Origin of the sequence: Wenzhouxiangella sp. XN24 (assembly GCF_011064545.1) — a bacterium.
In the GTDB taxonomy this organism is placed as follows: Bacteria; Pseudomonadota; Gammaproteobacteria; order Steroidobacterales; family XN24; genus XN24.
On the sequence record NZ_JAAMFG010000028.1, the window covers coordinates 1 to 57671 of the forward strand.

General features: G+C 67.1%; 47 protein-coding genes, 1 tRNA gene and 1 riboswitch (1 of these 49 running past the window's edge). Of the genes, 14 read left to right on the plus strand and 34 right to left on the minus strand.

Annotation, left to right across the window (positions count from 1 at the left end; all coding sequences use genetic code 11):
- Positions 1-95: 95 nt before the first annotated feature.
- From G6032_RS04360 to aceE, 4 genes are all read right to left on the minus strand, one after another.
- On the minus strand, positions 96-413 hold the full coding sequence (locus tag G6032_RS04360) for a hypothetical protein (protein WP_165280926.1): 318 nt from the start codon (positions 411-413) through the stop codon (positions 96-98).
- Between the two features lie 206 nt (positions 414-619).
- Positions 620-2461 (minus strand): dihydrolipoyl dehydrogenase, encoded by a 1842-nt coding sequence (lpdA, locus tag G6032_RS04365; protein ID WP_165280927.1) that lies wholly within the window; start codon positions 2459-2461, stop codon positions 620-622.
- Positions 2462-2487: 26 nt separating this feature from the next.
- Complete coding sequence (locus tag G6032_RS04370) at positions 2488-3816, minus strand: dihydrolipoyllysine-residue acetyltransferase (RefSeq protein WP_165280928.1); 1329 nt, start codon at positions 3814-3816, stop codon at positions 2488-2490.
- 10 nt (positions 3817-3826) lie between these two features.
- On the minus strand, positions 3827-6499 hold the full coding sequence (gene aceE / locus G6032_RS04375) for a pyruvate dehydrogenase (acetyl-transferring), homodimeric type (RefSeq protein WP_165280929.1): 2673 nt from the start codon (positions 6497-6499) through the stop codon (positions 3827-3829).
- A gap of 154 nt (positions 6500-6653) precedes the next feature.
- Here aceE and G6032_RS04380 point away from each other — a divergent pair, with 154 nt between their 5' ends.
- The 3 genes from G6032_RS04380 to rnt are packed head-to-tail and all read left to right on the plus strand — an operon-like array spanning position 6654 to position 9879.
- The gene (locus tag G6032_RS04380; protein WP_165280930.1) at positions 6654-8180 is read left to right on the plus strand and encodes a leucyl aminopeptidase family protein; all 1527 of its coding nucleotides are present in this window, start codon (positions 6654-6656) and stop codon (positions 8178-8180) included.
- Positions 8177-9217 carry a dihydroorotase gene (gene pyrC, locus G6032_RS04385; protein WP_165280931.1) on the plus strand — a complete coding sequence of 347 codons (1041 nt, stop codon included), beginning with the start codon at positions 8177-8179 and terminating at the stop codon, positions 9215-9217. Before G6032_RS04380 ends, pyrC begins: the two co-directional genes overlap by 4 nt.
- A gap of 14 nt (positions 9218-9231) precedes the next feature.
- Positions 9232-9879 (plus strand): ribonuclease T, encoded by a 648-nt coding sequence (gene rnt, locus G6032_RS04390; RefSeq protein WP_165281219.1) that lies wholly within the window; start codon positions 9232-9234, stop codon positions 9877-9879.
- A gap of 47 nt (positions 9880-9926) precedes the next feature.
- Here the strand turns inward: rnt and grxD are convergent, their stop codons facing one another.
- The 3 genes from grxD to G6032_RS04405 are packed head-to-tail and all read right to left on the minus strand — an operon-like array spanning position 9927 to position 11255.
- Complete coding sequence (gene grxD / locus G6032_RS04395; RefSeq protein ID WP_165280932.1) at positions 9927-10250, minus strand: Grx4 family monothiol glutaredoxin; 324 nt, start codon at positions 10248-10250, stop codon at positions 9927-9929.
- A gap of 47 nt (positions 10251-10297) precedes the next feature.
- Positions 10298-10654, minus strand: a complete 357-nt coding sequence (locus G6032_RS04400) for a BON domain-containing protein (protein ID WP_165280933.1) — start codon at positions 10652-10654, stop codon at positions 10298-10300.
- Between the two features lie 22 nt (positions 10655-10676).
- On the minus strand, positions 10677-11255 hold the full coding sequence (locus tag G6032_RS04405) for a Fe-Mn family superoxide dismutase (protein ID WP_165280934.1): 579 nt from the start codon (positions 11253-11255) through the stop codon (positions 10677-10679).
- Positions 11256-11412: 157 nt separating this feature from the next.
- Between G6032_RS04405 and nadC the strand changes: the two genes are divergently transcribed.
- Both nadC and G6032_RS04415 read left to right on the plus strand, forming a co-directional pair.
- Positions 11413-12282, plus strand: a complete 870-nt coding sequence (gene nadC, locus G6032_RS04410; RefSeq protein ID WP_165280935.1) for a carboxylating nicotinate-nucleotide diphosphorylase — start codon at positions 11413-11415, stop codon at positions 12280-12282.
- 271 nt (positions 12283-12553) lie between these two features.
- Complete coding sequence (locus tag G6032_RS04415; protein ID WP_165280936.1) at positions 12554-14992, plus strand: acyl-CoA dehydrogenase; 2439 nt, start codon at positions 12554-12556, stop codon at positions 14990-14992.
- Positions 14993-15037: 45 nt separating this feature from the next.
- Here the strand turns inward: G6032_RS04415 and G6032_RS04420 are convergent, their stop codons facing one another.
- Entirely contained in the window at positions 15038-15619 is a 582-nt protein-coding gene (locus G6032_RS04420; RefSeq protein ID WP_165280937.1) for an NnrU family protein, read from the minus strand.
- A 69-nt stretch (positions 15620-15688) separates the two neighbouring features.
- Positions 15689-18382, minus strand: coding sequence for an EAL domain-containing protein (locus G6032_RS04425; protein WP_165280938.1), 2694 nt, complete (start codon positions 18380-18382; stop codon positions 15689-15691).
- A gap of 206 nt (positions 18383-18588) precedes the next feature.
- On the opposite strand from G6032_RS04425, the gene G6032_RS04430 reads away from it, so the two are divergent.
- Positions 18589-19026, plus strand: coding sequence for a host attachment protein (locus tag G6032_RS04430; RefSeq protein ID WP_165280939.1), 438 nt, complete (start codon positions 18589-18591; stop codon positions 19024-19026).
- Positions 19027-19057: 31 nt separating this feature from the next.
- On the opposite strand, the gene G6032_RS04435 is transcribed toward G6032_RS04430, so the two are convergent.
- The 17 genes from G6032_RS04435 to G6032_RS04515 all read right to left on the minus strand — a co-directional run bounded on the left by G6032_RS04435 (position 19058) and on the right by G6032_RS04515 (position 35058).
- Positions 19058-19273, minus strand: a complete 216-nt coding sequence (locus G6032_RS04435; protein ID WP_165280940.1) for a hypothetical protein — start codon at positions 19271-19273, stop codon at positions 19058-19060.
- A gap of 37 nt (positions 19274-19310) precedes the next feature.
- The gene (locus G6032_RS04440; RefSeq protein WP_165280941.1) at positions 19311-19817 is read right to left on the minus strand and encodes a peptidylprolyl isomerase; all 507 of its coding nucleotides are present in this window, start codon (positions 19815-19817) and stop codon (positions 19311-19313) included.
- 68 nt (positions 19818-19885) lie between these two features.
- Positions 19886-21175 (minus strand): glutamate-5-semialdehyde dehydrogenase, encoded by a 1290-nt coding sequence (locus G6032_RS04445; RefSeq protein ID WP_165280942.1) that lies wholly within the window; start codon positions 21173-21175, stop codon positions 19886-19888.
- Positions 21168-22334: a glutamate 5-kinase gene (proB, locus tag G6032_RS04450; protein WP_206211810.1), complete on the minus strand. Its 1167-nt coding sequence runs from the start codon at positions 22332-22334 to the stop codon at positions 21168-21170. The genes G6032_RS04445 and proB overlap by 8 nt, the downstream gene beginning before the upstream one ends.
- Positions 22335-22373: 39 nt before the next feature.
- Positions 22374-22586 carry an Arc family DNA-binding protein gene (locus tag G6032_RS04455; RefSeq protein ID WP_165280943.1) on the minus strand — a complete coding sequence of 71 codons (213 nt, stop codon included), beginning with the start codon at positions 22584-22586 and terminating at the stop codon, positions 22374-22376.
- A 27-nt stretch (positions 22587-22613) separates the two neighbouring features.
- Positions 22614-23555, minus strand: coding sequence for an SPFH domain-containing protein (locus G6032_RS04460; protein ID WP_165280944.1), 942 nt, complete (start codon positions 23553-23555; stop codon positions 22614-22616).
- Positions 23556-23613: 58 nt separating this feature from the next.
- Positions 23614-24807 (minus strand): cystathionine gamma-synthase, encoded by a 1194-nt coding sequence (metB, locus tag G6032_RS04465; RefSeq protein WP_165280945.1) that lies wholly within the window; start codon positions 24805-24807, stop codon positions 23614-23616.
- A gap of 123 nt (positions 24808-24930) precedes the next feature.
- Positions 24931-25060: riboswitch (SAM riboswitch) on the minus strand.
- Between the two features lie 66 nt (positions 25061-25126).
- Positions 25127-26218: a 3-isopropylmalate dehydrogenase gene (leuB, locus tag G6032_RS04470; protein ID WP_165280946.1), complete on the minus strand. Its 1092-nt coding sequence runs from the start codon at positions 26216-26218 to the stop codon at positions 25127-25129.
- Positions 26206-26793: a 3-isopropylmalate dehydratase small subunit gene (gene leuD, locus G6032_RS04475; RefSeq protein ID WP_206211811.1), complete on the minus strand. Its 588-nt coding sequence runs from the start codon at positions 26791-26793 to the stop codon at positions 26206-26208. Before leuD ends, leuB begins: the two co-directional genes overlap by 13 nt.
- A complete protein-coding gene (gene leuC / locus G6032_RS04480) occupies positions 26790-28220 on the minus strand; it encodes a 3-isopropylmalate dehydratase large subunit (RefSeq protein ID WP_346763757.1) in 1431 nt (476 codons plus the stop codon). The genes leuD and leuC overlap by 4 nt, the downstream gene beginning before the upstream one ends.
- Before the next feature lie 2 nt (positions 28221-28222).
- The gene (locus G6032_RS04485) at positions 28223-29188 is read right to left on the minus strand and encodes a branched-chain amino acid transaminase (protein ID WP_346763758.1); all 966 of its coding nucleotides are present in this window, start codon (positions 29186-29188) and stop codon (positions 28223-28225) included.
- 43 nt (positions 29189-29231) lie between these two features.
- Positions 29232-30770 (minus strand): 2-isopropylmalate synthase, encoded by a 1539-nt coding sequence (locus tag G6032_RS04490; protein ID WP_165280949.1) that lies wholly within the window; start codon positions 30768-30770, stop codon positions 29232-29234.
- Positions 30760-31884: a threonine dehydratase gene (locus G6032_RS04495; protein WP_165280950.1), complete on the minus strand. Its 1125-nt coding sequence runs from the start codon at positions 31882-31884 to the stop codon at positions 30760-30762. The genes G6032_RS04490 and G6032_RS04495 overlap by 11 nt, the downstream gene beginning before the upstream one ends.
- Complete coding sequence (locus G6032_RS04500) at positions 31878-32153, minus strand: ACT domain-containing protein (RefSeq protein WP_165280951.1); 276 nt, start codon at positions 32151-32153, stop codon at positions 31878-31880. The genes G6032_RS04495 and G6032_RS04500 overlap by 7 nt, the downstream gene beginning before the upstream one ends.
- Entirely contained in the window at positions 32150-33805 is a 1656-nt protein-coding gene (gene ilvG, locus G6032_RS04505; RefSeq protein WP_165280952.1) for an acetolactate synthase 2 catalytic subunit, read from the minus strand. The genes G6032_RS04500 and ilvG overlap by 4 nt, the downstream gene beginning before the upstream one ends.
- On the minus strand, positions 33802-34812 hold the full coding sequence (gene ilvC / locus G6032_RS04510) for a ketol-acid reductoisomerase (protein WP_165280953.1): 1011 nt from the start codon (positions 34810-34812) through the stop codon (positions 33802-33804). Before ilvC ends, ilvG begins: the two co-directional genes overlap by 4 nt.
- Positions 34813-34902: 90 nt before the next feature.
- The gene (locus tag G6032_RS04515) at positions 34903-35058 is read right to left on the minus strand and encodes a hypothetical protein (RefSeq protein WP_165280954.1); all 156 of its coding nucleotides are present in this window, start codon (positions 35056-35058) and stop codon (positions 34903-34905) included.
- 173 nt (positions 35059-35231) lie between these two features.
- Here G6032_RS04515 and ilvD point away from each other — a divergent pair, with 173 nt between their 5' ends.
- Positions 35232-36902, plus strand: a complete 1671-nt coding sequence (gene ilvD / locus G6032_RS04520; protein ID WP_165280955.1) for a dihydroxy-acid dehydratase — start codon at positions 35232-35234, stop codon at positions 36900-36902.
- A 12-nt stretch (positions 36903-36914) separates the two neighbouring features.
- Here the strand turns inward: ilvD and G6032_RS04525 are convergent, their stop codons facing one another.
- The 5 genes from G6032_RS04525 to G6032_RS04545 are packed head-to-tail and all read right to left on the minus strand — an operon-like array spanning position 36915 to position 42715.
- The gene (locus tag G6032_RS04525; RefSeq protein WP_165280956.1) at positions 36915-37331 is read right to left on the minus strand and encodes a thioredoxin family protein; all 417 of its coding nucleotides are present in this window, start codon (positions 37329-37331) and stop codon (positions 36915-36917) included.
- A 12-nt stretch (positions 37332-37343) separates the two neighbouring features.
- The gene (locus tag G6032_RS15805) at positions 37344-39188 is read right to left on the minus strand and encodes an ABC transporter ATP-binding protein (RefSeq protein ID WP_165280957.1); all 1845 of its coding nucleotides are present in this window, start codon (positions 39186-39188) and stop codon (positions 37344-37346) included.
- On the minus strand, positions 39188-40102 hold the full coding sequence (locus G6032_RS04535) for an ABC transporter permease subunit (protein ID WP_240901992.1): 915 nt from the start codon (positions 40100-40102) through the stop codon (positions 39188-39190). Before G6032_RS04535 ends, G6032_RS15805 begins: the two co-directional genes overlap by 1 nt.
- The gene (oppB, locus tag G6032_RS04540) at positions 40099-41022 is read right to left on the minus strand and encodes an oligopeptide ABC transporter permease OppB (protein ID WP_165280958.1); all 924 of its coding nucleotides are present in this window, start codon (positions 41020-41022) and stop codon (positions 40099-40101) included. The genes G6032_RS04535 and oppB overlap by 4 nt, the downstream gene beginning before the upstream one ends.
- Positions 41023-41068: 46 nt before the next feature.
- Positions 41069-42715, minus strand: coding sequence for a peptide ABC transporter substrate-binding protein (locus tag G6032_RS04545; RefSeq protein ID WP_165280959.1), 1647 nt, complete (start codon positions 42713-42715; stop codon positions 41069-41071).
- A 562-nt stretch (positions 42716-43277) separates the two neighbouring features.
- On the opposite strand from G6032_RS04545, the gene G6032_RS04550 reads away from it, so the two are divergent.
- The 4 genes from G6032_RS04550 to glgX are packed head-to-tail and all read left to right on the plus strand — an operon-like array spanning position 43278 to position 54248.
- Positions 43278-46607, plus strand: a complete 3330-nt coding sequence (locus G6032_RS04550; protein WP_165280960.1) for a maltotransferase domain-containing protein — start codon at positions 43278-43280, stop codon at positions 46605-46607.
- Positions 46604-49888: a maltose alpha-D-glucosyltransferase gene (treS, locus tag G6032_RS04555; protein WP_165280961.1), complete on the plus strand. Its 3285-nt coding sequence runs from the start codon at positions 46604-46606 to the stop codon at positions 49886-49888. The genes G6032_RS04550 and treS overlap by 4 nt, the downstream gene beginning before the upstream one ends.
- Positions 49885-52098 carry a 1,4-alpha-glucan branching protein GlgB gene (glgB, locus tag G6032_RS04560; protein WP_165280962.1) on the plus strand — a complete coding sequence of 738 codons (2214 nt, stop codon included), beginning with the start codon at positions 49885-49887 and terminating at the stop codon, positions 52096-52098. The genes treS and glgB overlap by 4 nt, the downstream gene beginning before the upstream one ends.
- Positions 52098-54248 carry a glycogen debranching protein GlgX gene (gene glgX / locus G6032_RS04565; protein WP_165280963.1) on the plus strand — a complete coding sequence of 717 codons (2151 nt, stop codon included), beginning with the start codon at positions 52098-52100 and terminating at the stop codon, positions 54246-54248. Before glgB ends, glgX begins: the two co-directional genes overlap by 1 nt.
- A gap of 5 nt (positions 54249-54253) precedes the next feature.
- Here the strand turns inward: glgX and G6032_RS04570 are convergent.
- The 3 genes from G6032_RS04570 to G6032_RS04580 form a co-directional block, all read right to left on the minus strand.
- Positions 54254-54329 (minus strand) — tRNA-Thr (locus G6032_RS04570).
- Between the two features lie 70 nt (positions 54330-54399).
- Positions 54400-54807, minus strand: a complete 408-nt coding sequence (locus G6032_RS04575) for a Fur family transcriptional regulator (RefSeq protein ID WP_165280964.1) — start codon at positions 54805-54807, stop codon at positions 54400-54402.
- Between the two features lie 45 nt (positions 54808-54852).
- Positions 54853-55992, minus strand: a complete 1140-nt coding sequence (locus G6032_RS04580; protein WP_165280965.1) for an FAD-dependent oxidoreductase — start codon at positions 55990-55992, stop codon at positions 54853-54855.
- A gap of 101 nt (positions 55993-56093) precedes the next feature.
- Between G6032_RS04580 and G6032_RS04585 the strand changes: the two genes are divergently transcribed.
- The 3 genes in view from G6032_RS04585 to G6032_RS04595 are tightly spaced (each overlapping or abutting the next) and all read left to right on the plus strand, a layout consistent with a single transcriptional unit that may run on beyond the window.
- Positions 56094-56600: a GspH/FimT family pseudopilin gene (locus G6032_RS04585; protein ID WP_165281223.1), complete on the plus strand. Its 507-nt coding sequence runs from the start codon at positions 56094-56096 to the stop codon at positions 56598-56600.
- The gene (locus G6032_RS04590) at positions 56597-57004 is read left to right on the plus strand and encodes a hypothetical protein (protein ID WP_165280966.1); all 408 of its coding nucleotides are present in this window, start codon (positions 56597-56599) and stop codon (positions 57002-57004) included. Before G6032_RS04585 ends, G6032_RS04590 begins: the two co-directional genes overlap by 4 nt.
- Positions 57001-57671, plus strand: the 5' portion of a protein-coding gene (locus G6032_RS04595; protein ID WP_165280967.1) for a PilW family protein. 175 nt of this gene lie beyond the right edge of the window; only the first 671 of its 846 coding nucleotides appear in the window; it begins with the start codon at positions 57001-57003; its stop codon lies off the right edge, out of view. The genes G6032_RS04590 and G6032_RS04595 overlap by 4 nt, the downstream gene beginning before the upstream one ends.

The window sequence follows — 57671 nt, forward strand, 5'->3', positions numbered from 1 at the left end:
AACGCCTGAGTTAAGCCGACCCGCGAAGCGGGTTCGGCTTTAATGAACTGTTAGGCGGCGGCGTACGACTAACGACGACGGCGCGTGCCGCGGGATCATTCGCTTGTTTCAACAAGACAAACCCCACCTTCGTGCAGGAACGCGACAGCATCATCTCTCTTCAAGCAGTCCTGCTCAGAAAGGCCTGAAATGCGCTGAGCAGCACATTGGTCGTAATAAGCCCAACAAGCGAGCAGGTCATCGTTAAGTATGACAAAAGCTTTAGGCAGTATCCCAAGCAAAGCGAAAGTGCCTGCTGCGATTAAAATGCGTCGCGTACGTCTCAGCTTATAGGCAGCCAGATAAGCTAGCCCACTAAGGACAGCCGCAAGAAGCAGAAAGCCAAACATTTCGCCGCCTAACGCAAAGTCCAAGAACTAAACGCCGCAAAATATTGCCGCACTTTCACCAGATAACACCATGCAGCTATCCCTAACATCATGATTTCATTCACCATTGAAATTCATATGCTACGCATAACTTGGGCGCAGTTATGCTCTCGAACAGCATCTACGCCAAGCCCTGACCCAACGTTTCCGCAGAAACGTGGCCACTGCACCCGACGCTCCAACCGTCCCCGCTAACTCTTCTTCGCGCGCTTCTTCGGCAGGTACAAATCGGTCAGCGTTCCTTCGAACGCCTCGGCGGCCATCGCCACGCTTTCCGACAGGGTCGGATGCGGATGGACGGTCAGGCCGATGTCGGCGGCGTCGCAGCCCATCTCGATGGCCAGCGCTGTTTCCGAGATCAGGTCGCCGGCATTGGTGCCGACGATGCCGGCGCCGAGCAGGTGGCCGCTCTCGGGTGAGAACAACAGCTTGGTGAAACCTTCCTCGCGGCCGATGGCGAGCGAGCGGCCGGACGCGGCCCAGGGGAACACGCCTTTTTCGTACTCGACGCCCTCGGCCTTCGCCTGGTCCTCGGTGAGGCCGACCCAGGCGATCTCGGGATCCGTGTAGGCGACCGACGGGATCACGCGCGCATCGAAGGCGCTCTTCTCGCCGCAGGCAACCTCGGCGGCGACCTTGCCTTCATGCGTCGCCTTGTGGGCCAGCATGGGCTGTCCCACGATGTCGCCGATCGCGAAGATGTGTTCGACGTTGGTGCGCTGCTGCTTGTCGACGGGGATGAAGCCACGCTCGACCATCACGCCGGCCGCATTGCCGTCGATGACTTCGCCGTTCGGCCGGCGGCCCACCGCCACCAGCACGCGGTCGTAGGTCACGGGCTTGTCCGGCGCGTTTTTGCCCTCGAAGCTGACCTTGATGCCGCTCTTGAGCGCCTTCATTTCGGTGACCTTCGTCCCCGTCATGATCGCTTCGTAGCGCGCCTTGATGCGCTTCTCCAGCGGCCGCACCAGGTCGCGGTCGCAGCCCGGCATCAGCGTATCGGTCAGCTCGACCACGCTCACTTTCACGCCGAGCGCGTCGTACACGCAGGCCATCTCGAGCCCGATGATGCCGCCGCCGATCACCAGCATCCGCTGCGGCAGCTCCTCGAGCGCCAGCGCGCCGGTCGAGTCCATCACGCGCGGGTCGTCCGGCATGTCGGGCAGGGCCATGGACTCCGAGCCGGCGGCGATGATGCACTGGCGGAAGCTCAATTCCTGTCCGCCGTCGGGTCCGTCGAGCTTGATGGTGTGCGGCCCGGTGAACTTCGCGGAGCCGCGCAGCACCTTCACCTTGCGCTGCTTCGCGATGGTGTCGAGGCCCTTGGTCAGCCGCCCCACGACGCCGCCCTTCCAGTTGCGCAGCTTGTCGAGCTCGATCTTCGGTGCGCCGAACACGATGCCGTGCTCGGACATGTGCGCGGCTTCCTCGATCACCGCCGCGGCGTGCAGCAGGGCTTTCGACGGGATACAGCCGACGTTCAGGCACACACCCCCGAGCGTGTCCCAGCGCTCCACCAGCGTGACGTCACGCCCGAGGTCGGCGGCGCGGAAGGCGGCCGTGTAGCCGCCGGGACCCGCACCGAGCACCAGCAGGTCGGCGTCGTAGTCACGCTGCGGCTCGGACGATGCGGACGAGGCAGCAGACGATGCGGCGGCCACCTCAGAGGCGTCTTCCTTCTTGTTCCTCTCGCTCTTCTCGGCCTTCTCGGTCTTATCCGCCTTGTCGCCCCTCCCGTCCTTCTCGACCTTATCCTCCTCCGCGCCCTCAGCGCTCTCCGCGCGACCTTCTTCCTCCGCTTCCACCAGCGCAATCACGTCGCCTTCAGACACCCGGTCGCCCGTGCTCACCTTGAGCTCCGCGATGCGCCCGCCGAACGGCGCCGGCACGTCCATGGACGCCTTGTCGGTTTCAAGCGTCAGGAGCGCATCCTCCGCCGCGACGGTATCGCCCGCCGACACCAGGACCTCGATCACCTCGACGTCCTTGAAGTCGCCGATATCGGGAACCCGGATTTCTTTCTTTTCACTCATCGCAAGCGCTTCCCTGGCGCCGGCTCTCAGGCCAGCAGCCGATCGACATCGGAGAGGATTTCCGCGAGGTAGCGGGTGAAGCGCACCGCGGCCGCGCCGTCGATCACGCGGTGGTCGTAGGACAGCGACAACGGCAGCATCAGCCGGGGCACGAACTCGCCGTCGCTCCAGACCGGCTGCATGGCGTGGCGCGACACGCCGAGAATCGCGACCTCGGGGGCGTTGATGATCGGCGTGAAGAAGGTCCCGCCCCGGCTGCCGAGGCTCGAGATCGTGAAGTTCCCCCCCTGCATGTCGGCGCTGCTGAGCTTGCCGTCGCGCGCCTTGACCGACAGCTCGCCGAGTTCACGCGCGACCTGGAACAGGCTCTTGCCTTCCACGCCACGGATCACCGGCACCACCAGCCCGCCCGGCGTGTCCACGGCGAAACCGATGTTGTAGTAGTGCTTGACGATGAGCTGCTGCCCGTCGGGATGCAGCGAGGCATTGAACTGCGGGAACTCGCGCAGCGCCTTGACGCAGGCGCGGATGATGAACGCCAGGGGCGTCAGCTTCGCGCCTTCCTTCTCCGCATCCGCCTTGAGGTTCTTGCGCGCGCGCTCGGTCTCGGTGATGTCCGCCTCGTCGAATTGCGTGACGTGCGGCAGGTTCACCCACGAGGCATGCAGTCGCGGACCGGCGATCCGCTGGACCCGAGACAACCCCTTGAGCTCGGTGTGACCGAACTTGGTGAAGTCGATTTCCGGCACCTCGGGCAGGGCTGCGCCGGCGGCCGGGCGGTCCTCCTTCTGCAGCGCCTTTTTCACCCAGACCTTCACGTCTTCGTGGGTGATCCGCCCCTTCACGCCGCTGCCCGATACGCGCCCCAGGTCGACGCCCATCTCGCGCGCGAACTTCCGCACCGAAGGCCCGGCATGCACGTGGGCCGGCGTGCCCTCCGGCAACGGCGGCGCCGCGGGCAGGCCTTCCGACTCGCGCTTCTTCGGCGCCGCCTCGCTCTTGTCGGCGGGCTTGGGCTCCGCCTTCTGCTCGCTCTCTTTCTCGCTCTTTTTCCCCGCCTCTTGTTCCGGCTTCTTCTCCGCGGTCTCCTCGGGCTTCTCGCCGTCGCCGTCGCCGTCGCTTTCCAGCAACAGCACCACGTCGCCGGCCGAGACGCGATCGCCCTTACCCACCTTGAGCTCGACGACCCGGCCCGCCGCCGAGGACGGCACGTCCATGGACGCCTTGTCGGTCTCGATGGTGATCAGCGGATCTTCGACCGCCACCGCGTCGCCCTTCTGCACATGGACCTCGATGATCTCGACGTCTTCGAAATCGCCGATGTCGGGAACGCGTACCTCGTTCTTGTTCGCCACGTCGGTTCCCCTACAGGTCCACGGGATCGGGTTTCTGCGGATCGATGCCGTATTTCTCGATCGCCTTGCTCGCCGCGCCGGCGTCCAGCTTGCCGTCGGCCGCGAGCGCCGCCAGCGTCGCCGCGACGATGTAGCGCCTGTCCACCTCGAAATGATCGCGCAACGCCGCGCGGGCATCGCTGCGGCCGAAGCCGTCGGTGCCGAGCGTGACGTAACGACCGGGGACCCACTCGCGCACCTGGTCCGGCACGGCGGTCATGTAATCCGTCGCCGCGACGAACGGCCCCTCGCGTCCCTCCAGGCACTGCTCGACGAAGCACTTCTCCGGCGCCTCTTCAGGGTGCAGCCGGTTGCGACGCGTCACCGACAACGCATCGCGGCGCAACTCGTTGAAGCTCGTCACGCTCCACACGTCGGCATCCACGCCGTGCTCCTCGGCCAGCATGTCGGCGGCGCCGAGCACCTCGCGAAGAATCGTGCCCGAGCCGAACAGCTGGACCCGGGGGCGCTTCTTCTTGCCTTCACCGGCATTGCGCAACTCGTACATGCCCTTGAGCACGCCCTCGTGCGACTCCGGCGGCAACGCGGGGTGGCGGTAGTTCTCGTTCATGCAGGTGATGTAATAGAAGATCCGCTCCTGGTCCACGAACATGCGCTGCAGCCCGTCGTGCACGATCACCGCCAGCTCGCCGGCATAAGCCGGGTCGTAGGAGCGGCAGTTCGGGACCGTGGACGACAGCAGGTGGCTGTGGCCGTCCTGGTGCTGCAGGCCCTCGCCGGCCAGCGTGGTCCGCCCCGCCGTTCCGCCGATGAGGAAACCGCGCGCCTGCGAATCGCCGGCCGCCCAGATGAAGTCGCCGACGCGCTGGAAGCCGAACATCGAGTAGAAGAGATAGAACGGCACCATGTTCACGCCGTGGTTGGCGTAGGCCGTGCCCGCCGCGGTCCAGGCACACAGCGCACCCGCCTCGTCGATGCCCAGCTGCAGGATCTGCCCGGTCTTGTCTTCCTTGTAATAACTCAGCGTGTCGGAGTCCTGCGGCGTGTAGAGCTGGCCTTCGCGCGACCAGATGCCGAACTGGCGGAACATGCCTTCCATGCCGAAGGTGCGCGCTTCGTCGGGCACGATGGGCACCACGTTCTTGCCGATCAGCTTGTCGCGGCACAGGGCGGTGAGCATGCGCACCATCGCCATGGTGGTGGAGATCTCGCGCTCCCCGCTACCCTCGAGCTGGCCCTTGAAGACTTCCTCGAGCTTCGGCAGGCGCAGGGCCTCGGCCTTGGTGATCCGGCGCGGGAGATAGCCGCCGAGCGCCTTGCGCCTTTCCTTCAGGTAGCGGGTCTCCGGGCTGTCGTCGGCCGGCTTGCGGAAGGGCACGTCCTTGATCTCCTCGTCGGAGATCGGCAGGTCGAAGCGGTCGCGGAAGGCACGCAGATCCTTTTCGTCGAGCTTCTTCTGCTGGTGGGCGATCATCCGGCCCTCGCCGGCTGCGCCCATGCCATAACCCTTGACCGTCTTGGCGAGAATCACCACCGGACGGCCCTCGGTCTCCACCGCTTCCTTGTAGGCGGCATAGACCTTGCCGCGGCTGTGCCCGCCGCGGTTCAGGTTCCAGATCTCGTCGTCCGACATGTTGGCGACCATCGCCTTCAGTTCGGGGTACTTGCCGAAGAAATGCTCGCGCACGAAGGCGCCGTCCTTCGACTTGAAATTCTGGTAATCGCCATCGACGCATTCCTCCATGCGCTTGCGCAAGAGGCCCTTGTCGTCGCGCGCCAGCAACGCGTCCCAGCCATGGCCCCAGATGACCTTGATGACCTTCCAGCCGGCACCCTGGAACGCGGCCTCGAGTTCCTGGATGATCTTGCCGTTGCCGCGCACCGGGCCGTCGAGACGCTGCAGGTTGCAGTTGATGACGAACACCAGGTTGTCGAGGCCCTCGCGTACCGGCAGGCCGATCTCGCCCATCGACTCGGGCTCGTCCATTTCGCCGTCGCCCATGAAGGCCCAGACCTTGCGGTCCGAAGGTTCCACGAGGCCCCGATGCTCGAGGTACTTGGTGAACTTCGCCTGGAAGATCGCCTGCATCGGCCCGAGGCCCATCGACACCGTGGGGAACTGCCAGTAGTCCGGCATCAGCCAGGGGTGCGGGTAGGACGACAGCCCGCCGCTGACTTCCTGGCGGAACTTGAGCAGGTCCTCTTCGCCGAGCCGGCCCTCGAGGAACGAGCGCGCGTAGATGCCTGGTGACGAGTGGCCCTGGATGAAGATCATGTCGCCGCGACTCTCTTCCGTCGCGCCGCGCCAGAAGTGCTGGAAGCCGACCTCGTAGAGCGTCAGCGAGGACGCGTAGCTCGCGATGTGGCCGCCGTATTCCGAGGACTCGCGGTTGGCGTGCACGACCATCGCCATCGCGTTCCAACGCAGCCACGCCTCGATACGTTTCTCGATGGCGCGATCGCCGGGATAGGACGGTTCGCGCGCCGGCGAGATCGTGTTGAGGTAGGCCGTGTTGGGCGTGAACGGCAGGTAGTGACCGGCGCGCCGCACATGGTCGATGAGGCGATCGACGAGCCAGTGCGCGCGCTCCCCGCCGTGCGCCTGCAGCACGGAGTCGATGGCCTCGAGCCACTCTCGTGTCCCGTCCGGATCCTCGTCGTGGAAACTCGGGTCATAAGACATTTTTCAGGGCTCCGTGGACTTGAATGCGAGGGCTGAAAAGTCGCCGTTCAGGTGAATGTTCGCGGCCTTGCTGATAGGATGTGGCCCCGCAACATAAGCTGTTGCGGGCCCGATAATCTTCGGGGCTTGCTCTTGTCGAGGTCAAGGATAACTCATGTCGAGCCTGTTGCCGGAAGGTCATCTCCCCCGCATCGCACAACGCCGTGATTCGCGGGCGCTGCCCCAACTCGACCACCTCGTCATCGTGGTTTCGACGAAAGCGGGCAAGGCCGCCTGGGCAGCGCTGCCTGCGGGCCAGGCGCTGGCCGCTGCAGCCCGGCGCCGGGAGATGACCAAGGCGGGCTCCGTGTTCACACTGCACCTGGAGGATCCCTGTGCCGTGACGGTCGGGATCGCCGATCCGGACGCCACGCCGTTCACCTGGCTCACGCTGGCCAGGAAGCTCGCCGCCGAAACACGTTCGGGCCGCCCGGCGAAAATCGGCGTGATGACCTGTGGCGCACCCGAGGACAAGGCGGCAACCTGGCTCGAGGCGGCCGTCTCCGGCCTGCTCGCCGCCGAAGCGGAGATGCCGCGCTTTCGCAGCAATGTTGAGCGGCGTGCGTCTCGCCAAGTCACGATCACGCTGCTCGACGAGGCGCCCGCGCTCGACGTGGCACGCGTGCGCGCGGAAGCGGAAGGTAACCATCTCGCGCGCTGGCTGACGGCCCTCCCCCCGAATCGCCTCGACGCGGCCGCCTATCGGGACCTGGTCGCGGAACTCGCGGACCGCGAAGGCTGGGAGTTTTCCTTCCGCGACGAGGTCGCCCTGAAGAAAGAGGGTGCGGGCGCGTTCCTCGCAGTCGCGCGCAGCAATCCGCACCGCGACGCCGGCATCGTCCGGCTGCGATACCGCCCGCCGAAGGCACCGAAGAACGCGGCGCCGATCGCGCTCGTGGGCAAGGGGATCTGCTTCGACACCGGCGGAAACAACCTGAAGCCATTCCGCAGCATGCTCGACATGCACGAGGACATGCAGGGCAGCGCCGTTGCGCTCGGCACGCTGCTGGCGCTGACGCGCATCGCCTATCCGCAGCCCGTGGACTGCTGGCTGGCGATCACGGAGAACCGGATCGGCCCGGATGCCTACAAGTCCCGCGACGTCGTCACGGCGGCGAACGGCGTGACCATCGAGGTGATCCATACGGACGCCGAGGGCCGCATGGTGCTGGCCGACACGCTGACGCTGGCCGCGCGCGCGGAGCCGGCAGTGATCATCGACTACGCGACGCTCACGGGCGCCTGCGTGGCCGCCCTGACCTACCGCTACAGCGGCGTGTTCGGCAACCGCGATGCGGTGCTGGACGTCGCGGTGACGGCCGGGCGCAGCAGCGGCGAACGTACCTGGGCCTTCCCGATGGACGAGGATTTCGACGAGGCGATCGAGAGTCGCATGGCCGACGTCATGCAGTGCTCCACGGACAACGACGGTGACCACATCCTCGCGGCGCGCTTCCTGCAACGTTTCGTGCCGCGCGAAACGCCCTGGCTCCACGTCGATCTCTCGGCAGGCCATCGCAAGGGCGGGCTGGGCCTCGCGCCGACCGCGCAGACGGGCTTCGGCGTGCGCCTGACGCTCGCCATGCTGCTGGACCACGGACTGCTGGACGCAGTGAACAGCAACGGGAGCGGAAAGCAATGAAACTGCAGATGAGGCGGCCGGACGACTGGCACCTGCACTTGCGCGACGGGGCACTGCTCTCGGCCGTGGTGCCGCACACGGCCTTGCGCTTCGCACGCGCCGTGGTCATGCCGAACCTGTCCCCACCGGTGACAACGACCGCGGCGGCGCTCGCCTACCGCGAGCGGATCCTGGCGGCCGTGCCGGCGGGGATGCGTTTCGAACCGCTCATGACGCTGTATCTCACGGACAACACGCCGCCGGAGGAGATCCGCCGCGCCGCCGCCAGTGGCGCCGTCATCGGCGTGAAACTCTACCCGGCCGGGGCGACGACGAACTCCGACTCCGGCGTGACGAATATCGCGCACTGCGCGGCGGCCATCGCCGCCATCGAGGAGACCGGCCTGGTGCTGCAGGTTCATGGCGAGGTCACCGCCGACGAGATCGACGTGTTCGACCGGGAACGGGTGTTCATCGAGAAGGTGCTCGGCCCCGTGGTGGAGCGCCACCCGAAGCTGAAAGTCGTGCTGGAGCATGTCACGACCGCCGACGGCATCGATTTCGTCAGCCAGGCGCGCCCGGGCATCGCGGCCACCATCACGCCGCAGCACATGATGCTCAACCGCAACGCGCTGTTCGCCGGCGGACTGCGGCCGCATCATTATTGCCTCCCGGTGCTCAAGGCCGAGCGCCACCGGGAAGCGGTCTGCGCGGCCGCCACCAGCGGCGACGCCCGTTTCTTCCTCGGCACCGACAGCGCCCCCCACAGCCGCAGCAGCAAGGAATCCTCCTGCGGCTGCGCCGGGATCTTTTCCGCCCCGGTCGGGATCGAGGTCTACGCGGAGGTCTTCGAGGCCGCCGGCCGGCTCGAGCGGCTGGAGGCCTTCGCCAGCGAATACGGCGCACGCTTCTACGGCCTGCCGCTCAACGACGACACCATCACCCTCGAAAAGCGCAGCTGGCGCCCGCCCGCGGAGTACGTGGCCGGCGAGGAGCGAATCGTACCGTTCCGCTCGGGCGAGCCTGTGGCGTGGAGCCTCGTGCAGGACCCTTCGTGAGCGAACGCTTCACGATGCCGGAGGCCGACGCCATGCCGCAACTGATGGCGGCGCGCTTCCGGGGCTTCCTGCCCGTCGTGGTCGACGTCGAGACGGGGGGATTCAATCCGCGCACAGATGCGTTGCTGGAGATCGCGGCGGTGCTGGTCGAGTTGCGCCCGGACGGCCTGTTCGTCCCCGGCGAGACCTGGCGCTACCACGTGAAGCCTTTCGAGGGCGCGAACATGGAACCGGCCTCGCTGGAGGTCAACGGGATCGACCCGCATCATCCCCTGCGCCCGGCGCTGCCGGAGCACGACGCCCTGCAGCGGATCTTCCGCGAGGTGCGCACGGCGGTGCGGGAGCACGACTGCACCCGCGCGATCCTCGTCGGCCATAACGCATTCTTCGACCTGCAGTTCCTGAATGCCGCCGTCGAGCGCTGCGGGATCAAGCGTAACCCCTTCCACCCCTTCTCGAGTTTCGACACGGCGACACTGGGAGGCATCGCCTACGGCCAGACAGTCCTGTCACGGATCGTGGATGCGGCCGGCCTCACCTGGGACAGCAGTTCCGCGCACTCCGCCGCCTACGATGCGCACATCACGGCCGAGGTGTTCTGCGCGATCGTCAACCAGTTCCGCGGCATTTACGAAGACACAAAAAAAGGACACCGTCCCTAGAACGGTGTCCTCGTGGCGCGCTGCGCCCGGCGCCTTGCGAGTCGGACTCAGGCCGCCGCAGTGGCCTCGTCGAGCAGCTTCTTGAGCTCGCCCGAGTGATACATCTCGACGACGATGTCGCATCCGCCGATCAGTTCGCCCTTGACGTACAGCTGCGGATAGGTCGGCCAGTTCGAATACGTCTTCAGGCCTTCCCGGATCTCGGGATCCTCGAAAATATTGAACGCGGCGAACTCGGTCCCGCAGGCCCGCAAGGCCGCCGCGACCTGTGCCGAAAAACCGCATTGCGGAAAATCGGGATTCCCCTTCATGAACAGCAACACGGGGTGAGACGCAAGCGTCTTGCTAATCCGCTCGTTGACATCTTCCATCAGCATCCTCTCCTCGTTGATCATCGTATTCGATTCACGCGCCCGGCCTAGTCTTCCGCCTTGCGCACAATCCTGATTTCGTTCTGCACCGATTTTACGCCCTCGACGGAAGCCGCGAGTCGCTCCGCCTGCTCTCGCGGCAGGCTGCTGCTCACCTCGCCGCGCAGGGTCACCACGCCCTCGTAGGTATCCACGTTGATCGCGAGGCCGTCCACGTACTTGTCGGTGATCAGGCGTGACTTCACGGCCGTGGTGATTCGTCCGTCACTCGCGATCACGCCGGGCTCGCGCTCGTCCTTGCCGATGTAGTAACCGCCGACGGCCGCTCCGCCGACAACGACGGGCACGCAGGCCGCCAGGCCCAGCGCAGCCGACAGGATGGCCACAACCGCTGCCGCTTTCATGGCGAGGGACTCCTTGCCGACGTCAGGCGAAATTCTTCGCGACGAATTCCCAGTTGACGAGCTGCCAGAAAGCCTCCAGGTACTTCGGCCGCGCATTGCGGTAATCGATGTAGTAGGCGTGCTCCCAGACGTCGCAGGTCAGGAGGGGCTTGTCGTCGCCGGTCAGCGGCGTCTCCGCGTTGCCGGTCTGCACGATCGCGAGCTTGCCGTCGGGCTTTTTCACCAGCCACGCCCAGCCGGAGCCGAACAGCGTGACGGCCTTGTCGGCAAACTGCTTGTGAAAATCGTCGAAGGAGCCGAACGCCTCGTCGATGGCCGCCGCGAGGGCGCCGCCCGGCCGGCCGCCGCCGCTCGGCGAGAGGCAATGCCAGTAAAAGGTGTGGTTCCAGACCTGGGCCGCGTTGTTGAACATCCCGCCGGAACTGCCGCGCACGATCTCTTCCAGGGAGGCGTCAGCGAATTTCGTGCCTTCGATCAGCCCATTGAGCTTTTCGACGTACGTGTTGTGATGCTTGCCATAGTGGTACTCGAGCGTCTCGCGGGAGATATGCGGCTCGAGCGCGTCCATGGCGTACGGCAGTTCGGGCAGGGTATGCGCCATTGCGGGCTCCTCCAAAAGATCGGTTGACTGCTTTTTTCCGGGGCCTGGGCCCGGAACGGTGACCCGGAAGTATAACAGAGCGCCCCGCTGCCCACGGCGAGTGAGCGGCCGTCCGAGCGGCGGGATATACTGCCGCCGCGCCTCGCGAGGAACCGGCATGCCGACGCCCCCACTGCCCCCCGATATCGTTTCCACGGTCGCGCTGGCGCTGGCCGAGGACGTCGGCGCGGGCGACGTCACCGCGGACCTGGTGCCTGCCGACGGTCATGCGCGCGCCGTGGTCGTCTGTCGCGAAGCCGCCGTGCTGTGCGGCCGCGCGTGGTTCGACGCGGTGTACGCGAAGCTCGACGAAGCGATCCGCATCGAGTGGTGCGCCGAGGACGGGGCGGACATCGACGCGGAGACGGTCGTCTGCCGGCTCGAGGGCCCGGCGCGGCCCCTGCTGACCGGGGAACGCACCGCCCTGAATTTCCTCCAGTCGCTGTCCGGCACCGCGACGGTCGCCCGCCGTTACGCCGATGCCGTCGCCGGCACCGGATGCCGCGTGCTCGACACGCGCAAGACCGTGCCCGGCCTGCGCTCCGCGCAGAAATACGCCGTGGCCTGCGGCGGCGCAACGAACCACCGTCGGGGCCTCTACGATGCCCTGCTGATCAAGGAGAATCACATCCTGGCGGCCGGCGGCATCGGCGCGGCGCTCGCCGCGGCGCGGCGGATCCATCCCGAACTCGTCGTCGAGATCGAAGTGGAATCGCTGCCGGAACTGCAGGAGGCGCTGGACGGCGGCGCCGATATCGTCATGCTCGACAATTTCGCCCTCGACGGCCTGCGCGAGGCCGTGGCGGCCCTGCGCCGGCGGCCCGACTGTCGCACGCGCCTCGAAGCTTCGGGCAATGTCGAACTCGACGGAATCCGGCAGATCGCGGCCACCGGGGTGGACTTCATATCGGTCGGCGCGCTCACCAAGCACCTGCGCGCCATCGACCTGTCGATGCGATTTCAGCTCGATTTGCCGCCTCGGGACTGAATCGGGGCTGTTGCAGCGCACTACGGTGAGCGCCCCGAACGGGTCCGGCGTCCAGCGAATTACACTATTCAATACATCGGCTTGCCACGCCGAGGCGGTCCTGCGTCGGGCATGTTTTGCGCTGCAAAAGCGTGAATCCCAACGATCGTTTGAAACGAATGCTCTATTTCCTTGCCGGACTGCGATTCCGTGGGTTATAAGCGGATGATGCAATGCGGCAGCCGTGCCGCACAGGTCCTTGCGGGCCGAGCCACCCAAGGCGGAGGAAATCATGTCTGGAATCATCTGGCTTCCGATCATCATCGTCGCATTCGGCGTCCTTGCGTACCGACGCAGCCCCCTGGCGACCTGGACCGGAGTCGCAGCCGTCCTGCTGCTCGGCGTGCAATTGACCGGCGGCGGGCTGAGCCTGTTGCCCTGGGTCGTGCTGGGCGCGGTCGGCGTGCTGCTGAATGTCAAAAGCCTGCGCCGCAGCGTGCTCGGCAAGCCGATCATGAAGTGGTTCAAATCGGTCCTCCCGCCGATGTCGTCCACCGAAAAGGACGCGATCGATGCGGGCACCGTGTGGTGGGATGCCGAGCTGTTCAGCGGGCGGCCCAACTGGAACACCCTGTTGCGCACGCCGCGCGCCGAGCTGACCGACGAGGAAAGGGCTTTCCTCGATGGCCCGGTGGAAGAACTCTGCCGCATGCTCGACGACTGGAAGATCAACCACGAGCTCAACGACCTGCCTCCCGAGGTGTGGTCTTTCCTCGGCAAGCATCGCTTCTTCGCGATGATCATTCCCAAGGAGTACGGCGGACTCGACTTCTCGGCACGCGCCCAGTCCGAAGTCGTGATGAAGATCGCCAGCCGCAGCGGCGCGGCGGCCGTCACGGTGATGGTGCCCAACTCGCTCGGCCCCGGCGAACTGCTCATGCATTACGGCACGCATGAGCAGAAGCAGCATTTCCTCCCCCGGCTCGCGCGCGGCGAGGAAATCCCCGCCTTCGCCCTCACGGGCCCGTGGGCCGGTTCGGATGCCGGTTCCATGCCGGACGCAGGGGTCGTCTGCAAGGGCGAATACAAGGGCAAGGAAGTGCTCGGCTTCCGCGTCAACTGGGCAAAGCGCTACATCACGCTCGGCCCCGTCGCCACGATCCTGGGCCTGGCCTTCAAGGCGCAGGATCCGGACGGATTGCTGGGACAGAAAAAGGACCTCGGCATCACCTGCGCCCTCATCCCGACCGACACCCCCGGCGTCGAGATCGGCCTGCGGCATGACCCCGGCGGCGCCTTCATGAACGGCCCCAACACCGGCACCGACGTCTTCGTGCCCATGGAATGGATCATCGGCGGCCAGGCCCAGGTCGGCAACGGCTGGAAGATGCTCATGGACTGCCTGTCGGTGGGCCGCGCCATCTCCCTGCCCGCGCTGGGCACGGCGGGCGGCAAGGCCGCCGCGCGCATGACGGGCGCCTACGCCCGCGTGCGACGCCAGTTCAAGATTCCGATCGGCCGCTTCGAGGGCATCGAGGAACCGCTCGCCCGGATCGGCGGCGTGACTTACCGCATGGATGCCGCGCGGGTGCTCACCGCCACGGCGCTCGATCTCGGCGGCAAGCCGTCCGTGCTCTCGGCGATCCTCAAGTACAACAACACCGAAGGCATGCGCCAGGCGATCAACGACGCCATGGACGTGCATGCCGGGCGCGCGGTCTGTCTCGGCCCCAGCAACTACCTGGCGCAGACCTACCAGACCGTCCCGGTGGCGATCACCGTCGAGGGCGCCAACATCCTCACGCGCAGCATGATCATCTTCGGCCAGGGCGCGATCCGCTGCCATCCCTACGTGCTCAAGGAGATGCTCGCCGCGGCCGACCCGGATGAACAGGCCGGTCTGAAGGCCTTCGACGACGCCTTTTTCGCCCACGTGGGGTTCACCATCAGCAATCTCGTGCGCTCGCTCGTGCTCGCCGTGACCGGCGGGCGGCTCGCGCCGGCGCCGGATCTCGGTCCCACCTCCGCCTACGCGACGCGACTCACGCGGATGAGCGCCTCCTTCGCGCTGCTCGCGGACGTCGCCATGCTCACGCTGGGCGGCGACCTGAAGCGGCGGGAGAAGATCTCCGGACGCTTCGCCGACATCCTCAGCCACCTCTACATGGCTTCGGCGGTGCTCAAGCGCTTCGAGGACGACGGCCGGCCGGAAGAGGACCTGCCGATCGTGTGCTGGGCGCTGGACGACTCGCTGGCCATCATCGAGGAGCGCCTCGACGGCATCCTGCGCAATTTCCCTGTCGCCGGTGTCGGCCCGCTGCTGCGGCCCTTCGTGCTGCCGCTGGGGCGGCGCTTCCGCGGCGCGTCCGACCGGCTCGGCCACGAGGTCGCGAAGCTGTTGCTGAGCCCCTCGGCCACGCGCGACCGCCTCACCGACGGCCTGTACATCCAGCGCAGTGAAGAGGACCCCATGGGCCTCATGGAACTGGCGCTGGAGAAAGTCATCGCGGGCGAACCGGTCGAGCGCAAGCTGGCCAAGGCCTTCGGTGCGAGCGTCAACACGGTGAACATGGAGGCGGTGCTCGAAAAGGGCATCAAGGACGGCGTCATCGACGCGGCCGAGGCCGAACTCGTGCGCGAAGCCATGGACATCACGACGCGGGCCATCGCCGTGGACGATTTCCCGGGGCTCGAAAAGAAGGACAAGACAGCCGGCCAGGAGGCCGCTTAAGGGCTGGACGTCGCCGCGCGCGGCTGCGCGCGGCGACTTGCCGGCTCAGCGCATGACCGGCATGCCGAACAGCAGCAGGTGCCCGCCGCCGAAGGCGAGCCACCACCACGCGAAGCCGCCCACGGCCACCGCCACGCCATCCCAGGCGAGGGCCGGAGACTTCACGGTCGGCGCCACCGGAGGCCGACGGGTGGACGCATCGTAGAGCACCACCAGCGACCAGAGCAGGAAGCTGCCGAACAGCAGCAGGTCGGCGAGCCGCCCGTTGACGAGGAGATGCAACGCGGCCCCGAGCGCGGTGGCGATCAGCATGGGATGCCTGGCCATGGTCCGCAGCTTGCCCGGCACGTAAGTCGCGACCAGCAGGACGAGCGCCGGCAGCATCAGCAGGGACACGATCATCCGCACGATCGGCGGATCCATCGCCCACAACTGCGGACTCGTGAAGCGAATCTCGGCATAACCCATCACCATGATGACGAAACCCACCAGGGCCACCAGGGCGTAAACGCCTTTCCAGCCCCAGGTGCCCATCCTGGTCATCATCGCGGCGCGATAATCCGGTGCAACCACCCGCACGAGGTGAACGCCGAAAAAAATCACGAGGCCGACAATAAGCATCGTCATGTTGCTTCCCCGGAGTGAATTGATACCGGGAAGCTTAGCAGGCGGGTCGCGCCCGTGGCGCGGGAGGAATCAGCGGATCTCGCGGACTGAGAATTCCGGGTCCATGATGCGGCGGGGCTCGTCCACCCCGTAGCCCTGGGCATAGTCCACGCCCATGCCCCGCAACATGGTGATGAGCTCCTTGTTCTCGACGAACTCGGCGATCGTTTGCTTGCCCGTGAGGTGGCCGATCTCGTTGATCGAGCGGACCATCTCGCGGTCGATCGGGTCATGCAGGATCTCCTTGACGAAACTGCCGTCGATCTTCAGGAAATCCACCGGGAAGTGCTTCAGGTAACCGAAGGAGGACAGCCCGGTGCCGAAATCGTCCAGCGCGAAGCGACACCCCAGTTCCTTGAGGGAATTGATGAAGCGGTTGGCCTGCGAATAGCTGGCGATCGCGGCGGTCTCCGTGATCTCGAAGCAGATCTTGCTCGCGTCCAGGCCGCTGCGCTCGAACTGCTCGATCACGAAGGGCAGGAACTTGTCGTCACACAGGCTCTGGCCGGACAGGTTGATCGAGCACATCACGAGGCGCTCGCGCTCGTCGGCCTCGGACACCAGCCAGCGGAACGCGTTCGCGATCACCCAGCGGTCGATGCTGGGCGTGATGCCGTAGCGTTCCGCGGCGTTGATGAAGATGTCCGGGGCGATGATCTGGCCCTGTTCGTCACGCATGCGCAGCAACAGTTCGTAGTGTGCGCCCGTGGACTGGCCCTGCAGCGGCATGATCGACTGGCGGAACAGCTCGAAACGAGATTCCTCCAGCGCGTTGTTGATGCGCGCGGCCCACTGCATCTCGCGTCGCCGGCGCATCAGGTCGATATCGTTTTCCTGCCAGGTCTGCACGCGGTTGCGGCCCGACTCCTTGGCGGCGGCGCAGGCGCTGTCGGCGGCGGTCAGAAGCTCCGCGACGCTGGCGGACTCGGGCGCGATGGGCACCACGCCGACACAGGCGCCGAGCCTGAAGCTGCGATCCTCCCAGACGAAGCGGAAATCCTGCACGGCCTTGAGCAGGGATTCGGCCGTCTCGATGGCCTCGTCCAGGGTGCAGTTCTCGAGCAGCACGCCGAACTCGTCGCCGCCGAGCCTCGCCAGCGTGTCGCGCCAGCGGATCTTCGACTTGAGCAGCGCGCCGAGCTGGCCGAGCAGCGCGTCGCCGGCCATGTGGCCGCAGGAGTCGTTGATGATCTTGAACTGGTCGAGATCCATGTAGCAGAGCGCGTACTGGGCCTCGCGGGCCCGGCCCATCTTCAGCGCCCGCTCGAGGCGCGCCTCGAACTCGCGGCGGTTGACCAGGCCGGTGAGCATGTCGTGGCTCGCGTGATAGGACAGGCGGCGGTTGAGCTCGCGCGCCTCGCTGACGTCGTGGAAGACGAGCACGCCACCGATGACCTGGCCGACGTCGTTGCGGATCGGCGCAGCGCAGCTCTCCACGTAAAGCTCGTTACCGTCGCGCCGGATCAGCAGCGTCGGGCGCATGGACTTGTAGAGCCGGTCGCGCCGGATGGCCACCGACAGGGGGTTCTCCATCGGCTCACAGGTTTCCTCGTGGAAACTGCGGAAGATCTCATCGACGCCACGGCCGGAGCCGTCGTCGAGGCTCCACCCGGTGAGTTCCTGCGCCACCGGGTTCAGGTACTCGATGCGACAGTCGGAATCGGTGGTGATGACGCCGTCACCGATCGACTGCAGGGTGATCTGCGCGTTCTGCTTCTCCCGGAACAGCGCTTCCTCGTAGAGCTTCTGGTCCGTGATATCGAGTTCCACGCCGACGAGGCGAAGCATCCGTCCTTCTTCGTCGACCATCGCCTTGGCGCGGCTCATGACCCAGCGCCAGTCGCCGGAACGATGGCGCATGCGGTGGACGCTCTCGAACAGCTCGCTCTTGCCGTCCAGGTGATCGCGGATCTTGCCCTGCACGCGAACCATGTCGTCCGGATGCACCAGCTGTCGCCAGTCCGGCATGTCCTCGTCCGGCTCTTCCTCACCGTAACCCATCATGATCTTCCAGCGAGGCGAGAAACGGATCGCGTTGGTTTCGACGTCGAAATCCCAGATGCCGTCGTTAGAGGCGTAACGCGTCAATTCCTCGCGCTCGTGGATATCCCCGAGTTCCCGGCCGAGCTTGAGGCGCGTCAAGGCCGCGGACAGGCTGGCGCCGATGAGCTTCAGCAACAGGTAGACATCGACGTGCCAGCTGTCGACCGGCCGCGCGGACAACACGCCGAGCACCCCCCCGAGCCGGCCGTTGATATCGAGACCCGCAAACAGTGCGGCGCCGGCGCCCATTTCGTTGAGGAGCCGCGTCTCGCCCAGGAGGGCGGGCGACAGCCTGCGCGCATCGAGAATCTCCACGAGGCGCATATGGCCCAGCTTGCTGTTCAGCCAGTCCACATCCTCGAGGCGGGTTCCGGCGAGGCGTTCCGGACGACATCCCGCGAGCACGGAGGAGGCGTGACTGACGCGGTCGAATGCGAGCAGGTCGTCGGTCAGCAGCGCGAAACAGACGGAATCGGCACCGATGGATTCACGGATCACCTCGAGCGACTCGCTGAGGGTTTTTTCGGCGTTTTCGGGGTCGAGATTGAGCAGGTCCACCGCCACCTTGGTGATAGCGGGGTTGAGGCCTACTCGGGACGGAGCCGCCCGGGACCTGCGCAGGGCCGTCCCCAGATCAGCGCTGATCCGGGAGACCGCTTCGGGCGACGGTTCTTCGCTCATGCAGAATCCAAATGCAGGGCCTTAAGTAGCGTCTGTAAGTCATTGTTCCTAGCGAACTCTTTTCGCACAGGCATTCTGGACATCATCGCTGAAGATTACAAGACCATGCCGGGATGCTGCAGGAACCGCGTCACACTTGCCCGGGTGGAAATCGCGCCCCCGGATAACTACGCTGAAATCGAGTGCAGCACGAAGTGAGGAACGCTATGAAGAAGGTCTGGGTGGTCGTCGCTTCGAGCAGCAAATGCCGGATATTTACGCAGGAAAAACACAACGGCCCCTTGCAGCAGGTGGAGCAACTCGAGAACAGCGAAGCCGATACGCCGGCGCGCGACATCAACACGGACCGGCCCGGCCGCGCATTCGACAGCGCGGGCCAGGGCCGGCACGCCATGAGCCAGGGCATCGATCCCGTCGAGCAGGAAACGATACGGTTCGCCAAGAAAGTGGCGACGACGATCGAGAACGGCCGCAAGCAGGACGCATTCGACAGGCTGGTGCTGGTCTCGGACCCGAGTTTCCTCGGTCACCTCCGCCCGGCGCTGTCTTCCGCCACCCACCAGCGCCTCAGCACCGAAATCGCCAAGAACCTCGCCGATGCCGATCCTGAGGCCGTTCGCGCGGTGCTGCCCTACAGGATCTGAGCACCGGCGCGCCGCCGAGGCGCGCCGTTGCTCAGTGCAATTCGCAATCCGGGGGGGCGCTCTGCTCCTCGCCGCCGAGGGCGAGATTGACCGCCTCTCCGATGCAATGCGGACAGATCGTCATGTAGACGCCCTGGTCATCCACGCTGATCTCGAAGGTGACCGAGTGCTCGCCGACAAAGATGTCGAGCTGGCCCTGGTCCTGGAGATCCTTGATCGCCTCGGCGATATCCTTCCAGCGTTTCATCTGTCGGCTCCCCGAACATCTGTTGGCCGGGCCGAAATTACTCGACCTTCACGACCTTGATATCGAAATGCAGCACTTCGCCCGCCAGCGGGTGATTGAGATCGACGACCGCACTGTCCTCTTTCACTTCCTTCACCATGGCATGGATCGGCTCGCCCTGGGCGCCCTGCCCCACCAGCCTGGCGCCTTCGTGGCGCGCATCTTCCGGAATGATGTCGAGTGGTACGGTCTGGATCCCCTCGGGCTGGACCGGGCCGTAGCCCTGTTCGGGCTCCAAGGTCACCTCGCGGGTCTCCTCTGCCTTCATGCCGAGGAGCTTTTCCTCGAGCGCGGGCAGGATCTGCTTCTCACCTTGCACGTAGACCAGCGGCTCGCCGCCGACATTCGTGTCCGCGGTGGACCCGTCAGCGAGCTTGAGGGTGTATTCGATGCTGACGGTGCTGCCGTCCTGGATCACTGCGTCATCCTCCTGCGCCTGCGCAGGCGCTACAAAATTGAACAAGAAACTCACAGCCGCGAGCGCGGCGACAACGGCGTTGCGCAATGCCTTTCCTCCGGGGGAATGCGTATTGGGGTCTCTCCAGCCTAGCACATACTGCAAGCCGCCCCCGCCTAGGAGCGAACCTGGCCTGAACCGGAGACCCGGTAATTGAAGCTCGTCAGCTGCTCGGCGCCGACCGGGCCACGCGCATGAACCCGCCCGGTGGAGATCCCGATCTCCGCGCCCATGCCGAATTCCCCGCCGTCCGCGAACTGCGTCGAGGCGTTATGCACGACGATGGCGCTGTCCACCTCCGCGAGGAACCGCGCCGCGGCCGAGGCGCTGGCGGTCACGATGGATTCCGTGTGGCCGGAGCCGTACTTGTTGATATGCCGTACCGCCGCTTCGAGATCATCGACGACGCGGACGGAAATCACCGCGTCGAGATACTCGGTACGCCAGTCGGCCTCGGTGGCTGGCGTGACCCGCGGGTCCGCCTCACGGGTCGCCGCATCGCCCCGCACGGCGCACCCCCCGTCCAGCAGCGCCGTCACGAGCGGGCGGAGATGCGTCGCCGCGCAACCCCGATCGACCAGCAGGGTCTCCGCCGCGCCGCAGATCCCCGTGCGGCGCAGCTTCGAGTTCAGCACGATCGACCGTGCCATCTCGAGATCGGCGCCACGCTCCACGAACACGTGGCAGATGCCTTCGAGGTGGCCGATGACGGGGACGCGCGCGTCGCGCTGCACGCGTTCGATCAGGCTGCGACCGCCGCGCGGCACGACGACGTCGACACAGCCGCCCAGGCCGCCGAGCAGCTGGCCTACCGCGGCGCGACTGCGGGTGGGGACCATCTGGATCGCCTCGCGCGGCAGTCCGGCATCGGACAGCGCGTCGGCGAGGCAGCCATGAATCGCTTCGCTGGAAGCAAAGCTCTCCGAGCCGCCGCGCAGGATGACCGCGTTGCCGGACTTCAGGCACAGTGCGCCGGCATCCGCGGTGACGTTCGGCCGGCTCTCGTAGATGATGCCGATCACGCCGAGCGCCACGCTCACGCGCCGGATCACCAGGCCGTTCGGGCGAGTCCACTCGGCCAGCACCCGGCCGAGCGGGTCGGGCAAGGCCCTGATCCCTTCGATGCCGCGCGCCATGGCGTCCACGCGGTCTTCGTCCAGCGCCAGGCGGTCCAGCAGGGCCCCCGACAAGCCGCGTGCGGCGGCGCGTTCCATGTCCTGTGCATTGGCGGCGAGGATTCCCGGGGCGCGCTCGCGAATGATGCGGGCGGCACCCTCCAGGGCGGCATCGCGCGCCTTGCCGGGCGCCCGGGCGAGACTCGCGGTGGCGGCACGCGCCTGCCGGCCGAGCGCGGACATCATGCGCTCGATGTCGGCTTCGTCTTCGCGCGCCATCAGGTCAACCATGCGGACTCACCATCGCCATGTCGTTCCGGTGCACCAGTTCCTCCCGCCCACGATAGCCGAGCACGGCTTCGATTGCATGGCTGCGCAGGCCGACGATGCGGGCCGCATCGGACGAATCGTAGGCCGAGAGGCCGTGCGCCAGGACCTGGTCGCGCAGGTCGCGGATCAGTACGGCGTCGCCGCGCCTGAAATCACCGCTGACGCGCACCACCCCCGCCGGCAACAGGCTCTTGCCGGCCGCCAGTGCAGCGGCTGCGCCGTCGTCGACCACGATCTCACCGCGCGGCTGCAAAGAGCCGGCGATCCACTGCTTGCGCACCCGGGCGGGATTGGCCGAGGCGATGAACCATGTGCAGGACGCACCCGTCTCGAGAGCGCGCACCGGGTGCAGGACGCGGCCCGAGGCGATCGCCATGTGGCATCCGGCGGACAAGGCGATCCGTCCGGCCGCCACCTTGGTGACCATCCCCCCGGAGCCGAACTCGGTCGCGGCGGCGCCGGCCATGGCCTCGATGTCCGGCGTCACGGCACGGACCTCGGCCAGCCGCTGGGCGGTCGGCACGCGGGCCGGGTCCGCCGTGTACAGGCCGTCCACATCGGATAGCAGGAGGAGGCAATCGGCGCTGATCATCTGCGCCACCCGCGCCGCGAGCCGGTCATTGTCGCCATAGCGGATCTCTTCCGTCGCCACCGTGTCGTTCTCGTTGATGACCGGCACCGCGCCCAGCGACAGCAGGGTTTCCAGCGTGCCGCGCGCATTGAGGTAGCGGCGGCGCTCCTCGGTGTCGCCGAGCGTCAGCAGGATTTGCGCGACCGGAATCTCGTAGCCCGCCAGGGCGGACTGCCAGGCATGTGCGAGGCGGATCTGCCCGGCCGCGGCCGCCGCCTGGCTTTCTTCGAGGCGCAACGGCCCGCTGCGCAGGCCGAGGTGCCGGCGCCCCAGGGCGATGGCACCGGAGGACACGACGAGCACTTCCTGGCCGCGTCGCCGGAGTGCGGCGATATCACTGACGAGGCTGTCGAACCATGCAGCGTCGAGCCGTCCGCTGTCGCGCTCGACGAGCAGCGCCGAGCCGATCTTGATCACGATCCGCCTGGCTGCCGCGATGCGGCTGGGCGCATTGTCCGCTGGATCTCTCGTCATCTTGGCCGACAGCATGACCGCTGCGACACATCATGTGAAGCCCTGGCGGCGACCTCAGTCCAGGCCGGATTTCCTGCCGCCCGTCCCGGCGTTCCGGTCCCGCGCCTTGCTGCCCGGCGCGGGCATCCGGCCGGCATCACGCAGACTCTGCCGGAGCACATAGTCGATCTGGGCATTCAGGCTGCGCAGGTCGTCTTCGGCCCAGCGCCGCATGGCAGCAAGGATCTCCGGATCGATCCGCAACAGAAAGGCGTCGCGCTTGGCCAAGGCTCGGCTTGCTCCCCGCTGTGCGGGCTAGTTGTAGAGCGTGCCGGTGTTCACCACGGGCTGCGTGTGCCGGTCGCTGCACAGGACCACCAGCAGGTTCGATACCATCGCGGCACGGCGCTCGTCGTCGAGTTCCACGACCTGGTCGCGCGCCAGGTGGTCGAGCGCCATCTGCACCATCCCGACCGCGCCCTCGACGATCTTGGTGCGCGCCGCAACCACGGCTTGCGCCTGCTGGCGTTGCAGCATCGCCGCCGCGATCTCGGAGGCGTACGCAAGGTGACTGATGCGGGCCTCGATCACCTCGACACCGGCCTTGTCGAGCCGCTCCTGGATGTCCTGGCGCAACTGTGCGGAGATCTTGTTGGTGTCTCCGCGCAGCGAGATCTCGTGATCCTCGCTGTCATAGGGATAACGGCTCGCCATAATGCGTAGCGCGGCCTCGCTCTGCACGGCAACGAAGTCCTCGTAGTCGTCGACTTCGAACAGCGCCTCGACGGTGTTGACCACGCGCCAGACCACCACGGCGGAAATGTCGATGGGATTGCCGTCGCGATCGTTGACCTTGGAGGGCCGGCCGTGCGTCCTGGTCTTCTCCTGCACGATCTTGCCGGCGGCGTCCTTCTTCTCCGGGGTCGAAAGAGCGCCGGTTTCGAAGTTGCGTACGCGCAGCGACAGCTTCTTCTTGCTGAAGAAGGGATTGACCCAGAAAAAGCCGGACGCACGCACCGAGCCCTTGTACTCGCCGAACAGCAGCAGCACACGGGAATCATTTGGCGCGATCGCCATGAAGCCGAAGCCCATGGCGAACCCGATCGTCAACATCACCAGGCTGCTCGCGATGTGCCAGCCGGAGGCGCCAGCCTGCAGGGCATGGAAGAAGTACCAGGGACCGCCGACCAGCAGCGCGGCGGTGACGACCAGCGGCAACCAGCCCGACAGCGGGCGATATTCTCTTTCCTGAACCATGGCTTTTCCCTCGATGAGCCGGTGATGTCAGTATGATATCACTCTGTTATCAAGGGTACTAGCCTGCCGCCACGGCCGCCAGTGGCCTCTCCGTAGCGCCGAGCGCGCGCTCCAGCGCCGCCTCGAGGTCGGCCGCCAGGTCCGCGGCGTCCTCTATTCCGACCGACAACCGCAACAGGGCGTCGCTGATGCCGGCGACGCAGCGCGCTTCCGGATCCATGGCGGCATGCGTCATGGACGCCGGATGCGCGACCAGGCTCTCGACCCCACCCAGCGACTCGGCGAGGAAAAACAGCTCGAGACCGTCCAGGAAAGCGCGCACCGCGGGCTCGCCGCCCGCCAGTTCGAAGCTGAGCATGCCGCCGAACCCGGACTGTTGCCGGCGAGCCACGTCGTGCCCCGGATGCCCGGGCAGCCCGGGATAGTGGACGCGGCTCACGGCGGCATGTCCGCACAGCAACTCTGCCAGCACCCCGGCATTCTCTCCATGACTGCGCAGCCGCGCATGCAGCGTGCGGATGCCGCGCAAAGTCATGAAGCTGTCGAACGGCGCACCGGTGAGCCCGAGGCAATTCGCCCACCAGTCGAGCCGCTCATGCAACTCCCGGGTCCGGGCAACCACCGCGCCGCCGACCACGTCGCTGTGGCCATTCAGGTACTTCGTAGTGGAGTGCAGGACGATGTCCGCGCCGTGCGCCATGGGACGCTGCCAGCCGGGGGACAGAAACGTGTTGTCCGCGACGAAAAGCGTGCCCGACTCCGCGCACAACCGGCCAACGGCATCGAGGTCGGTGATCCGCAGCAAGGGGTTGCTCGGCGTCTCGACCAGGATCATGCGCGGCTGCGCGGCAAACGCTTCGGCCAGCGATGAATCGTCGGACTGGTTGACGAAAGTGACGCGAAACTGTCCCCGGGCCGCCAGGGAAGACAACAGCCGATGAGTCCCGCCATAACAGTCGTGCGGCGCCAGCAACAGGTCGTGCGGCTCGAGCAACTGGCAGATCAGCGTGATCGCCGCCATGCCCGAACACGTGACGACGCTGCCGGCCCCGCCCTCGAGGCCGGCCAGCGCTTCGCCGAGCGCATCGCGTGTCGGGTTGCCCGAGCGCGTGTAGTCGTAGCGCCGCTTGTCGCCATAGCCGGCGAAGGTGAAGTTCGAACTCAGGTGGATCGGCGCCACGACGGCGCCGTGTTCGGCGTCGCGGCCGAGGCCGGTGCGTACGGCGCGCGTCGCCGTTGCGGGTGTCTTCATTCCAGGTTCTCCATGTTGCTCTTTAAATACGCGTCGTTCAGGGCCCGGGTGACCCTGCGGAGAACGCCGGTGAAAGAATCGCCTGTGCTCCTGCCCCTCGCCTGGCGGGCGGAGCCGTCCGGCAACCCATCTCCCGGTGACCGCCTCGGTTTCGACCGTGGCGCTCCCCGCAGGACTTGGCACCAGTGCGGAACGTGTTCCGCAGGTTGCCCCGGCATCGTCGGGCCTGTCCCTCCGCCGGTCTCGATGAGTGCTGCAGCTGCTGTATGTTTTTTGCGGTTTACTGTTTCCTCTGGTGCCTGGTGAGCCCGTCGGGCGTTCAGGCGATGGCGCGGCGGACCGCGGCGTCGTCGTCCAGTGCGGCGGCGATGGTCGCCGCCATGTCGCGGGTCGTGATCGCGGGCGCACCCGGCGCCACGAGATCAGCCGTGCCGATCCCCCGGGCGACCGTCTCCCAGGTCGCCTGCTCGACCGCGGCCGCCTCGGCCTCGAGACCGAGCGAATGGCGCAGCATCATCGCGGCGCTCAGGATCGCCCCGCAGGGGTTGGCGATCCCGCGGCCGGCGATATCGGGCGCCGAACCGTGGATGGGCTCGTAGAGCCCCGGTCCGGAATCGGCCAGCGACGCGGACGGCAGCATGCCGATGGAGCCGGTGATGACCGAGGCCTCGTCGGTGAGAATGTCGCCGAACATGTTTTCCGTCACGACCACGTCGAAGCGTGCCGGCTGCTGGATGAGCTGCATTGCCGCGGCATCCACGAGGGCGTGCTCCAGGCGGATCCCGGGAAACTCATCCCTCGCGACACGCGTGGCGGTCTCGCGCCAGAGACGCGAAGTCTCCAGTACGTTGGCCTTGTCGACGGACGTCACGTGACCGCCGCGCCCGCTGGCAAGCCGGCACGCCAGGCGCACGACGCGCTCGATTTCTTCGCGGGAATAGCTGCACAGGTCCGAGGCCGAATCGGCGGAGCGCGTCTTGTCGCCGAAATAGATGCCGCCGGTGAGTTCGCGGACGAACAGGATATCGACCCCGGCGAGCAGGCGGTCCTTCAGGGGCGAGGCCGCGTACAGGGCCGGATGCGTGGCGACGGGACGCAGGTTGGCGAACACTCCCATCGCCCGCCGCAGTTCCAGCAGCCCCTGCTCGGGGCGCACTCTCGCGGCCGGGTCGGACCACTGCGGGCCGCCGACTGCACCGAGCAGCACGCCGTCGGCTGACAGGCAGGCGGACAACGTCTCGGCGGGCAGCGGCGTGCCGCCGGCATCGATGGCGCAACCGCCGATGTCGGCTTCGCGGAACTCGAACTGGTGGCCGAAGCGTCGCGATACGGCATCGAGCACGGTGCGCGCGCCCGCGACGACTTCCGGACCGACGCCGTCCCCGGGCAGCAGCGTGATCACGCCCGGCATGCGCGCGCCTCCTCGAAGCGGGCGATATCCGCCTCGCGGCTGATCAGCCAGCCGAGCGGATCGACCCCGTGGAGCATGCAGTGGCGGGCGAAGGGCTCCACCTCGAAAGAGGCGACTTCGCCCGTGGGAAACTGCAGCTCGCAGCTGCGCAGGTCGACACCGAGCTCGGCGCCGGGATTGGCCAGCAGCCAGGCGTGGCTGTCGCCGTCGAGCTCGATGGCGAGCAGGCCGTTGCGCAGGGCGTTGCTCCTGAAGATGTCGGCGATGCCCGTGCTGATCACGACACGGAAACCGTAATCGAGCAGGGCCCACGGCGCGTGCTCCCGCGAGGAGCCACAGCCGAAATTGTGCCCGGCGACGAGAATCCTAGCGCCCGCGGTATCCGGACGGTTCAGCACGAAATCCGTGCGCGGCTGGTTCCCGGCGTCGCGGCGCCAGTCCGCGAACAGGTGCCGGCCGAGGCCGCTGCGCTGGGTCGTGGTGAGGAAACGCGCCGGGATGATCTGGTCGGTATCGACGTTCTCCACCGGGAGCACGGCGGTGCGGGATCGCAGCACGGAAAACGGTTCGATCATGCGATGCGCCTCTCTCTGTCGTCCAGCGTGCGCGGGTCCGCGACGACCCCGGCCACGGCTGCTGCGGCGGCGGTCGCCGGACTGGCGAGCAGGGTGCGCGCGCCCTGGCCCTGGCGGCCCTCGAAATTGCGGTTGCTGGTGCTGACGACGTACTGGCCCGCGCCGGCGCGATCGCCGTTCATCGCGATGCACAGCGAACAGCCCGACTGGTGCCATTCCGCGCCCGCCTCGATGAACACCTCGTCCAGGCCCTCGGCCTCCGCCAGCAGCCGCGTCTCCTGGCTGCCGGGGACCACCAGCGCGCGTACCCCGCGCGCCACGCGCCGGCCGCGCAACACCGCCGCGGCCTCGCGCAGGTCGCTGAGACGCGAATTGGTGCAGCTGCCGATGAACACGACATCGATCGGCCTTCCGGCGATCGGCATGCCCGCGCGCAGGCCCATGTACTCCAGCGCCTTGCGATGCCCGGCCCCGGCGGGCTCGGGAATAATCCCGCTGATCGGCATCACCATGCCGGGATCCGTGCCCCAGGTGATCTGCGGTTCGAGGCCGGCCACATCCACTGTGACCTGCTTGTCGTAATGCGCGCCCGGATCCGAGGCGAGGCTGCGCCAGTCGGCCACCGCCCGGTCCCAGTCGGCGCCGGCCGGCGCCATCGGGCGACCGGCGAGGTACTCGAACGTCGTATCGTCCGGCGCGACCATGCCGGCCCGGGCCCCCGCCTCGATGGCCATGTTGCAGAGGGTCATGCGCTCGTCCATCGACATCGCGGTGACGGCCGCGCCGCGGAATTCCATGACATGGCCGGTGCCGCCGCCGACGCCGACCCGGCCGATCACCGCCAGGATGACGTCCTTGGCCGTCACGCCCGGCGGACGACGGCCTTCGAGTTCGACGAGGAAGGTCTTCGGGCGTCGCTGCAGGATGCACTGCGTCGCCAGCACGTGGCCGACCTCCGTCGTGCCTATGCCGAACGCCAAGGCGCCGAAAGCGCCGTGCGTCGTCGTGTGGCTGTCGCCGCAGACGATGGTCATGCCCGGCTGGGTCGCGCCCTGCTCCGGGCCGATGACGTGCACGATTCCCCGCCGGCGACTGTTGACGCCGAACAGCCGCACGCCCGAGCGCCCGCAGTTGTCCCCGAGCATCCGCACCTGGTGGCGCGCAGCCGGATCCATATCGCCGAGCCCCGCGCTCCAGCTTGCCGCATCCGTCGGCACGGAGTGATCGACGGTCGCGAGCGTGCGCTCCGGCCGGCGCAATTTGAGGCCGCGCTCACGCAGCACCGTGAAGGCCTGCGGCGACGTCACTTCGTGCACGAGGTGAAGATCGACATACAGCACCGCCGGCGTGTCGGTCGTCTCCGGCACGACGATGTGGCGGTCCCAGACCTTCTGGAACAGCGTGCGCGGCGCTACATCGACTTCCACCGTCATACCGCCACCGACGCCACCGGCGTCTCCATCGGGGTCGTCAGCGGCTGCAGCCAGCCCCACTCGTCGCGAGTCTTGCCGGAAAACAGGCCGAAGAAACGATCCTGCATCACCTCGGTGACCGGGCCGCGGGACCCTGTGCCGATCTGGATGCGATCCACGGAGCGGATCGGCGTCACCTCGGCGGCCGTCCCCGAGAAGAACAGCTCGTCGGCGAAATACAGCATCTCGCGCGGTATCGGCTGTTCGTGCACCTCGAAGCCGGCGGCGCGCGCCAGGGTGATCACGGTGTCCCGCGTAATCCCCGCGAGAATCGAACAGGCGGCGGGCGGCGTGTAGATCCTGCCGTCCTTCACCACGAACAGGTTCTCCCCGGCGCCCTCGCCCACCATGCCGTCCGTGGTCAGGCCGATGCCCTCGGCGTAGCCGTTGCGCTTCGCCTCCATGCTGATCAGCTGGCTGGACAGGTAGCCGCCCGCCGCCTTGGCGCCTGCGGGGATCGTGTTCGGCGCCACACGCTGCCATGACGAGACGCAGACATCTACGCCATTGCGCAGGCCCTCGGCGCCGAGATAGGCGCCCCACTGGATGGCGGCGATCGCCACTTCGACCGGCGAGCCCGCCGGTGCGGTCAGCCCGAGCCCGGCGAAACCGCGGAACACCACCGGGCGGATGTAGGCGCCGTTGTCGAGATCGTTGGCGAGTACGGCTTCGTTGCAGGCCGCTTCGATCTCGGCAGGGGTGTAAGGGATCTCGATGTGATACAGCTTGGCGGAGTTGAACAGCCGCGTGATGTGCTCACGCAGGCGGAAGGATCTCGACCCCTCCGGCGTCTTGTAGACGCGCACACCCTCGAATACGGACGAGCCGTAATGCAAGGCGTGGGACAACACGTGGGTGGTGGCATTTTCGCCGGGAACCAGCCTGCCGTTCTGCCAGATGTAACGGGGAAACTGAGACGCCACTTTAATACTCCGTTGGCTGAGCCAATCGTTATGGATAAATGCTTCAGGCCGCCGCATCCGCGCCCTGGCGGGCGCAGATCCGGTTCACGGCCTGCAGGAAAGCCAGCGCGCTGGCCTGGATGATATCGGTGTCGAAGCCCTTGCCCTGCCAGATGCGCCCACCCTGCGCGATGGTCACGACGGCCTCGCCCTGGGCGTCCTCGCCCACCGTGACGTTGCGGATATCGAAGCTCTTCAGTTCGGCCTCGATACCCGTCGCGCGTTCGATGGCGCGGAACGCGGCCTCGACCGGGCCGTCCCCGCTGGCACTTTCACGGCGGGCCGTGCCCTCGACATGTTGCAATTCGACTTCCGCGAACGCGCGCGCCCCGTCGCCGGAGCGGATCCGCAACGCCGCCAGCGACCAGGGCCCGTGCCCGGTTTCGTCCGAGCGCAGCACGAGAGCCTCGATGTCGGCGTCGAAGATTTCCTTCTTGCGATCCGCGAGCGTCTTGAAGGCGATGAAGGCCCGGTCGAGCTCCGCCTCGTCCAGCGCCAGGCCGAGCGCCTCGACACGACTGCGGAAGGCGTGCCGGCCGCTGTGCTTGCCCAGCACGAGGCGGCTGCCCCCGAGACCCACGTCTTCGGGGCGCATGATCTCGTAGGTCTCCTGGTTGCGCAGCATGCCGTGCTGGTGGATACCCGCCTCGTGGGCGAACGCGTTCTCGCCCACCACGGCCTTGTTGCGCGGCACGGCGACACCCGTGACGGCCGCCACCAGGCGGCTCGTGGCAGCCAGCCGGCGCGTGTCGATGCCCGTGCGCACCGGCATGCGATCCGCCCGGGTCCGCACCGCCATCACGACTTCCTCGAGCGCGCAATTGCCGGCGCGTTCGCCGATGCCGTTGATGGTGCACTCGACCTGGCGCGCGCCGGCCTGCACGGCGGCGAGGCTGTTCGCCACCGCCATGCCGAGATCATCGTGACAGTGCACGCTGATCACGGCGCGCTCGATGCCGCTGACGTTCTCACGCAGGTAGGCGATGCGCTCCGCGAACTCCGCCGGCACCGCGTAGCCGACCGTGTCGGGAATATTCACCGTGGTCGCCCCTGCATCGATCACCGCCGCGATGACGTCGGCGAGGTATTCCGGTTCCGTGCGCGCCGCATCCTCGGCCGAGAACTCGACATCCGCGCACAGGGCCCGGGCCGCCCGGACGCCCTCGACCGCTCGCCGCAGGACCTCGTCGCGGCTGAGGCCCAGCTTGAACTGGCGGTGGATCGGGCTGGTGGCGATGAAGACATGCAGCCGGGCGCGTTCCGCCTCCTGCAATGCCTGCCAGGCGCGCTCGATATCCTTGCCGCCGCAGCGCGCCAGGCCGCAGATGATCGGTCCCCGCACCGTGCGGGCCACCAGCCTGACAGACTCGAAGTCGCCGTCCGAGGCCGCCGGGAAGCCCGCCTCGATGACGTCCACGCCCAGCTCGGCAAGCGCACGGGCCACGCGCACCTTCTCGCGATCGGTCATGCTGCAGCCCGGCGCCTGCTCGCCGTCGCGCAGCGTGGTGTCGAATACGATCAGCCGATCAATGTCAGTATCCATAGGACAGCTCGCCGATCGGGAAATACGGCATCGCCTGCGGCTCGTGGCGGGGACGCTCCCCGGCGAGCGCGCCCAGCAGGGTCGCGGCGTCGATGTTGCCGCCCGTCAGGACGACGCCGACCCGCTGGCCGAGGAACGACTCCCCGTGGCGGATCGCGGCGGCCAGCGCCGCGGCGGCCGCGCCCTCCGCCATCTGGTGGATGGTTTCCGCATAGGCGCGGATGGCGCCCTGGATCTCCCTCTCGGACACCAGCACCATGCCGTCCAGCAGCGGGCGCATGATCTCCAGCGTCGTGTCCACCGGGACGCGCACGGCGAGGCCGTCGGCCAGCGTCTCGGTGGCGGCGAAGGGGTGGTATTCACCGGTGTGCCACGCATGGTGCATGGCCGGGGCGTTCTCCGCCGACACGCCGATCACGCGGGTGCGCGGGCTGAGCGCGTTCATCACCACGGACATGCCTGCCGCGATACTCCCCCCGCCCACCGGGACGAACACGGCATCCAGCTCCCCGCCGGCCTGTTCGAGCATCTCCAGCGCGATCGTGCCCACGCCCGCGACCAGGTCGAGGTCGCGTGCCGGATGCACCAGCCTCGAGCCGGTGCGCGCCGCGTATTTCTCCGCGGCCATCATCGCCGCGTCGAAATCGTGCCCGACCTCGATGACGTGCGCGCCCATCGCCGCCATGGCGGCGTTCTTGTCCGGGTTGTTGCCGCGCGGGACGAAGATCGTGCAGCGGGCCCCGTGCAGCCTGCAGGCCTGGGCGATGGACTGGCCGTGATTGCCGCGGGTCGCCGTCACAAGGCCGAGCGCGCGATCTTCCGCCGACATCCGCGCGAGCAGGTTCAACCCGCCGCGGATCTTGAACGAGCCGATGCTCTGGGTGTTCTCCAGCTTGACGAACACGTCACAGCCGACCCGGCTGTTGAGCAAGGGGTGGCTCACCAGTGGGGTCGGCGCCAGGTGTTCCTTCACGACCAGCATGGCTTGCTGGACATCGTCCAGCTTGACCGACAACTCGCGGGCCTGGGCCCGCGCGGGTACGGCAGACAAGGGGGTCTCCCGCGGCGTGTCGCCCTCGAGACTCTCGAGGGCAAGGGATCCATTGGTCAACATGCGACGCTCTCCTTCAATACGGGCCGCGGCTCGGCAGCCGTCAGACAGGCGACGCTGTGCACGTCGTAGAGTTTTTCGATCTGTTTCGCCAGCGTCTCGATGGAGCGGCCCGAGGAGTTCACATGCACCGTGATCTCCACCCGCTGGGCCGCCTCGTCGGCGTGCGCGTTCATTCCCGTCACCGAGAAGCCGCGGCGCTCGATGAGTCCCAACAGCCGAATGATCGCGCCCTCGACTTTCTGAATGGTCATTCGCAGCGTGTGGTTCATGCGCTCAACTCCTCCATCATGACGTCATTGCTCTGGCCCGGCGGCACCAGCGGCCAGACATTGCTCTTCGGATCGATACAGACATGGGCCAGCAGCGGCCCCTCGGTTTCCACCAGGCGGCGAATCGCGCCGTCGACCTCGTCCCGGCGGGTGATGCGAAAGCCCGGGATGCCGAAGGACTTCGCAACCTCGACGAAATCCGGGTTGTCCGACAGGTCCACTTCGCTGTAGCGCTCCTGGTGAAACAGCTGCTGCCACTGCCGGACCATGCCCAGCGACGAGTTGTCCACCAGCAGGATCTTCAGGTCGAGGCCGTAACGCTTGATGGTCGCAAGCTCCTGGATGTTCATCATGATCGAGCCGTCGCCCGAGACCGTCACCACGCGTGCGCCGGGGCGCGCCAGGCAGGCGCCGATGCCGGCGGGCACGCCGTAGCCCATGGTGCCCAGTCCCGCGCTCGTCAGGTGCTGCTCGGGACGATCGAAATGACAGTGCTGCGCCACCCACATCTGGTGCTGGCCGACGTCGCAGGCGATCGTCACGTCCGGCGCCGCGTCGGTCAGGCGACGCAGCATGTCCGGCACGTAGATGTACTCGCCCGGGGCGTCGTAGCGCCATGCATGCTCCGCCTTGCGCTCCGCACACCAGCGACGCCACGGCTCGATCGACAACTCCGTCGGCATGGCGGCCAGCGATTCCAGCAGGTCGCCCAGCAGGCCCGCGTCAGCATGACGCAGCTTGTTGATCTCGCTGGGATCCGCATCCATGTGGATCACCCTGGCCTTGGGGGCGAAACCGTCCAGCCGCCCGGTGGCACGATCATCGAAGCGCGCGCCGATGCAGATCAGCAGGTCGGACTCCTGGATCGCCTGGTTGGCCGCACGGTTGCCGTGCATGCCCAGCATGCCGAGGAAATTCTCGTCGCGCGTCGGCACCGAGCCCAGCCCCTTCAGCGTCAGGACCACCGGGATGCCGCTGGCGCGGGCGTAGGCGCGGAAGGCGTCCACGGCCCCGGCCATGGGGATGCCGCCGCCGCCGTAGAGCACCGGCCGCTTTGCGTTCCGGATCAGCTCGCGGGCGATTTCCAGCTGCGCGGGATCCGGCGAATCATGCTGGCTGCGGCGCATTTCGAAGATCGACGTGGCGCCGGGAACGGCGTTGGAGATGTCCTTGGGCAGATCGACCAGCACCGGGCCGGGGCGGCCCTCTGCCGCGATCTGGAAAGCCTGGGCGATGGTGCGCGGAATGTCCTCTGCGCGCCGCACGATGAAACTGTGCTTGACGATCGGCATGGTGATGCCGAACACGTCGACCTCCTGGAACGCATCGGTGCCCATGACGACGGTCGGCACCTGGCCGGTGATGATGACCAGCGGCACCGAGTCCATGAAGGCGTTGGCGATCCCCGTCACCAGGTTGGTGGCGCCCGGTCCCGAGGTGGCCATGCAGACCGCAGGGCGCCCCGTGACCCGGGCGTAGGCGTCGGCGGCGAGCGCCGCACCCTGCTCGTGGCGCGCCAGGATGTGCTTGATGGGGGAATTCAGCAGGGCGTCGTAGACCGGCATGATGGCGCCGCCCGGGTAGCCGAAAATGTGCTCGACGCCCTGTTGTTCGAGGGCGCGGACCACCAGTTCTGCGCCCTTGCTGCTCATGCGGCGGCCTGCTTGTCCGACTTCAGCCAGGACATGCGCGCACGCAGCTCGCGGCCGACCTTCTCCACCGGGTGGTTCAGGTCGGCCGACAGCATCGCCTTGTAGTTCGGCAGGCCGGCCTCGTGCTCGGCCTGCCACTCGCGGGCGAAGGTGCCGTCACGGATCTCGCCCAGCACTTCGCGCATGCGCTCCCGGGTTTCCTCGTTGACGATCCGCGGCCCCCGGCTGAGGTCGCCGTACTTGGCCGTGTCGCTGACGAACTGGTGCATCTTCGCCATCCCGCCTTCGTGGAGCAGGTCGACGATCAGCTTCAGCTCGTGCATGCATTCGAAGTACGCGACCTCGGGCTGGTAGCCGGCTTCCACGAGGGTCTCGAAGCCCTGCACCACCAGTTCCGTGACGCCGCCGCACAGCACCGCCTGCTCGCCGAACAGGTCTGTCTCGGTCTCCTCGGCGAAGGTCGTCTCCAGCACCCCGCCGCGCGTCCCTCCGATGCCGTGCGCATAGGCCAGGCACCGCGCCTTCGCGCGCCCCGTGGCGTCCTGGGCCACCGCCATGAGGCAGGGCACGCCGCGGCCTTCCTCGAACTGGCGGCGCACCAGGGCTCCCGGCCCCTTGGGCGCGACGAGAATCACGTCGATGCTCTCCGGCGCCTTGATCGAGCCGTAATGGATGTTGAAGCCATGCGCGAACAGGGCCGCCGCGCCGGGCTTGATGCTGGACTCGATGGCGCGCCAGACCCCCGGAGCGGCCATGTCCGGCACCAGCACCGCGACGATATCCGCGCCCTCGGCCGCCTCGGCCGGCGACTTCACGCGCAGGCCGTCGGCCTCGGCCTTCTGCCAGCTGGCGCCGCCCGGGCGCAGGCCCACGGTGACGTCGAAACCGCTGTCTTTCAGGTTCAGCGCGTGGGCACGGCCCTGGCTGCCATAGCCGATGACGGCGATGCGGGACACCCCGGCATTCCCCTGCTCGACATCCGATTCGACGTAGATCTTCATATTCATTGCCTTTTTTCCGGTCCTTAAAGCGAAAAACCCCGCAGCCTTTCGGTTGCGGGGTTCTATGGTTCGGTTGTTTGCTGCTGCTTCGCCTTCCTAAACCATGACCCCGCTCTTCCCAAGTACGAGAATCACGATAATGAGGCCAAGAAGCATGTCGACGGGTCGCAGGGAAAGACGCGCGAGCGGGCGGGCGACGGCGGTCAGCCGCTCCCTCTTCTTCATCCCGCGATAGGTCTTGCCGTTGTTCATTTTTTCCGTGACGCTTGCTGCGATGCATTCAACTTGGGCGGATTCTAATCATGATACTTTCCGTCGTGTCAACCCTTTTTTTCACGTAATCTTTCGTTCGGCCCGCCGCCAGTGCCCCGTGGGGCTCCGCGGGGATGCATACGCACCTTATCTTGCAAGGAAGAAAATTCACCATGAGTGACCAACGCTCCCGCAGGTATTCCAGCCCCGTCGTGGACGGCGTGACACGGACCCCGAGCCGGGCCATGTTGCGCGCCGTGGGCTTCACCGATGCCGACTTCGGCAAGCCCCAGGTGGGCATCGCGTCGACCTGGGCGGAGCTCACTCCCTGCAATATGCACATCGACGGCCTGGCCCGCGAAGCTGCCGCCGGCGCCAATGCCGCCGGCGGCAAGGCCGTGATCTTCAACACCATCACCGTGTCGGACGGCATCTCCATGGGCACCCCTGGGATGCGCTATTCGCTGGTGTCACGCGAAATCATCGCCGATTCGATCGAGGCGGTGGTCGCGGGGGAGGGTTTCGACGGCTTCGTTGCGATCGGCGGCTGCGACAAGAACATGCCGGGTTGCGTGATGGCCATGGCGCGTCTCGACCGGCCCGCGGTGTTCGTCTACGGCGGCACCATTCGCCCGGGGGCGAAGCGGCGCGACATCGTCTCGGTGTTCGAAGCCGTCGGGGGGCACGCACGGGGGACCGTCTCGGATGCGGAACTCGGCGAGGTCGAGCGCACGGCGATCCCCGGCCCGGGTTCCTGCGGCGGCATGTACACGGCGAATACCATGGCCTCGGCCATCGAGGCGCTCGGGCTCAGCCTGCCCAACAGTTCCGCCCAGGAGGCCGTCGGCGACGCGAAGGCGGAAGACTGCCGTCGCGCAGGGGCCGCCGTCCTGGAGTTGCTGGCGAAGGGCATCAAGCCGTCCGACATCCTCACGCGCGAAGCCTTCGAGAACGCCATCACGGTGACCATCGCCCTCGGCGGTTCGACCAATGCCGTGTTGCACATGCTCGGCATCGCCGACGCGGCCGGCGTACCGCTGGAACTCGATGACTTCACCCGCATAGGCGCGCGCGTCCCGGTGCTCGCCGATCTCAAGCCCAGCGGCCGCTACCTGATGTCCGAACTGATCGAGATCGGCGGGATCCGGCCGCTGATGAAAACCCTGCTCGACGCCGGCCTGCTGCACGGCGGCTGCCTGACGGTGAGCGGGCGGACCCTCGGCGAGGACCTGGCGGACGTGGCGCCCTACCCGGCCGGCCAGGACATCGTGCGGAGCCTCGACAATCCCATCAAGCCGGACAGCCACCTCGTGATACTCAAGGGCAACCTCGCGCCCGCCGGCGCCGTCGCCAAGATCAGCGGCAAGGAAGGCGAGCGATTCGTCGGCCGGGCACGGGTCTTCGGCAGCGAGCAGGACGCGTTGCAGGCCATCCTCGCGGGCGGAATCGTCGCCGGTGACGTCGTGGTGATCCGTTATCTCGGCCCGAAAGGGGCACCGGGCATGCCGGAGATGCTCTCCCCCACCGGCGCCATCATCGGCCGCGGGCTGGGCGACTCCGTGGCGCTGATCACCGACGGACGCTTCTCCGGCGGCAGCCATGGCTTCGTGGTCGGCCATGTCGCTCCGGAAGCCGCCGCCGGCGGGCCGATCGCCGCGGTGGAGGACGGCGACGAGATCGAGATCGATGCCCGGCGCCGCGAGATCACCTTGCGGATCGATCCCGCCGAACTCGAGAAGCGCCTCGCCCACTGGCGACCCCCGGCGGGCGAGAAGCCCGGCACGGTGCTGGGCAAGTACGGCCGCCTCGTCAGCTGTGCGTCGCGGGGGGCGGTGTTGAGTTAGCCCGGCAGGGGTCTAGCGACCGTCCGCGCTCCCGGCCGCCTGGTTCAGCGCCGCGAAAATCACTTCCTCGCGCGTTTCGCCGACGGCGTACCAGCGACGTTCGCGACCGCGATACAGCGCCAGGGTGGACTGGTAACGGGCGCCGAGGGCCTCGACGGCCGACTTCTGGGTGTCGAAGTCGATGCTCAGCAGCACCAGGTCGACCCCGGGATGCGCTTCGCGGTAGCGCCGCACGATCTCGCGCTGGCGCCGGCAGGTGACGCACCAGGTGGCGTGAATCTCGACGAGCACCAGGGCGTCCTGCGCCTGCAGGGCGGCGAAACGCTGCGGCGTGAACCGCTCGGCCTCCTGGCTGATCGCGCCGACGCCGAAATACAGGGCGACTGCGAACAGCAGCACGGTAACGGTCCAGAGGGCCGGCTTTTTCATGACACCGACACCTCAGACCTCGTGACAGGCGACCAGGTGATCGCCCACTTGCCTGAGCTCAGGGGTCTCGACGGCACAACGGCCGACCGCGATGGGGCAGCGCGTGCGAAACGCACAGCCGGACGGCGGATCGACCGGCGACGGCAGGTCGCCCTGCAGCGGGGCGTGCGGCTTGTTGCGCTCGAGCTCGGGGTCCGGGATCGGCACAGCCCGGATGAGGGCCTGCGTGTAGGGATGCATCGGTCTTTCATACAGCGCGACGCGGTCGGCCACCTCGACGACCCGCCCGAGGTACATGACCATGATGCGGTGACTGATGTGGCGCACCACCGCGAGGTCATGGGCGATGAATACCAGGGACAGGTTCATTTCCGCCTGCAGGTCCATCAGCAGGTTGACGATCTGCGCCTGGATGGACACGTCGAGCGCGCTGACCGGCTCGTCGCAGATCACCAGCTTCGGCTCGAGCACCAGGGCCCGCGCGATGCCGATGCGCTGGCATTGCCCGCCGGAAAACTCGTGTGGATAGCGGTTGACGTGCTCCGGGCCGAGGCCGACGCGGCTGAGAATCGCTTCGACCTTCTGTCGCACCTCGCGTCGCGGCGTGGACGGAAAATGCGTCCACACGGGCTCGGCGACGATGTCGCCGATGGTCATGCGAGGGTTCAGCGAAGCCAGCGGATCCTGGAACACCACCTGCATGTCGCGCCGGTGGATGCGCATCGCCTTCTTGTCCTTGCCGGTGATCTCCTCCCCCAGCAGGCTGATGTGCCCGTTGGTGGCGGGAACGAGCCTGAGCACCGCACGCGCCAGCGTGGACTTGCCGCAACCCGACTCCCCCACCACGCCGAGGGTCTCCCCGGGCCGCAGCGCCAGCTCGACACCGTTGACCGCACGCAGCACGCGTGTCTTGCCGAGGATCGTCTCCGGCGCCAGCCTGAAGTGCACGTGCAGGTCGGACACATCGAGCAGGGGCGGCGCATCGAGGTCAGGTTCGCGCCGCTCGATGAGCGCCTGCTCGACCGCGGATTCCCCGTCGGCTTCGTCCAGCGACGCGAGCCGGCTGATCTCCGCCTGGTCGAGTCGCGGCACGGCGGCGAGCAGCGCGCGGGTATACGGATGCTGCGGCCGGTAGAAGATGTCATCCACCGGACCGGACTCTTTTTCCTCGCCGCCGTGCATGACCAGCACGCGCTCGCACAACCCGGCCACCACGCCGAGATCGTGAGTGATCAGGATGATCGCGGTGCCGAAGTCGCGGCGCACGTCACGCATCAGCTCGAGAATCTGCGCCTGCACCGTAACGTCCAGCGCCGTGGTGGGTTCGTCGGCGATCAGCAGGTCGGGACGACACAGCATGGCCGCGGCGATCATCACGCGCTGGCGCATCCCCCCGGAGAACTCGTGCGGATACATGTCCATCCGCTTGGCGGCCTCGGGGATATGGACCGCGTCAAGCAGCTCGATGCAGCGCTTGCGGCTCTCCTTGCGGCTGAGGCGCTCGTGGTGGACCAGCACCTGCGACATCTGGTCGAACACCGTCATGTACGGGTTCAGCGAGGTCATCGGGTCCTGGAAGATCATGCCGATCCGCCGGCCCCGCACCTTGCGCAGCGGGCCCAGCGGCATGCCGATCAGCTCGGTCCCGTCGAAGCGCGCCGAGCCTTCCGCGCGGCCGTTCGAGGCCAGCAGGCCGATCAGGCTCATCATCGACTGGCTCTTGCCCGAGCCGGATTCGCCGACGATCCCGAGCGTCTCGCCGCGCGCCAGCTCGAAGCCGAGATCGCGCACGGCGTGGACCTCGCCATCCGGCGTCTGGAAACGTACGTTCAGGCCCTCGACGGTGAGCAATGACATCAGCGGTCCTTGGGGTCGAGCGCGTCGCGCAACCCGTCCCCGACGAAATTGAAACAGAACAGCGTCGCCGCGAGGAACACCGCCGGGAACACCAGCATCCACGGCGCAGTGCCCATTTCCTGCGCCCCTTCGTTCACCAGCGCGCCCCAGGACGTCATCGGCTCCTGCACGCCGAGTCCGAGGAAGCTCAGGAAACTCTCGACCAGGATCACTTGCGGGATCGTCAGCGTCACGTACACCACCACCACGCCGAGCAGGTTCGGCACGATATGGCGGCGCAGGATGTTGAAGGTGGCCACGCCCTGGGCTTCGGCCGCCTCGACGAACTCCTTGTGCTTCAAAGACAGCGTCTGGCCGCGCACGATACGCGCCATGTCGAGCCAGTTGATCGCGCCGATGGCGACGAAAATCAGGATGATGTTGCGGCCGAAGAACACCATCAGCAGGATCACGAAGAACATGAAAGGCATGGCATAGAGGATATCGACGATGCGCATCATGACGTGGTCGACGCGCCCGCCGAGATAGCCCGCGGTGGCCCCCCAGCTGATGCCGATCAACAGGCTCACCAGCGTGGCGACCACGCCGATCATCAGCGAGATCCGCCCCCCGTAGAGGGTGCGCACGAACAGGTCGCGGCCCAGCGCATCGGTGCCGAAATAGTGGCGGCTCTCCCAGTCGGGACCGATGGAGGTGTTCGCCCAGTCGGTGTGGTCGTAGGCCCAGGGCGACAGCCAGGGCCCGACGATCACGGCCACCCCCATGAAAAGAATCAGCCCGCCGGCGACCACTGCCGCGCGATTCCGGCGCAGCACGTTCCAGGCATCGACCCACAGGCTCCGGCCCTTCACGGGCTCGATTCCGCCATCCGGCTTGCCGGCCGGCACCGTGGCGAGCGGCATCTCGCGGTTCATGCGTATTTCACCTTCGGATCGAGCCAGGCATAGACGAGATCGACCAGCAGGTTGAACAGGATGATCAGGGCGCCGTAAAACACGACCACCCCCATGACCAGCGTGTAATCGCGATTGAGCGCGCCCTGCACGAAATAGCGACCCAGCCCGGGGACGCCGAAAATCTGCTCGATGACCACGGAGCCGGTGATCACGGCCGCGGTGGCGGGCCCGAGGTACGACACCACGGGAAGCAACGCCGGCTTCAGCGCATGGCGCAGGACGACGGTGCGTTCGGGCAATCCCTGGGCGCGCGCGGTGCGAACGAAGTTGCTGCGCAGTACCTCGATCATGCTGCCGCGGGTCAGCCGCGAGATGTAGGCGATCTGCGGCAGCGCGAGGGATACCACGGGGAGAATCATGTGTCGCCAACTGCCGTCACCGATGCCGCCGGCGGGCAACCAGCCGAGATACACCGCGAAGAACAGGATCAGCAACGGCGCCATGACGAAGTTGGGAATCGAGATGCCGGTCATCGAGACGGCCATGACGGCGTGATCGGTCCGCGAATTCTGGCGCAGCGCCGCGATGGTGCCCGCTGAAATGCCCACCAGCAGCGCCAGCAGCATGGCGGAACCGCCGAGCCGCAGCGACACCGGGAAACCCGCCGCGATCAGCTCCGTCACGGTGAAGTCCTTGTACTGGAAGGACGGCCCGAAATCGCCGCGCACGATGTTCCAGACGTAGCGGCCGAACTGTTGCACCAGCGGTTCATCGAGGTGGTAGGCGGCGCGCAGGTTGGCCTCGATCTCCGCGGGGAGCGCCTTCTCCGCGTCGAAGGGTCCGCCCGGCGCCGCGCGGATCATGAAAAACGCCACGGCGATGAGAATGAACAGCGTCGGGATGGCGCCGACGAATCGGGTCAGTGCATAGCGCAGCACGCGGCTCTCCCGTGGCGATCCATGCCTGCTATCGTCGCGCGCCTCATCAGTGCGCCAGGATCTTCAGGTCTTTGGTGAGGATGAAATCCTGGATGTGTGGCCTGTAATTGCCGACCCAGGGCTTGACCAGCCGTTTCGTGACATAGAAATACAAGGGGATCAGGGGCGTGTCATGGATGAGGACGCGTTCTGCCTGGCCGAGATAGGTGGCACGCTTCTCCATGTCGGATTCGGCGGCGGCCTGGGCGAGCAATGCGTCGTACTCGGCATTTTTCCAGCCTGAATCGTTCAACCCGCTGTCGGAGTGCATGATCTCCGCGAAATTGAAGGCGTCATTGTAATCGCCGATCCAGCCGGCGCGGAACACCTGGGTGTTCTCCTTGAGGCGGCGGGTCTCGAGATACACCTTCCACTCCTCGTTCACCAGTTCCGTCTCGATGCCCAGCGCCTCGTTCCACATGGATGACACCGCCACCGCGATGGTGCGATGGTTCTCGTGCGTGTTGTAGAGAATCTGCAGGCGCAACGGCTGCTCGGTCGAGTAGCCCGCGGCGGCATAAAGCCGTCGCGCCTCGGCGACCCGCTCCTCCTGCGTCCAGCTCGCCCATTCGGGAACGTACTGCGTGTAATTGGCCGTGTTGGGCACCCAGCCGTAGGCGGGGATCTCGCCGGCGGTGGTCACCTGGCGGGTGAGGATTTCCCGGTCCACGGCGAGATTGAGCGCCATCCGCAGCTCGGGATTGTCCTTGAAGGGTTCCCGGGTCACGTTGAGCCCGAAGTAATAAATGCCGAGGTATTCGCTGATCACCAGTTCATCCGGAAGGTTTTCCCGGATCCACGACAGCTGTCTAAACGGCAGGTCGTAAGTCATGTCGAGCGCATCGGCCCGGTAGCGCTGCAACTCAGTGGACTGGTTCTCGATCGGGTAGTACCAGACCTCGTCGATGGTCGTGTTCTCGTTGTCCCAGTAGTGCTCGTTGCGCTCCAGGACGATATGCGACTGCATCACCCAGTCACGCAGCCGATACGCGCCGTTCGATACCAGCCGGCCGGGCCGTGCCCAGCGATCGCCGTACTTTTCGACGCTGGGCCGATGCACGGGATAGCTCGCCGAGTGGTTCAGCACGCCGAGAAAATAAGGCGTCGGCCCGTTGAGCCGTATTTCCAGGGTCATGTCGTCGATGGCGCGCACGCCGAGCGCCTCGGGCGGCAGTTCCCCGGCGATGATCTGCTCGGCATTGAGGATGGGCCGTAGCATGATGCTGTAGTTCGACAGCGTCGCCGGATCGACCGAGCGTCGCAGCCCGTAGACGAAGTCATGCGCCGTGACCGGGTCGCCGTTCGACCAGCGGCCGTCCTCCCGCATCTTGAAGACGTAGACCAGGCCGTCCTCGCTGATCTCCCAGGAACTTGCAGCCCCCGGCTCCAGCCCGGCCACGCCCGAGTCGTTGGTCAGCCCTTCGTACAGGTCCCGTTGCAGGTTGGACTCCGGCACGCCTTCGCTCTTGTGCGGATCGAGCGACTGGGGTTCGGCCCCGTTGCCTCGATGCAGGACCTGCATCGCGGCGAGTTCAGTCCCGCTCTGGCCGCCAACGGGCGCCGCGGCATCCCCGCGGCCTGCATCCGGCTGGCCGCAGCCGACGACGAACACGGCGAGCAGGCTGCAAAGCAATATCCGTCGGCTGGGGGTCATCGGCTCTCACGTGGCGGCAGGTTCGGCTGCGGAACATTATCACAGGGGTCGCGATACCGACCAAATCAGACCGCCTCATTCCCCGGGAGGTTCCGCAGGCGTAAAGTCTGCGGTCGAGCGCTTCGTCGCTGCGACGAGCGACCGATCAGGTATGCCGCGACAGGAGACACGAACATGAGCAAGGGCCAGGATCGCAAGAAGGAAACCAAGAAAAAGCCCGCCAAGACCGCGCAAGAGAAGCGCGCGGCGAAGCGGGCCAAGAAGGGCTAGCAACGCATCCCGTCCCGGCGGACCACGCCGGACCGGGATCTCTCTCCCCCACGTCCCGTGTGTTCGGGCGGCATCGCCTGCGGCATTGCAGCAACGTCCTCAAGGCGTTGTTTTTCAAGTCAAGTTGATCCCCTGCTTGCATCGCCCCGGCAAAATGCCGAGGGCTGCCTATACTTGAATCATCGAGTCGCCGCAGCGCTTTTTTCCTGCGGCCGATGTCTTGCCGAGTCACCGGCACCCGGTTTCCAGTCCCCGTCGCGGGCGCGGGAGCCGTCAGCCACACGGAGGATCAATGCCGGCACCGCAAGCGCCGCGTATCTACAATCTGTTCCCGTTGCTGGCGGGACCGATGGACAACTGGGCAGCGCATCTGCCCCGCATCGCACGGATGCGGTTCGACTGGATCTACATCAATCCCTTCCACCTTCCCGGCGCCTCGGGAAGCCTCTACGCCATTCGCGATTTCGACCAGTTGCATCCCGTCGTCGCTGGCGAAGACGGTGCGCCCTGGGATCGCCGCTTCACCGAATTCTGCGCTGCCGCCCGCGAGAACGGGCTGCGCGTGATGGTGGACCTCGTGATCAATCACGCGGCGAAGGACGCCCGGCTGGTCGAGACGCACCCTGGCTGGTTCCGCCGGCACCCGGATGGCGAGCTCGCCAGCCCGGGCGCGCTGGATCCGTCCGCGCCCCAGGGCATGGTGACGTGGAACGATCTCGCCGCCATCGACTATGGCCGTCCGGAACACACCGAGGCGCAACTCGCATTCTGGGCCGATCTCGCCGGTCGTTACACGGCTTGCGGGGCCGGCGGCTTTCGCTGCGACGCCGCCTACCAGGTGCCGGCCGGGTTCTGGCGCCGGCTCCTGGCCGAAATCCGCCGCGCCGCTCCCGCCACGGTGTTCGCCGCAGAAACGCTCGGCTGTCCGCCATCACAGAGCGAGGCGCTCGGGCCCGCCGGTTTCGACCTGCTGTTCAACAGTGCGAAGTGGTGGGATTTCCGTGCCCCCTGGCTTCTCGATCAATACGAGCGCCTCCGTCACGTGGCGCCGAGCATCGCGTTTCCGGAGAGCCATGACACGCCCCGGCTGATCACCGAACTCGCCCGCCGGGAACCCGCCGAAGTCGAGCGTCGCTATGCCTTCCAGTACGACTGGACGGCGCTGTTCTCCGCCGGGGTGATGATGCCGATGGGCTACGAGTACGGTTTCTCCCAGGCGCTCGACGTGTGCGACAGCCGGCCGGGCCAGTGGGATGACCAGCGTGCCGCCGCGCCGTTCGACCTGAGCAGGCACATCGCCGCCACCAACCGTCTCAAGGCGCGCATCGCCGTGCTCGGCACGGAAGCCCCGCAACGACGTTTCACCAGTCCCGATGCGTCGGTCGTCGGCCTGCATCGGCGCGATGGCGGGCAGGATGCGGTCATCCTGCTGAATCCCGACCCGGCGCGCCCCGCGCTGCTCGATCCTGCGGAAGTGACGCGCGCCACCGGCATCGGTGAATGGCGGGATGCGACCCCGGGCCAGGCCCATGAGGCGATGGTCCCGGGCTGTACGGTGGAACTGCCGCCGAACACGGTGCAGCTATGGTTGCAGCCGGCAGCGCCGGCGCGCCGCCCGCGCCCCCGCAGCCGCAGTGCCCAGCTCGCGCGGCTCGAGGCGCTGGCCGAAAACCGCATCGCGATCGAGCACGTGAGCCCGCAGGTGGACTGCGGCCGTTTCCCCGTCAAGCGCATCATCGGCGACACCGTGGAGGTGACTGCGGACATTCTCTGCGACGGCCACGAGATGATCGGCGCGGCCGTCCAGTACCGCGCAGCCGGCGCAGGCGAATGGCGCGAAGCGCGCATGGCGAAGGGCGCGAACGACCGCTGGCAAGGCACGTTCACCGTCGACCGGCTGGGCACCTTCGAATACCGCGTCATCGCCTGGCGCGACCGCTTCCGCACGTGGCGCGACGAGGTGACGAGGAAGGTCGCGGCCGGCCAGGCCGTCGAACTCGAGTTGCTCGAGGGCGCCGACCTCGTCAAGGAAGCCGCACAGACCGCGGCTGCCTCTTCCGACCTCGCCGCCGCCGTGCAACGCATCGGCACCATCGAGACACCCGGCGACCGTTACTCGGCACTGATGAGCGAGAAACTCCTTGCGCTCATGGACCAGTCCGCGCCCCGCAGCAACCTGTCGCGGCACGAGCGCCTCCTGGCGGTCAGCGTGGATCGGCCGGCGGCGAAATTTGCCGCGTGGTACGAGATGTTTCCGCGCTCTCAATCTCCCGAACCGGGCCGCCACGGCACCTTCCGGGATGTCATCCGGCGCCTGCCCTACGTGCGCGACCTGGGCTTCGACGTGCTCTATTTCACGCCCATTCACCCGATCGGCCGCACGCACCGCAAGGGTCGCAATAACACCCTGCATGCCGGGCCGCAGGATCCCGGCAGCGTGTACGCAATCGGCGCGGAAGAAGGCGGCCATACCGAGATCCACCCGGAACTCGGCACCCTGGAGGACTTCCGCGCCCTGGTCGAGGCGGCCCACGCCCATGACCTGGAGATCGCGCTGGACATCGCCGTGCAGTGTTCGCCGGATCACCCGTGGCTGGAAGCCCACCCGGAGTGGTTCGACTGGCGGCCCGACGGCACGATCAAGTACGCGGAGAACCCGCCCAAGAAATACCAGGACATCGTCAACGTCCATTTCTACCGGGATGCGATTCCGGGGCTCTGGTTCGAACTCAAGCGCGTGTTCGATTTCTGGATCGAACAGGGCGTGAAGACTTTCCGCGTCGATAATCCGCATACGAAACCCTTCCCCTTCTGGGAATGGCTCATCGGCGAGATCAGGGCCGTGCACCCCGACGTGGTGTTTCTCTCGGAAGCATTCACACGGCCGAAAGTGATGCTGCGCCTCGCGAAGCTGGGCTTCACCCAGTCCTACACGTATTTCACCTGGCGCAATACCAAGGCGGGGATGCGCGAGTACCTCGAGCAGCTCTCCAGCGGCGAGGAACGCGAGGTGTTCCGCCCCAATTTCTTCGTCAACACGCCGGACATCAACCCGGAAATCCTGCATGACAACGAGCGGCCGGCTTTCGAGCTGCGCCTCGCCCTGGCCGCCACGCTGTCGGGTGTCTACGGCATCTACAACGGCTTCGAGATCTGCGAGGCGACCCCGCTGCCGGGCAAGGAGGAATACCTCGACAGCGAGAAATACGAGATCAAGGCCTGGGATTTCGATCGTCCGGGCAACATCAAGCCGCTGATCCGCCGGCTCAACGCGCTGCGCCGGGAGAACCCGGCGTTACGGGATCATCTCAACGTGCAGTTCCTGAACGCCTGGAACGAGCACCTCCTGTACTACTTCAAGGCGACGCCGGAGCGCGACAACTGCCTGCTGGTCATGGCGAACATGGATTACCGCCGGCCGCAGGAAGCCAGCTTCGAGGTGCCGCTGTGGGAATTCGGCCTGCCGGACGACGCCAGCATCGAAGTCGAGGACCTGCTCGCCGGCCACAGCTTCACCTGGCACGGAAAGATCCAGCACATCCGGCTCGATCCCGCGGAATCGCCCGTCCGGATCTGGCGGCTGCGTCCCCCCGGCGGCCAAACCCACGGGAATTCTCAATGATCGATCGCACCATACCCGACTGGTACAAGGACGCCGTCATCTACCAGTTGCACATCAAGGCCTTCTTCGACGCCGACAACGACGGCATCGGCGATTTCGAGGGCCTCATACAGAAGCTCGATTACGTGAAGTCGCTCGGCGTCACGGCCGTCTGGTTGTTGCCGTTCTATCCCTCGCCGCTGCGCGACGACGGCTACGATATCGCCGAGTACCGCGAGGTGAACCCGTCTTACGGGACCATGCGCGACTTCCGCAGGCTGGTGCGGGAGTGCCACCGGCGCGACCTGCGGGTCATCACCGAACTCGTGATCAATCACACTTCGGACCAGCATCCGTGGTTCCAGCGAGCGCGACGCGCGAAAAAAGGCAGCGCCTGGCGCGACTTCTACGTGTGGCGCGACACGGACGATCATTACACGGACACCCGGATCATCTTCATCGACAGCGAGGCGTCGAACTGGACCTGGGACCCGGTGGCCGGGCAGTACTACTGGCACCGCTTCTACCACCACCAGCCGGATCTGAATTTCGACAACCCGAAGGTGCTGCAGGCCATTCTCGGCGTGCTGCATTTCTGGCTGAAGGCCGGCGTGGACGGCTTGCGCCTCGACGCAGTCCCGTATCTCATCGAGCGCGAGGGGACCAACAACGAGAACCTGCCCGAGACGCACGAGGTGCTGCGCAAGATCCGGGCGGAAATCGACGCCCACTATCCGGATCGCATGCTGCTGGCGGAAGCCAACCAGTGGCCCGAGGACACCGCCGAGTATTTCGGCCAGGGCGACGAATGCCACATGGCGTTCCATTTCCCCCTCATGCCGCGCATGTACATGGCGCTGGCCATGGAAGACCGGCATCCGATCACCGACATACTCCGGCAGACGCCCGAGGTGCCCGACGGGTGCCAGTGGGCGGTCTTCCTGCGCAACCACGACGAGCTGACGCTCGAGATGGTGACCGACGACGAGCGCGACTATCTCTGGGAGGTCTACGCCACCGAGAAACGCATGCGGATCAACCTCGGCATCCGGCGTCGCCTCGCGCCGCTCATGGAGCGCGACCGGCGCAAGATCGAGCTGATGGAAGGCTTGCTGTTGTCCATGCCGGGCACGCCGGTGCTGTACTACGGCGACGAAATCGGCATGGGCGACAACGTGTTCCTCGGCGACCGGGACGGGGTCCGAACCCCGATGCAGTGGACGCTCGACCGCAACGGCGGATTCTCGCGCGCACATCCCCAGCGTCTTTACCTGCCCACGATCCAGGATCCGCTTTACGGCTACCAGGCGATCAACGTCGAGAGCCAGGAGGCCGACTCCAGTTCGCTGCTCAACTGGACGCGTCGCATGCTCCAGGTACGCAGCGAATTCAGTGCGTTCGGTCGCGGGACCCTGGAATTCCTCTACCCCGGCAACCGGAAGATCTTCGCCTACCTGCGCCAGCACGAGGACCATACCGTACTGTGCGTCGTGAACCTCTCCCGCACGGCCCAGGCGGTGGAACTGGACCTGGCACGCTTTGCCGGCCGCGTTCCCATCGAGTTGTCCGGCAGGACGGCATTCCCGCCGATCGGGGAACTGCCCTACCTGTTGACGCTGCCGGCCTACGGTTTTCTCTGGTTCGAACTGCTCGACCGCGCCCATGCCCCCGACTGGCACCAGGACCACCCGGAACCGATGCCCGGCTTCCTGACGCTGGTGCTGCGCAAGTCGCTGGAAGAAATCACCGCGGGGCAGAACCGCAAGATGCTCGAGACCGAGATCCTGCCGGATTACCTGCCGAAACATCGCTGGTTCGCCGGCAAGGACCAGCGCATCGACGAAATCAGCCTCGACCACACGGTGGCCCTGCCGGGCGAAGCGTCCGATCCGTGGCTGCTGCTCGTGCTGGGCGTGCGCCAGGGCAAGACCACGACCCGCTACCAGTTGCCGGTGTCCGTCGCCTGGGACGAGCGGGCGCTGCGCCCGGGTTCCGCGAGGCTTGCCTGGACCCTTGCCAAGACACGCCGTTTCCGCCACGTGGGCGCGCTGCAGGATGCGACCATGGACGACAATTTCGCCCGCAGCGTCCTGGCGGCGATGCAACACGGAGACGGCGGGGAGTTCCGCGCGCAGGCCTGGGAGCCGCTTTCGGAGCTGCCGCTGGACGAGACCACGGAAGTCCGCCGCTTCGGCGTGGAGCAGTCGAACACGTCGATGATCGTCGGCGACCGGGTGGCGCTGAAGATCTTCCGCAAGCTCGCGGCAGGCACCCACCCGGAGCTCGAGATGGCCCGCTATCTCACGCACGAGGCGGGCTTCGCCAACACGCCGGCGCTGCTAGGCAGCCTGGAACTGCAGGAAGCCTCCGGAGAGCAGACGCTCATGGCCATCGCCCAGGCCTACCTGTTCAACCAGGGGGACGGCTGGCGGGTCATGACCGATTACCTCGACCGGGAGCTCGACCGGCGCGCCCTGGCCCGCGACAGCGAGCCCGATGAACACGGCGGCGAGTTCGACCACGAACAGAACCTGGCGCTGGTGGAGCGGCTGGGACAGAGAACCGCGGAAATGCATCGCGCGCTCGCGCGACCCACCGAGATCTCCGCGTTCACTCCTGAAAACGTCAGCGAGGCCGACCTCGCACGATGGGCGGAGCGGGCGGCGCAGCAGGCGCGCGAGGGCTTCGCCTCCCTGCGCCGCGTGCGCGACGGCCTGGAGGGTGCGACAGCCGAGCGCGCCGACGAGGTGCTGGCCAGCGAGGACGAGGTGCTCGCGAGAATCGACGCCGCCGGCGGAGTGACGCCGGGGATGCTCAAGACGCGCCTGCACGGCGACCTGCACCTGGGCCAGGTCCTGGTGGTGGAGCGGGACTTCCACTTCATCGATTTCGAGGGCGAGCCGGCGCGCAGCCTGGCGGAGCGGCGCGAAAAATCCTCGGCCCTGCGCGATGTCGCGGGCATGGCACGCTCCTTCGACTATGCCGCTTACTCGGCCGCCTACAAGAACATCGGCCGCCAGCCCGCCAACGACGACGCCGTGCTGGAAGACGCCCTGGCCTGGCGTGACGCCGCGTTGGCGCGCTTCTTCTCCGCGTACCGCGAACACCTCGGAGATTGCCGCAGCTGGCCGGAGCGCGAGGCGGATGCCCGCTGCCTGCTGGATGCCTTCCTGCTCGAGAAGGCCTGTTACGAACTCGCGTACGAGGCGGCCAACCGCCCGCACTGGCTGGACATTCCCCTGGCCGGGATTCGGGCGCTGATCGCGGAAACGCCCGCCTCGAAGGGGGCGTCACGCTCATGAGCAGCACGAACGTCAACTCACGAACCGCGATCGAGGCCCTCGTGGCCGGACGGCACCAGGATCCTTTCGCGCTGCTCGGCCCCCATCGCGCGGGCGACGGCGCCGTGCTGCGCATCTTCCGTCCGGAGCTGACCCGCGCCTGGGTGCTCCCGGCGGACGGCGAGCCCGTGGCCATGGAACAAGTTCACCCGGCCGGCTTTTTCACCGCAGCGATGGACGGCCCGCCGCCCGGCCGCTACCGCCTGCGCGGCGAAACGCCCGACGGCCCTGTCGAGTTCGACGATCCCTATCGTTTCGGCCTGCTGCTCGGTGAACTGGATGCGCACCTCCTCGCCGAAGGGGACCATCGCCAGCTTTATCGCGTCATGGGCGCCCACTTGCACGAGATCGACGGCGTCGCCGGCACGACGTTCGCAGTCTGGGCGCCGAATGCACAGCGGGTCTCGGTGGTCGGCGATTTCAATCGCTGGGATGGCCGCGTCCATCCCATGCGCAAAAGGCCCGAAGCCGGCGCCTGGGAGCTCTTCATCCCGGGCGTGGCGCCGGGCAACTGTTACAAGTACGAGATCCTCGACGCCGAGGGACGACTGCAACCCTTGAAGTCCGATCCTTACGCCTTCGCCGCGGAGTTGCGCCCGGGTACGGCATCGAAGGTGCACGGCCTGCCGAAGCTGCAGTGGCATGACGACGACTGGCTGGCCGTACGCGGGGCGCGGATCGCGCCGGATGCGCCGGTATCGGTGTACGAGGTCCATCTCGGCAGCTGGATGCGCGGCCCCGGGGGCCGCTGGCTGGATTACGCCGAGCTCGCCGAGCGGCTCATACCCTATGTCACGGCGATGGGATTCACGCACCTCGAACTGCTGCCCATAACGGAATACCCCTTCGACGGCTCCTGGGGTTACCAGCCGACCGGACAGTTCGCGCCCACGAGCCGGCATGGCAGCCCGGAGGACTTCGCCCGCTTCATCGATGCGGCTCACGACGCGGGCATCGGCGTCCTGCTGGACTGGGTACCGGGGCACTTCCCCTCCGACGCCCACGGGCTGGCGCGTTTCGACGGCACCGCGCTGTACGAGCACGCCGACCCGAGACAGGGATTCCACCGCGACTGGAACACCCTGATCTACAACTTTGGGCGGCGCGAGGTGGCCAACTTCCTGTTGTCCTCGGGCCTGTTCTGGCTCGACAGGTATCATCTCGACGGGTTGCGCGTGGATGCCGTCGCCTCGATGCTTTACCTCGACTATTCCCGGGAGGCCGACGACTGGGTACCCAACCGCTATGGCGGCAACGAGAATCTCGACGCCATCGACTTCCTGCGGCGCCTGAACACCCTCGCCGCCTCCGAGACGCCCGGCGCGAGCGTGATCGCTGAAGAGTCCACCGCCTGGCCCGGCGTGTCGCGGCCGGTGCATGCGGGCGGACTCGGCTTCGGCTACAAGTGGAACATGGGCTGGATGAACGACACGCTGCGCTACATGAGCGAGGATCCGGTCCATCGCCGCTGGCGCCACGCCGACATGACCTTCGGCCTGCTGTATTCATTTTCCGAGAACTTCATGCTGCCCCTGTCGCACGACGAGGTCGTCCACGGCAAGGGCTCGATTCTCGGCCGCATGCCGGGAGACGAGTGGCAGCGCTTCGCGAACCTGCGGGCTTACTACGGATTCATGTTCGGCCACCCGGGCAAGAAGCTGAACTTCATGGGCAACGAGATCGCCCAGGCGCGCGAGTGGGCTTTCGAGCAGAGCCTCGACTGGCACCTCCTCGAGCAGCCCCTGCACCGAGGCGTGCAGGCGCTGTTCACCGACCTGAACCGGCTTTACCGCAGCCTGCCCGCGCTGCACGCGCGCGACTGCGATCCCGCCGGTTTCGAATGGCTCGTCGACAACGACGACGCGAACAGCGTGCTGGTATTCCTGCGCAAGGGCCGAGCCGGTGATCCGGCAGTCCTGGTGGCCTGCAATTTCACGCCGGTGCCGCGCTATGGCTATCGCGTCGGGGTGCCGTTCGGCGGCAGCTTCACCGAGCGGCTGAACACCGACGCGGCGGTCTACGGGGGAAGCAACGTGGGGAATGCCGGCCATGTGGATATTCAGCCGGTGCCGGCGCATGGCCACCCGCAGTCGGTCGAACTGACCTTGCCGCCGCTGGCCACGGTGTTCCTCGAATCCACGGCGAGCCCCGATCCCGCCGCAGACGCCTGATGAATCGCCCGCAGCCCCCGCAGTTCACCGGCCTCGAGAGCGGCCACCACCGTCCGCTGGGCGCGACCTTCGACGGACGCGGCGTCAATTTTGCCCTGTTCTCAGCCCATGCGGAGAAGGTCGAGCTGTGCCTGTTCGACGAGCGCAACCAGCGCGAAACCCAGCGCCTGGTCCTGCCCGGCCATACCGAGCAAGTCTTCCACGGCTACCTGTCGCAGGCCCGGCCCGGCCTGTTGTACGGCTACCGCGTGTACGGACCTTATGCGCCGCGGGAAGGCCATCGCTTCAACCATCACAAGCTGCTGCTGGACCCCTACGCGCGCGAACTCGTCGGCCGCTTGCGCTGGAGCGACTCGAACTTCGGTTACCGCGTCGGCACCGCGACCCGGGACCTCACCTTCGACACGCGCAACAGCGCCGCCCGCATGCCGAAATGCCGTGTCGTGGACGATGCCTTTTCCTGGGGCGAGCACCGTCGGCCCGGACGGCCGCTGGGCCAGTCGTTGCTCTACGAGTGCCATGTGCGCGGCATGACCATGCTGCATCCCGACGTGCCGGCCGCCTGGCGCGGCACGTTCGCGGGGCTCGCCAGCGACGCCGTCATCGACCACCTGCTCGATCTCGGCGTCACCGCAGTCGAGCTGATGCCGGTCCATGCGTTCGCCGACGATCGCCACCTGCTCGAGCAGGGCCTGCGCAACTACTGGGGCTACAACAGCCTCGGCTTCTTCGCGCCGGAAACGCGCTACCTCGCGGGCGAGCGCGAGGAGTTCAAGCAGATGGTCCGCCGGCTTCATGCCGCCGGCCTCGAGGTCATTCTCGACGTCGTCTACAACCACACGGCCGAGGGCAACGAACTGGGCCCCACCCTGTCCTTCAAGGGCATCGACAACAAGAGCTACTACCGGCTGATGCCCGACGAGCCGCGCTACTACATCAACGAGACCGGCACCGGCAACACCATGAACCTGGCGCACCCGCGCGTGCTGCAGATGGTGATGGACTCGCTGCGTTACTGGGCCGAGGAGATGCAAGTGGACGGCTTCCGTTTCGACCTGGCGACCACCCTGGCCCGCGAGCCGGCGGGCTTCGATCCGGGCAGCGGTTTTCTCGACGCCATCGGCCAGGACCCCGCCCTGCAGCAGGTGAAACTGATCGCGGAGCCCTGGGACATCGGTCCGGGCGGCCACCAGCTCGGCAACTTCCCCGCCGGGTGGAGCGAATGGAACGACTTCTACCGCGACACGGTGCGACGTTTCTGGCGCGGCGACGATCACATGCTGCCGGACTTCGCCCGCGCCGTCGCCGGCAGCGCGCAGATTTTCGACCATGCCGGGCGCAGGCCGACGGCCAGCATCAATTTCGTCACTGCCCACGACGGCTTCACGCTGCAGGACCTCGTCTCCTACGACCGGCAGCACAACGAGGCCAATGCCGGCAGCGGGGGGGACGGTCATGACGAAAACTACTCTTCGAATCATGGCGTCGAAGGGCCCACCGACGACCCGGAGATTCGCGCACTGCGCGCCCGCCAGGCACGCAACATGCTGTTGAGCCTGTTCGTCTCGCAGGGCGTGCCGATGCTCTTGATGGGCGACGAATTCGGGCGCAGCCAGGGCGGCAACAACAATGTCTACTGCCAGGACAATGAAACAAGCTGGATGAAATGGAACGCGTCGGGCCAGACCGAGCATGACCGCTTCGCCTTCGTGCGAGACCTCGCGCGACTGAGACACGCGCATCCCGCGCTGCGCGCGGAGCATTTCCTGCATGGGCGCACGGCTTCGCAGGAAGGGATCCCGGACATCCTGTGGCTCGACACGCAAGGCCAGGAGGCGTCGGCCGAAGCCTGGGAGGATCCCCATGCCCGGGTGATCGGCATGCAGCTCAACGGTCGCGCCGTGGCGCCCGACAGCGAGCCGCCCGAGACCGTGCTGCTGATGTATTTCAATGCCGCCGAAAACGGGGTCGAAGTGCGCCTGCCCCGGTGCAATGGCTGCGGCGGGTGGCGCGCGCTCGTCGATACCGCGCATCCCGAACAGGTGAACCGGGAGTTCGCGCCGGGCGCTGCCCACATCCTGCCGGAGCGCAGCGCCATGGTGCTCGCGATGATCGACGCGGAGCAGGAAGAACCCGCCGTCGCCCGGTGAGGAGTTGGTGCCGGAGAGTGGAATCGAACCACCGACCTACTGATTACGAATCAGTTGCTCTGCCGACTGAGCTACCCCGGCACGAAAGGGGATTTCGAGAGGCCGCGAAGTATAGGAGATGCCCCCCGCAGCGGCAACGCCTGGAGGCGACTCAGTCGCGGTTGCGCACCCGGATGATCACGTCCACGCCGTCCTGCTCGGTGCCGGCCGGCGCGGCGGGCACGCCGGCGAAGGACACGGACTCGGCCGGGATATCGATCATCTCGCCCGTATCGACGTTGTAGAAATGATGATGGGCGTGGACGGTGGAATCGTAATAGACGCGGTCGCGATCGACGACGAGTTCCCTGAGCAGCCCGCATTCGACGAACAGGTTCAGCGTGTTGTAGACCGTCGCCTTGGACACCCGGATGCCCTGGACACGGGCCGCCTTCAACACCTGCTCCGCCGAGAGGTGCTGCGGCCGCGCGAAAACCAGCTCCGCGAGCTGCAGTCGCTGGGTCGTCGGCTTGGCGCCGTGACGCGCCAGGCGATGTGCGATCGTGTCCTGATGTTCCATAGAGGTCGACGCCGATTCAGAGGGTTGCATAAGTAGAGTGCCGCATTATAAGGGGCTGGGCAAATCTGCGCCATCCCGGCCCGGCGGACGGTAGGGCGCCGGGTCCAGTGGGGGCGCCGCGCCCGTGAGCAGGGCCGCGAGCAGGGCGGCGGAGCCGGGCCCGAGGTTCACGCCGTTGCGGAAATGTCCTGTGTTGACCCAGAGGCCCGGCATGCCCTCCACCGGGCCGATCCATGGAATGCCGTCGGGCGAACCCGGCCGGAGCCCCGACCATTGCCCCTGCACCGGCAAACTGCCGAGCAAGGGCACCATGGCCGCAGCCGCGCTGCGCAGCGTTTCGCTAGCCGCAGCGGTCGTGCCGAGATCGAAACCCACGTCCTCCACCGTGCTGCCCACCAGCACCACCTCGTCATGGCGAGGAATCACGTAGTGCTCGCCGCGCATCAGGATATGGCGCAGCATGCCGCGCTGCACCCGGTACCAGAGGATCTGGCCGCGCACCGGCCGCAGGGGCAGGCGCACTTCCAGCGGCGCGAGCAGCCGGCCGCTCCAGGCCCCGGCCGCGACGACCGTATCCGGCGCGCGGAGCATCCCGTGCGGGCCGGCCGACACGTTCACCCCGTCATTGCCATGCTCGAGGCTGACCTCGCCCGCGCCCTCGAGAATCGCTACGCCGCGCAGCCGCAGGTCCCTGGCCAGCGCGTCGAGAAAGCGGGGATTGCGAATCTGGGCGATGTCCGGCAACAACAGGGCGCGTTCGACCCCGCGCCGGGCCGCGGGGACGAGCCGCGCCAGCGCGTCCGCCTCCAGGACTTCGGCGCGCATGTCGCGCCGGGCGGCGAAGGCCAGTGCCATCTCGAGCTGCGCAGGCTCAAGGTAGATGGCACCGCTCGGACGGTATTCGGGATCGATGCCGGTATCGCGCTCCAGTGCCGTCGCGAGTTCGGGCAGCATCGGCAGCGAAACGCCCGCCAGCGCATCCACGGCGGGCGGCACGTCCCATGGCGCCAAAGGCGACATGATGCCGCCACCCGCCCGTGAGGCGCCGCCGGCCACCCTGTCGCGCTCGACCAGGACGACCTTGCGCCCCGCGATCGCACAGGCCCGCGCGGTGAGCATGCCTTGCGCGCCGCCGCCGATCACGATGACGTCCCCCCTGGTTTTCGCGGTGCCTCGCATTGCCATGGCTGCACCTTAAAGGTTCCGCATATCTGCAGGGAAGCGGCAGATTCCGCAACTGCACCCCGGCGGGCTTTGACGGCAGTCTGAAAGCCGGGAGGAACGCCATGCACCGTACATCCGGCATCACGTTGATCGAGCTGCTCACCGCGCTGGCGGTGATCGCCGTGCTGGCCGGCCTGGCGGTTCCCGCGCTCGACGGGCTGCTGCTCAATGCGCGACGCGCCGCCGCCATGGAGAGCCTCTTCCGGGCGGCCTGGCTGGCGCGCACCGAGGCGCTCCGCCTCGGCCGTCCCGTGCTGCTCTGCGGCTCGGCCCGGGGCGACGGCTGCGATGGCGACCCGACGAGTTGGACGGCCGGCTGGGTGGTCGTGCCGGCCGATTCGCCGGGCGAGGTGTTGCGCCACGGCGGCGGTGTGGCCCGAGCAGGGGCGCGCCTGCTCTCGAATCGCGACGCCTTTCGCTTCGAGGCGGCGGAACGCCGCAGCACCAACGGCACGCTCGCCTGGTGCGACCGGCGCGGCGCGGCCGCGGCCCGTGCCATCGTGATCTCGCCCACGGGCCGCCCGCGCCACACGCACGGGTCGGGGTCGCTGGAGTGCGAGACGCCATGAAGCTGCGCGGGATGGTCATGACCGAAGTGCTGGTCGGACTGCTTGTGCTGGGCCTGGCCGGGACGGCCGTGCTCGCGCTGGCGCTCGACGCTTTCGCAGCCATCGCGGAGGCGCGCCGGACGGAGCTCGCCGCCAGCCTCGCGGCGGATCTTGCCGGCCGCGTACGCGCGCTGTCCGCGGTGGACTGGACGACCCTGCCCCCCGCTCTGCCGTGTGGCGCCGCCTGTGCGCCCGAACAGCTTGCGGCGCTGGAGCTCGCCCAGTGGCGTACGGACGTCGCCACCACGTTGCCCGACGGCCGCGCCGAACTCGTGAGCGGCGGCCCGACACAGTTCGTGCTGACGCTCGCCTGGACGGACACCGGCGCCGAGACCCGCGAGCTCAGCCTGGGGATCGCGCGATGAATCCGCGCCCCCGGTCCGCCGGAATCACGCTGCTCGAGGTGATGGTGGCCATGGCGACCGGGCTGGCGCTGGTGCTGCTCATGGCCACGCTGCACGCACGAATCCTCTATCTCGGCGGCGAGGCCGGGCGGGCCGCGGATGCCCAGGATGCATTGCGGATCGCGCTCGCCCTGCTGGAGTACGAAGTGGCCCACGCCGGCTACTGGGGTCCCGTGGGATCGGCTGCACAGATCGCCGGCCGGGGCGGCGATGCCACGCCGCTGGCCGTGGCCGTGGCCGGCGACTGCGGGCCACGATGGGCCATCGACCTCGATCGGCCCGTCGAGGGCTGGTCGGCCGGCTGGCCGTTGAGCTGCTCGCCGTTCGCCGGCGCGTCCGCGACCGGCGGGGCGCTCGTGCTGCGGCGTGTCGAAACAGGGCCGGAAGGTCCCGAGGCGGGCCGGCTCCAGGTGTATGCCGATCCCTGGGCCGGACGCCTGGCGGTGGCCGGCGCGGCTGCCGCGCCGGGCGAGCAGGTCCACACCCTCGTCGCGCGAGCCTATTACATCAGCCCCCGCTCGACGGGGGACATCGGCCGGCCGTCGCTGCGCCGCAAGACACTGCAGCGGGGACCGCGAGTGATCGACGAGGAGATCATGCCGGGCATCGCCGGACTGCAGCTGTGGTT

Bases quoted from the DNA above. Each gene is read 5' to 3' on its own strand.
- ilvG (WP_165280952.1), bottom strand. From the start codon at position 33,805: ATGAGCAGCAAGGGCGCAGAACTGGTGGTCCGCGCCCTCGAACAACAG.
- lpdA (WP_165280927.1), bottom strand. From the start codon at position 2,461: ATGAGTGAAAAGAAAGAAATCCGGGTTCCCGATATCGGCGACTTCAAG.
- G6032_RS04550 (WP_165280960.1), top strand. From the start codon at position 43,278: ATGCCGGCACCGCAAGCGCCGCGTATCTACAATCTGTTCCCGTTGCTG.
- G6032_RS04400 (WP_165280933.1), bottom strand. From the start codon at position 10,654: ATGAAAGCGGCAGCGGTTGTGGCCATCCTGTCGGCTGCGCTGGGCCTG.
- proB (WP_206211810.1), bottom strand. From the start codon at position 22,334: ATGCTGTCGGCCAAGATGACGAGAGATCCAGCGGACAATGCGCCCAGC.
- nadC (WP_165280935.1), top strand. From the start codon at position 11,413: ATGCCGACGCCCCCACTGCCCCCCGATATCGTTTCCACGGTCGCGCTG.
- glgX (WP_165280963.1), top strand. From the start codon at position 52,098: ATGAATCGCCCGCAGCCCCCGCAGTTCACCGGCCTCGAGAGCGGCCAC.
- G6032_RS04545 (WP_165280959.1), bottom strand. From the start codon at position 42,715: ATGACCCCCAGCCGACGGATATTGCTTTGCAGCCTGCTCGCCGTGTTC.
- G6032_RS04430 (WP_165280939.1), top strand. From the start codon at position 18,589: ATGAAGAAGGTCTGGGTGGTCGTCGCTTCGAGCAGCAAATGCCGGATA.
- G6032_RS04460 (WP_165280944.1), bottom strand. From the start codon at position 23,555: ATGGTTCAGGAAAGAGAATATCGCCCGCTGTCGGGCTGGTTGCCGCTG.
- glgB (WP_165280962.1), top strand. From the start codon at position 49,885: ATGAGCAGCACGAACGTCAACTCACGAACCGCGATCGAGGCCCTCGTG.
- G6032_RS04515 (WP_165280954.1), bottom strand. From the start codon at position 35,058: ATGAACAACGGCAAGACCTATCGCGGGATGAAGAAGAGGGAGCGGCTG.
- G6032_RS04425 (WP_165280938.1), bottom strand. From the start codon at position 18,382: ATGAGCGAAGAACCGTCGCCCGAAGCGGTCTCCCGGATCAGCGCTGAT.
- rnt (WP_165281219.1), top strand. From the start codon at position 9,232: ATGCCGGAGGCCGACGCCATGCCGCAACTGATGGCGGCGCGCTTCCGG.
- treS (WP_165280961.1), top strand. From the start codon at position 46,604: ATGATCGATCGCACCATACCCGACTGGTACAAGGACGCCGTCATCTAC.
- leuB (WP_165280946.1), bottom strand. From the start codon at position 26,218: ATGCCGGGCGTGATCACGCTGCTGCCCGGGGACGGCGTCGGTCCGGAA.
- G6032_RS04380 (WP_165280930.1), top strand. From the start codon at position 6,654: ATGTCGAGCCTGTTGCCGGAAGGTCATCTCCCCCGCATCGCACAACGC.
- G6032_RS04445 (WP_165280942.1), bottom strand. From the start codon at position 21,175: ATGGTTGACCTGATGGCGCGCGAAGACGAAGCCGACATCGAGCGCATG.
- G6032_RS04415 (WP_165280936.1), top strand. From the start codon at position 12,554: ATGTCTGGAATCATCTGGCTTCCGATCATCATCGTCGCATTCGGCGTC.
- G6032_RS04535 (WP_240901992.1), bottom strand. From the start codon at position 40,102: ATGAACCGCGAGATGCCGCTCGCCACGGTGCCGGCCGGCAAGCCGGAT.
- G6032_RS15805 (WP_165280957.1), bottom strand. From the start codon at position 39,188: ATGTCATTGCTCACCGTCGAGGGCCTGAACGTACGTTTCCAGACGCCG.
- metB (WP_165280945.1), bottom strand. From the start codon at position 24,807: ATGAAGACACCCGCAACGGCGACGCGCGCCGTACGCACCGGCCTCGGC.
- aceE (WP_165280929.1), bottom strand. From the start codon at position 6,499: ATGTCTTATGACCCGAGTTTCCACGACGAGGATCCGGACGGGACACGA.
- G6032_RS04575 (WP_165280964.1), bottom strand. From the start codon at position 54,807: ATGGAACATCAGGACACGATCGCACATCGCCTGGCGCGTCACGGCGCC.
- G6032_RS04525 (WP_165280956.1), bottom strand. From the start codon at position 37,331: ATGAAAAAGCCGGCCCTCTGGACCGTTACCGTGCTGCTGTTCGCAGTC.
- ilvC (WP_165280953.1), bottom strand. From the start codon at position 34,812: ATGAATATGAAGATCTACGTCGAATCGGATGTCGAGCAGGGGAATGCC.
- G6032_RS04435 (WP_165280940.1), bottom strand. From the start codon at position 19,273: ATGAAACGCTGGAAGGATATCGCCGAGGCGATCAAGGATCTCCAGGAC.
- G6032_RS04585 (WP_165281223.1), top strand. From the start codon at position 56,094: ATGCACCGTACATCCGGCATCACGTTGATCGAGCTGCTCACCGCGCTG.
- ilvD (WP_165280955.1), top strand. From the start codon at position 35,232: ATGAGTGACCAACGCTCCCGCAGGTATTCCAGCCCCGTCGTGGACGGC.
- G6032_RS04495 (WP_165280950.1), bottom strand. From the start codon at position 31,884: ATGTTGACCAATGGATCCCTTGCCCTCGAGAGTCTCGAGGGCGACACG.
- leuD (WP_206211811.1), bottom strand. From the start codon at position 26,793: ATGATCGAACCGTTTTCCGTGCTGCGATCCCGCACCGCCGTGCTCCCG.
- G6032_RS04420 (WP_165280937.1), bottom strand. From the start codon at position 15,619: ATGACGATGCTTATTGTCGGCCTCGTGATTTTTTTCGGCGTTCACCTC.
- G6032_RS04500 (WP_165280951.1), bottom strand. From the start codon at position 32,153: ATGAACCACACGCTGCGAATGACCATTCAGAAAGTCGAGGGCGCGATC.
- G6032_RS04490 (WP_165280949.1), bottom strand. From the start codon at position 30,770: ATGGATACTGACATTGATCGGCTGATCGTATTCGACACCACGCTGCGC.
- G6032_RS04590 (WP_165280966.1), top strand. From the start codon at position 56,597: ATGAAGCTGCGCGGGATGGTCATGACCGAAGTGCTGGTCGGACTGCTT.
- grxD (WP_165280932.1), bottom strand. From the start codon at position 10,250: ATGGAAGATGTCAACGAGCGGATTAGCAAGACGCTTGCGTCTCACCCC.
- pyrC (WP_165280931.1), top strand. From the start codon at position 8,177: ATGAAACTGCAGATGAGGCGGCCGGACGACTGGCACCTGCACTTGCGC.
- G6032_RS04405 (WP_165280934.1), bottom strand. From the start codon at position 11,255: ATGGCGCATACCCTGCCCGAACTGCCGTACGCCATGGACGCGCTCGAG.
- G6032_RS04580 (WP_165280965.1), bottom strand. From the start codon at position 55,992: ATGGCAATGCGAGGCACCGCGAAAACCAGGGGGGACGTCATCGTGATC.